At 50.4% G+C, this 57,485-nt stretch carries 52 protein-coding genes and 1 tRNA gene (1 of these 53 running past the window's edge); 22 read left to right on the forward strand and 31 right to left on the reverse strand.

The window, feature by feature from the left end; all coding sequences use genetic code 11:
- Positions 1-167: 167 nt before the first annotated feature.
- From thrH to sufB, 4 genes are all read right to left on the reverse strand, one after another.
- The gene (gene thrH, locus ACJMNB_RS05435; RefSeq protein ID WP_405339745.1) at positions 168-785 is read right to left on the reverse strand and encodes a bifunctional phosphoserine phosphatase/homoserine phosphotransferase ThrH; all 618 of its coding nucleotides are present in this window, start codon (positions 783-785) and stop codon (positions 168-170) included.
- Positions 786-787: 2 nt separating this feature from the next.
- Complete coding sequence (locus ACJMNB_RS05440; RefSeq protein WP_405339747.1) at positions 788-1,663, reverse strand: Hsp33 family molecular chaperone HslO; 876 nt, start codon at positions 1,661-1,663, stop codon at positions 788-790.
- Between the two features lie 50 nt (positions 1,664-1,713).
- Positions 1,714-2,259, reverse strand: a complete 546-nt coding sequence (locus ACJMNB_RS05445; RefSeq protein WP_405339749.1) for a DJ-1 family glyoxalase III — start codon at positions 2,257-2,259, stop codon at positions 1,714-1,716.
- Between the two features lie 81 nt (positions 2,260-2,340).
- A complete protein-coding gene (gene sufB / locus ACJMNB_RS05450) occupies positions 2,341-3,756 on the reverse strand; it encodes a Fe-S cluster assembly protein SufB (RefSeq protein WP_405339751.1) in 1,416 nt (471 codons plus the stop codon).
- 128 nt (positions 3,757-3,884) lie between these two features.
- Between sufB and ACJMNB_RS05455 the strand changes: the two genes are divergently transcribed.
- Both ACJMNB_RS05455 and ACJMNB_RS05460 read left to right on the forward strand, forming a co-directional pair.
- Positions 3,885-5,291 carry a sodium-dependent transporter gene (locus ACJMNB_RS05455; protein WP_405339753.1) on the forward strand — a complete coding sequence of 469 codons (1,407 nt, stop codon included), beginning with the start codon at positions 3,885-3,887 and terminating at the stop codon, positions 5,289-5,291.
- A 118-nt stretch (positions 5,292-5,409) separates the two neighbouring features.
- Complete coding sequence (locus tag ACJMNB_RS05460) at positions 5,410-5,589, forward strand: hypothetical protein (RefSeq protein ID WP_405339755.1); 180 nt, start codon at positions 5,410-5,412, stop codon at positions 5,587-5,589.
- 128 nt (positions 5,590-5,717) lie between these two features.
- Here the strand turns inward: ACJMNB_RS05460 and thrC are convergent, their stop codons facing one another.
- Positions 5,718-7,058, reverse strand: a complete 1,341-nt coding sequence (gene thrC, locus ACJMNB_RS05465; RefSeq protein ID WP_405339757.1) for a threonine synthase — start codon at positions 7,056-7,058, stop codon at positions 5,718-5,720.
- Positions 7,059-7,229: 171 nt separating this feature from the next.
- Between thrC and ACJMNB_RS05470 the strand changes: the two genes are divergently transcribed.
- The 4 genes from ACJMNB_RS05470 to ACJMNB_RS05485 are packed head-to-tail and all read left to right on the forward strand — an operon-like array spanning position 7,230 to position 12,721.
- Positions 7,230-8,645: a hypothetical protein gene (locus tag ACJMNB_RS05470; RefSeq protein WP_405339759.1), complete on the forward strand. Its 1,416-nt coding sequence runs from the start codon at positions 7,230-7,232 to the stop codon at positions 8,643-8,645.
- Positions 8,645-9,883 carry a hypothetical protein gene (locus ACJMNB_RS05475; protein ID WP_405339761.1) on the forward strand — a complete coding sequence of 413 codons (1,239 nt, stop codon included), beginning with the start codon at positions 8,645-8,647 and terminating at the stop codon, positions 9,881-9,883. The genes ACJMNB_RS05470 and ACJMNB_RS05475 overlap by 1 nt, the downstream gene beginning before the upstream one ends.
- Positions 9,884-9,907: 24 nt before the next feature.
- A complete protein-coding gene (locus ACJMNB_RS05480; RefSeq protein ID WP_405339763.1) occupies positions 9,908-11,113 on the forward strand; it encodes a DUF4912 domain-containing protein in 1,206 nt (401 codons plus the stop codon).
- Between the two features lie 39 nt (positions 11,114-11,152).
- Complete coding sequence (locus ACJMNB_RS05485; RefSeq protein WP_405339765.1) at positions 11,153-12,721, forward strand: glycoside hydrolase family 57 protein; 1,569 nt, start codon at positions 11,153-11,155, stop codon at positions 12,719-12,721.
- 21 nt (positions 12,722-12,742) lie between these two features.
- Here ACJMNB_RS05485 and ACJMNB_RS05490 read toward each other — a convergent pair whose 3' ends face one another.
- The 6 genes from ACJMNB_RS05490 to ACJMNB_RS05515 form a co-directional block, all read right to left on the reverse strand.
- Positions 12,743-14,353 (reverse strand): hypothetical protein, encoded by a 1,611-nt coding sequence (locus ACJMNB_RS05490; RefSeq protein WP_405339767.1) that lies wholly within the window; start codon positions 14,351-14,353, stop codon positions 12,743-12,745.
- A 32-nt stretch (positions 14,354-14,385) separates the two neighbouring features.
- Positions 14,386-16,245, reverse strand: coding sequence for a UbiD family decarboxylase (locus ACJMNB_RS05495; protein WP_405339769.1), 1,860 nt, complete (start codon positions 16,243-16,245; stop codon positions 14,386-14,388).
- 13 nt (positions 16,246-16,258) lie between these two features.
- Entirely contained in the window at positions 16,259-16,753 is a 495-nt protein-coding gene (locus tag ACJMNB_RS05500) for a hypothetical protein (RefSeq protein WP_405339771.1), read from the reverse strand.
- A gap of 74 nt (positions 16,754-16,827) precedes the next feature.
- Complete coding sequence (locus ACJMNB_RS05505; protein ID WP_072798675.1) at positions 16,828-17,145, reverse strand: Dabb family protein; 318 nt, start codon at positions 17,143-17,145, stop codon at positions 16,828-16,830.
- Positions 17,142-18,329 (reverse strand): glycosyltransferase, encoded by a 1,188-nt coding sequence (locus ACJMNB_RS05510; RefSeq protein ID WP_405339773.1) that lies wholly within the window; start codon positions 18,327-18,329, stop codon positions 17,142-17,144. Before ACJMNB_RS05510 ends, ACJMNB_RS05505 begins: the two co-directional genes overlap by 4 nt.
- Complete coding sequence (locus ACJMNB_RS05515; RefSeq protein WP_405339775.1) at positions 18,329-20,221, reverse strand: CHC2 zinc finger domain-containing protein; 1,893 nt, start codon at positions 20,219-20,221, stop codon at positions 18,329-18,331. The genes ACJMNB_RS05510 and ACJMNB_RS05515 overlap by 1 nt, the downstream gene beginning before the upstream one ends.
- A gap of 75 nt (positions 20,222-20,296) precedes the next feature.
- Here ACJMNB_RS05515 and ruvC point away from each other — a divergent pair, with 75 nt between their 5' ends.
- From ruvC to mpaA, 3 genes are read left to right on the forward strand one after another with little or no spacing between them, the layout of a single operon-like run.
- A complete protein-coding gene (gene ruvC, locus ACJMNB_RS05520) occupies positions 20,297-20,875 on the forward strand; it encodes a crossover junction endodeoxyribonuclease RuvC (RefSeq protein WP_405339777.1) in 579 nt (192 codons plus the stop codon).
- On the forward strand, positions 20,875-21,540 hold the full coding sequence (locus tag ACJMNB_RS05525; RefSeq protein WP_405339877.1) for a M15 family metallopeptidase: 666 nt from the start codon (positions 20,875-20,877) through the stop codon (positions 21,538-21,540). The genes ruvC and ACJMNB_RS05525 overlap by 1 nt, the downstream gene beginning before the upstream one ends.
- Before the next feature lies 1 nt (position 21,541).
- Positions 21,542-22,216: a murein tripeptide amidase MpaA gene (mpaA, locus tag ACJMNB_RS05530; protein WP_405339779.1), complete on the forward strand. Its 675-nt coding sequence runs from the start codon at positions 21,542-21,544 to the stop codon at positions 22,214-22,216.
- On the opposite strand, the gene ACJMNB_RS05535 is transcribed toward mpaA, so the two are convergent.
- The 11 genes from ACJMNB_RS05535 to ACJMNB_RS05585 all read right to left on the reverse strand — a co-directional run bounded on the left by ACJMNB_RS05535 (position 22,213) and on the right by ACJMNB_RS05585 (position 38,204).
- The gene (locus ACJMNB_RS05535) at positions 22,213-23,022 is read right to left on the reverse strand and encodes a CDP-alcohol phosphatidyltransferase family protein (RefSeq protein ID WP_405339781.1); all 810 of its coding nucleotides are present in this window, start codon (positions 23,020-23,022) and stop codon (positions 22,213-22,215) included. The two genes, mpaA and ACJMNB_RS05535, sit on opposite strands and share 4 nt — an antisense overlap.
- Before the next feature lie 47 nt (positions 23,023-23,069).
- Positions 23,070-24,869, reverse strand: a complete 1,800-nt coding sequence (locus ACJMNB_RS05540) for an ABC transporter substrate-binding protein (RefSeq protein ID WP_405339783.1) — start codon at positions 24,867-24,869, stop codon at positions 23,070-23,072.
- Positions 24,870-24,959: 90 nt separating this feature from the next.
- Positions 24,960-27,479 (reverse strand): hypothetical protein, encoded by a 2,520-nt coding sequence (locus ACJMNB_RS05545; protein ID WP_405339785.1) that lies wholly within the window; start codon positions 27,477-27,479, stop codon positions 24,960-24,962.
- Positions 27,479-28,183 carry a response regulator transcription factor gene (locus tag ACJMNB_RS05550; RefSeq protein WP_405339787.1) on the reverse strand — a complete coding sequence of 235 codons (705 nt, stop codon included), beginning with the start codon at positions 28,181-28,183 and terminating at the stop codon, positions 27,479-27,481. The genes ACJMNB_RS05545 and ACJMNB_RS05550 overlap by 1 nt, the downstream gene beginning before the upstream one ends.
- 2 nt (positions 28,184-28,185) lie before the next feature.
- On the reverse strand, positions 28,186-30,249 hold the full coding sequence (locus ACJMNB_RS05555) for a sensor histidine kinase (RefSeq protein WP_405339789.1): 2,064 nt from the start codon (positions 30,247-30,249) through the stop codon (positions 28,186-28,188).
- A gap of 40 nt (positions 30,250-30,289) precedes the next feature.
- Entirely contained in the window at positions 30,290-31,471 is a 1,182-nt protein-coding gene (locus ACJMNB_RS05560) for a LysM peptidoglycan-binding domain-containing protein (RefSeq protein ID WP_405339791.1), read from the reverse strand.
- A gap of 32 nt (positions 31,472-31,503) precedes the next feature.
- Positions 31,504-32,817, reverse strand: coding sequence for a hypothetical protein (locus ACJMNB_RS05565; protein WP_405339793.1), 1,314 nt, complete (start codon positions 32,815-32,817; stop codon positions 31,504-31,506).
- A 39-nt stretch (positions 32,818-32,856) separates the two neighbouring features.
- Complete coding sequence (locus ACJMNB_RS05570) at positions 32,857-34,614, reverse strand: AAA family ATPase (RefSeq protein WP_405339795.1); 1,758 nt, start codon at positions 34,612-34,614, stop codon at positions 32,857-32,859.
- Positions 34,615-34,992: 378 nt separating this feature from the next.
- Complete coding sequence (locus tag ACJMNB_RS05575) at positions 34,993-36,672, reverse strand: glutamine--tRNA ligase/YqeY domain fusion protein (RefSeq protein ID WP_405339797.1); 1,680 nt, start codon at positions 36,670-36,672, stop codon at positions 34,993-34,995.
- A gap of 46 nt (positions 36,673-36,718) precedes the next feature.
- The gene (locus tag ACJMNB_RS05580) at positions 36,719-37,072 is read right to left on the reverse strand and encodes a hypothetical protein (protein WP_405339799.1); all 354 of its coding nucleotides are present in this window, start codon (positions 37,070-37,072) and stop codon (positions 36,719-36,721) included.
- Positions 37,073-37,100: 28 nt separating this feature from the next.
- Positions 37,101-38,204, reverse strand: a complete 1,104-nt coding sequence (locus ACJMNB_RS05585; RefSeq protein WP_405339801.1) for a DUF3300 domain-containing protein — start codon at positions 38,202-38,204, stop codon at positions 37,101-37,103.
- Positions 38,205-38,561: 357 nt separating this feature from the next.
- Between ACJMNB_RS05585 and ACJMNB_RS05590 the strand changes: the two genes are divergently transcribed.
- Positions 38,562-40,376 carry a CotH kinase family protein gene (locus tag ACJMNB_RS05590; protein WP_405339803.1) on the forward strand — a complete coding sequence of 605 codons (1,815 nt, stop codon included), beginning with the start codon at positions 38,562-38,564 and terminating at the stop codon, positions 40,374-40,376.
- 64 nt (positions 40,377-40,440) lie between these two features.
- Here the strand turns inward: ACJMNB_RS05590 and ACJMNB_RS05595 are convergent, their stop codons facing one another.
- The 3 genes from ACJMNB_RS05595 to ACJMNB_RS05605 are packed head-to-tail and all read right to left on the reverse strand — an operon-like array spanning position 40,441 to position 42,253.
- Positions 40,441-40,710 (reverse strand): hypothetical protein, encoded by a 270-nt coding sequence (locus ACJMNB_RS05595; RefSeq protein ID WP_073053727.1) that lies wholly within the window; start codon positions 40,708-40,710, stop codon positions 40,441-40,443.
- Between the two features lie 14 nt (positions 40,711-40,724).
- On the reverse strand, positions 40,725-41,414 hold the full coding sequence (locus ACJMNB_RS05600; protein WP_405339805.1) for a hypothetical protein: 690 nt from the start codon (positions 41,412-41,414) through the stop codon (positions 40,725-40,727).
- Positions 41,415-41,422: 8 nt separating this feature from the next.
- A complete protein-coding gene (locus tag ACJMNB_RS05605) occupies positions 41,423-42,253 on the reverse strand; it encodes a TPM domain-containing protein (RefSeq protein WP_405339807.1) in 831 nt (276 codons plus the stop codon).
- 219 nt (positions 42,254-42,472) lie between these two features.
- Here ACJMNB_RS05605 and ACJMNB_RS05610 point away from each other — a divergent pair, with 219 nt between their 5' ends.
- Entirely contained in the window at positions 42,473-43,111 is a 639-nt protein-coding gene (locus ACJMNB_RS05610; RefSeq protein ID WP_405339809.1) for an alpha/beta fold hydrolase, read from the forward strand.
- On the opposite strand, the gene lnt is transcribed toward ACJMNB_RS05610, so the two are convergent.
- The 3 genes from lnt to ACJMNB_RS05625 are packed head-to-tail and all read right to left on the reverse strand — an operon-like array spanning position 43,108 to position 46,316.
- Positions 43,108-45,051, reverse strand: a complete 1,944-nt coding sequence (gene lnt, locus ACJMNB_RS05615) for an apolipoprotein N-acyltransferase (protein WP_405339811.1) — start codon at positions 45,049-45,051, stop codon at positions 43,108-43,110. The genes ACJMNB_RS05610 and lnt overlap by 4 nt on opposite strands.
- Positions 45,052-45,073: 22 nt before the next feature.
- Positions 45,074-45,757 carry a 16S rRNA (cytidine(1402)-2'-O)-methyltransferase gene (gene rsmI / locus ACJMNB_RS05620; protein WP_405339813.1) on the reverse strand — a complete coding sequence of 228 codons (684 nt, stop codon included), beginning with the start codon at positions 45,755-45,757 and terminating at the stop codon, positions 45,074-45,076.
- 1 nt (position 45,758) lies between these two features.
- A complete protein-coding gene (locus ACJMNB_RS05625) occupies positions 45,759-46,316 on the reverse strand; it encodes a hypothetical protein (RefSeq protein ID WP_405339815.1) in 558 nt (185 codons plus the stop codon).
- Between the two features lie 103 nt (positions 46,317-46,419).
- On the opposite strand from ACJMNB_RS05625, the gene ACJMNB_RS05630 reads away from it, so the two are divergent.
- On the forward strand, positions 46,420-47,151 hold the full coding sequence (locus tag ACJMNB_RS05630) for a UDP-2,3-diacylglucosamine diphosphatase (RefSeq protein ID WP_405339817.1): 732 nt from the start codon (positions 46,420-46,422) through the stop codon (positions 47,149-47,151).
- Here the strand turns inward: ACJMNB_RS05630 and ACJMNB_RS05635 are convergent.
- From ACJMNB_RS05635 to ACJMNB_RS05645, 3 genes are all read right to left on the reverse strand, one after another.
- A complete protein-coding gene (locus tag ACJMNB_RS05635) occupies positions 47,148-47,597 on the reverse strand; it encodes a hypothetical protein (RefSeq protein ID WP_405339819.1) in 450 nt (149 codons plus the stop codon). The genes ACJMNB_RS05630 and ACJMNB_RS05635 overlap by 4 nt on opposite strands.
- Positions 47,598-47,613: 16 nt before the next feature.
- A complete protein-coding gene (locus ACJMNB_RS05640; RefSeq protein WP_405339821.1) occupies positions 47,614-48,363 on the reverse strand; it encodes a hypothetical protein in 750 nt (249 codons plus the stop codon).
- 140 nt (positions 48,364-48,503) lie between these two features.
- Positions 48,504-49,466 (reverse strand): alpha/beta hydrolase, encoded by a 963-nt coding sequence (locus ACJMNB_RS05645; RefSeq protein WP_405339823.1) that lies wholly within the window; start codon positions 49,464-49,466, stop codon positions 48,504-48,506.
- 94 nt (positions 49,467-49,560) lie between these two features.
- Here ACJMNB_RS05645 and ACJMNB_RS05650 point away from each other — a divergent pair, with 94 nt between their 5' ends.
- From ACJMNB_RS05650 to ACJMNB_RS05695, 10 genes are all read left to right on the forward strand, one after another.
- Positions 49,561-50,412 carry a TIGR02147 family protein gene (locus tag ACJMNB_RS05650; protein WP_405339825.1) on the forward strand — a complete coding sequence of 284 codons (852 nt, stop codon included), beginning with the start codon at positions 49,561-49,563 and terminating at the stop codon, positions 50,410-50,412.
- Positions 50,409-51,812 (forward strand): carboxypeptidase regulatory-like domain-containing protein, encoded by a 1,404-nt coding sequence (locus ACJMNB_RS05655; RefSeq protein WP_405339827.1) that lies wholly within the window; start codon positions 50,409-50,411, stop codon positions 51,810-51,812. The genes ACJMNB_RS05650 and ACJMNB_RS05655 overlap by 4 nt, the downstream gene beginning before the upstream one ends.
- A gap of 44 nt (positions 51,813-51,856) precedes the next feature.
- Positions 51,857-51,927 (forward strand) — tRNA-Gln (locus ACJMNB_RS05660).
- Positions 51,928-51,995: 68 nt separating this feature from the next.
- Positions 51,996-52,757: an RNA methyltransferase gene (locus ACJMNB_RS05665; RefSeq protein ID WP_405339829.1), complete on the forward strand. Its 762-nt coding sequence runs from the start codon at positions 51,996-51,998 to the stop codon at positions 52,755-52,757.
- A 46-nt stretch (positions 52,758-52,803) separates the two neighbouring features.
- Positions 52,804-54,351 carry a hypothetical protein gene (locus ACJMNB_RS05670; protein ID WP_405339831.1) on the forward strand — a complete coding sequence of 516 codons (1,548 nt, stop codon included), beginning with the start codon at positions 52,804-52,806 and terminating at the stop codon, positions 54,349-54,351.
- 15 nt (positions 54,352-54,366) lie between these two features.
- Positions 54,367-54,954: a DUF1007 family protein gene (locus ACJMNB_RS05675; RefSeq protein ID WP_405339833.1), complete on the forward strand. Its 588-nt coding sequence runs from the start codon at positions 54,367-54,369 to the stop codon at positions 54,952-54,954.
- Between the two features lie 52 nt (positions 54,955-55,006).
- Positions 55,007-55,654, forward strand: a complete 648-nt coding sequence (locus tag ACJMNB_RS05680; RefSeq protein ID WP_405339835.1) for a hypothetical protein — start codon at positions 55,007-55,009, stop codon at positions 55,652-55,654.
- 39 nt (positions 55,655-55,693) lie between these two features.
- A complete protein-coding gene (gene trxA / locus ACJMNB_RS05685) occupies positions 55,694-56,017 on the forward strand; it encodes a thioredoxin (RefSeq protein ID WP_405339837.1) in 324 nt (107 codons plus the stop codon).
- A gap of 5 nt (positions 56,018-56,022) precedes the next feature.
- Entirely contained in the window at positions 56,023-56,814 is a 792-nt protein-coding gene (hisF, locus tag ACJMNB_RS05690; RefSeq protein ID WP_405339839.1) for an imidazole glycerol phosphate synthase subunit HisF, read from the forward strand.
- A gap of 1 nt (position 56,815) precedes the next feature.
- Positions 56,816-57,485: the start of a TldD/PmbA family protein gene (locus tag ACJMNB_RS05695; RefSeq protein WP_405339841.1), read on the forward strand. The gene runs 713 nt beyond the window's last position; the window shows 670 of its 1,383 coding nt (coding positions 1-670); the start codon lies at positions 56,816-56,818; its stop codon lies beyond the right edge, outside the window.

The following is a 57,485-nucleotide window of genomic DNA, read 5'->3' on the forward strand; positions in this document are numbered from 1 at the left end:
TCGTATTAACGAGGCGTGGTTGTGAGAGCGAGGCGATATCACATTCTTATTTATGCGATAGAGTTGAGCGGTCTTACCGTGAGCAAAAAGCGACCCGGTGTTAACGGGTCGCGTTTGCGAGAGCGAGGCGATATCACACTTTTATTTATGCGATAGAGCCGAGCGGTCTATAAAGTATCTTGGAACTGGTGGAACTTTTCCAGGAGTTCCGCGTAAGTCTTCGTGGCTTCGAGCTGCGGGAATTGTGCAACGATAGAATCCGGTGCGCAGAAGAAGCAACCCTTGTCGGCCTGCTTGAGCATACCCGTATCGTTGAAGGAATCGCCCGAGGCGAACACCTTGAAGTTCAGTTCCTGTAGGTGCTTCACGACCTTCGTCTTCTGGTCATTCAGGCGCAGGTGGTAACCCTTGATCATGTCGTTTTCGACTTCCAGGTTGTGGCAGAAGATCGTCGGGAATCCGAGATTCTTCATGATGGGGTAGGCAAATTCCTGGAAGGTATCCGAGAGAATGATCACCTGGGCTTCGTCGCGGAGCTGGTCCATAAAGGCGCGGGCGCCGTCCAAAAGACCGAGGTTTGCAATCACGTTCTGGATGTCCGAAAGCTTGATGCCTTCGCGTTCGAGAATCTTGATGCGGCCCTTCATGAGCACGTCATAGTCGGGAATGTCGCGGGTCGTAAGGCGCAGGTCCTTGATGCCGGTCTTTTCTGCAACAGCAATCCAGATTTCAGGGGCGAGGACACCTTCAAGGTCCAGGGTAACGACACATTGTTTCGTGAACATAATTACTTTCTCTCGTTAATGATTCCGCGCAAGTCGGCGAGGGTAATCTGGTACGGGGTGCGGCAGAAGTCGCAAATCACTTCAAGGTCCTTGCCTTCTTTTTCCAAGTCCTGCAAATCCTTGAGGGGGAGCGTGGCGAGCGTTGCCACGGTGCGTTCGCGGCTGCAGGGGCAGTAGGCCTTCGGGTCGATTTCTTTCACGATATCGATTTCGTAGGGGCCGCGCAGCTGGTCCAGTAGTTCGTCCAGGTTAAAGCCTTCAGGCGTGTTCATGTCGCAGAACTTCGGCAAGTTCTGGATAATGACTTCGATCAGGTTGATGTCCTTGTCTTCCAGGTCCGGGAAGGCTTCGATGTAGAAACCGGCGGCGTAGTCCAGCTTGCTGGGGTCTTCTTTGTTGAAGGCGGCTTCGATACCCACGGCAGAGCGGATCTGTTCCGACTGCAACAGGTAGGTAGCGAGGTTCTGGCCCATGGACACAGCGGGGGCTTCGATAATGCTTTCGTGGACGCGCTTGCCCTGTTCGTTCAACTTGACCACGCGTACGCTCTGGGGAATCAGAGCCGGTTCGTTGCCGCCCACGGCCTGGAGTTCCGGCTGCGGGATCATGGCGCGGACCAAGCCCTGCGGCGTGGTATCCGACTGCACCAGCGTAATTTCGCCCGAGAAACGGGTGGTAAAGCTTACGGTGCCCGGGAATTTGAGCGAGGCGCTCAAGAAAATGCTTGCGATGGAGTTTTCGGCCAAAAGCTTCAGGGCAAAACCCTGGGCGTTGTGTTTCTTGCCGATTTCGTTCATCGTCGCGGTTAAATCGACGACAATCAGGCGGAAGGGGGTCTTCTTGCCTGTGGCGCGGATAATGCGGTCCTTAAAATTCATGGCCCAAATTTAGAAAAAAACTAAAATCCGTTGTGGGCGCGAGCGGTCTATTATCTCGCCACAACCTGCTTGCGAATCTTTTCGCAGATTTCGCGACCCGCTACTTGGGCGAGGCTTTCAAAGGCGAATTCTTCGGCGGAGCCGGCACCGCAGCTAGTAATCACCTTGCCGTCGACTACTACGCGGTCGGTCAGGAACTGCTTGCAGACGAGGTCGCCTTCGCAGCCCGGGAAACAGGTGCACTTGCGATCTTTGAGAATTCCGGCCTTGGAAAGCACCAGAGGGGCGGCGCAGATGGCGAAAATCCACTTGCCTTGAGCATCAAATTGCTTGATGGTTGCTTCAACCGCAGCGCTTGCCGCGAGATTCTTGACGCCCTGACCGCCACCGGGGAGGTAAATGGCATCAAACTGTGCAAGGTCGGCGTCCTTCAGCAGAGTATCTGCTTGAATACGGAGCCCGAGCTTACCCGTTACGGACAAACTGTCGCTAATGGATGCGAGGGTCACGTTGAGGCCACCGCGTTGCCAGTAATCGAACGGGGTGACGGATTCGGTTTCTTCGAAACCATCTGCCATCAAGAATAAAATCTGCATAAAGCCTCCGGAGTAATATGCTAAAAAGGTAATAAAAAAAGATGCCGGATTGGGTCCGGCATGACAGGTTTTTTGAGGCTGCTACCCGACGCTGTGTTCGAGCTTGAGCGTGAGCAGCTGACGGGCTTCCGTGGCGAATTCGCCCGGGAGTTCCTTGAACACGTCCTTACAGAATCCGCCCACCATGGCTTGGATGGCGTCTTCACGCTTGATGCCGCGGCTTTCGAAATAGAACAACTGGTCTTCGCTGATGCGGCTGGTGGTGGCTTCGTGTTCGGTGGTGGAGCTGGAGTTTGCTACCGTGATGTAGGGGAAGGTGTGGGCCGCACTCTTGTCGCCCACGAGCATGCTGTCGCACTGGGTGTAGTTGCGTGCACCCGTGGCCGACTTGTGAATGCTGACTTCACCGCGGTAGGCGTTGCTAGAATAATCTGCGCTGATACCCTTGCTGATGATGGTACTCTTGGTATTCTTGCCAATGTGGATCATCTTGGTGCCGGTATCGGCTTGCATGTGCCCGTTGGTGAGGGCCACGCTGTAGAATTCGCCCACGGAGTTGTCGCCCAGCAGCACGCAGCTCGGATACTTCCAAGTGATGGCGGAACCCGTTTCGACCTGCGTCCAGCTAATACGGCTGTTCTTGCCGGCGCACTTTCCGCGCTTCGTGACAAAGTTGTACACGCCGCCGGCTCCCGTTTCGCGGTCGCCCGCGTACCAGTTCTGTACGGTAGAATACTTGATGCTGGCGTTGTCCTTCGCCACCAGTTCCACGATGGCGCTGTGCAGCTGCTTGCTGCTGAATTCAGGAGCGGTGCAACCTTCCAGGTAGCTCACGCTGGCGCCTTCGTCGGCGATAATCAGGGTGCGTTCGAACTGGCCTGCTTCCTTGTTGTTGATGCGGAAGTAGGTGGAAAGGTCCATGGGGCACTTGACTCCAGGCGGAATGTACACGAAACTTCCGTCGCCAAAGACTGCGCTGTTGAGGGCCGCAAAATAGTTGTCGCCCGCCGGAACCACGGAGCCCAGGTATTCCTCGATGAGTTCGGGGTATTCCTTGATGGCGTCGCTGATGGAGCAGAACAAGATGCCCATTTCCATGAGCTTACGCTTGTGGCTGGTGTAAATACTCACCGAGTCAAAGACCGCGTCCACGGCCACGTTGGCCAGGCGCTTCTGTTCGTCCAGCGGGATGCCGAGCTTTTCGAAGGTGGCCAGGAGTTCCGGGTCCACGTCCTCGATTTTCTCGTGGCTTTTCTTGGTCTTCGGGGCGGAGTAGTAGACTATGTCCTGCAAATCAACGGGTGCAAAGTCCAGTTCGCCCCATTTCGGTTGCTCCATCTGCTGGAGCTTTTCATATGCTTTTAGTCGGAAATCGAGCATAAACTGCGGTTCGCCGCGGAGCTTGGATGCCCTGCGGATGACGTCTTCGTTAAGACCTTTTTCGAAGGCCTCGTTTTCAATGTCCGTCACAAACCCGTATTTGTAGTTTTCGCTCATATTAATCCTTTTGCGCGGGCAAATATAGAAATTTGAAGCTGTTGCCACGCTATTTTTCCCGTTTTTGGGGGTCTTTTTCAGAAATCAAAAATGTGACAAAAAACTTACATCGTTCTATATTTCAGTATATGAATAGCAATAGAGAAAGCTTCGCATCCCGTCTGGGGTTCATCCTCATCTCGGCAGGCTGTGCCATCGGCCTAGGTAACGTATGGCGTTTCCCGTTTATCACCGGACAGTATGGTGGTGCCGCTTTCGTGGTCATCTATCTGTTCTTCTTGCTTGTGTTCGGGCTTCCGATTTTGATGGCTGAATTTGCGGTGGGCCGCGCCACCCAGCGTAGTGTGGGTCGTGCCTTTGAACGTCTGGAACCAAAGAAGTCATATTGGCATTTGTCTAAGTGGCCCATGATTGCGGGCAACTACTTGCTCATGATGTTCTATACCACGGTTTGCGGCTGGATGCTTTATTACTTCTACCGCATGGTGTTGGGCGATTTTCAGAATGTGACTCCCGCTCAGGTGGGTGCCATGTTTGGTGAAACTCTTGCTAGCCCTGCCATTCAGGTGGGCTGGATGGTGGCGACGACGCTTATCGGTTTTGGTATCGTTTCGCTGGGGCTTCAGAAGGGTGTAGAACGCATTACCAAGTGGATGATGTCGTTCCTGTTTATCATTATGATTTTGCTTGCAATTCGCGCAATCACGCTCCCCGGTGCCGATGAAGGCTTGCGTTTTTACTTGCTACCCAATTTTGACAACCTTGTGAAAAACGGCTTGGGCGAAACGCTCTTTGCTGCCTTGGGGCAAAGCTTCTTTACGCTCAGTCTTGGTATCGGAGCCATGACCATTTTCGGAAGCTATATCAAGAAAGACCACACGATTGCAAAAGAGGCGGCAAACATTTGTGCTTTGGATACCGCAGTTGCCTTGCTCGCAGGTCTTATCATTATCCCGAGTTGTTTTGCGTTCGGGCTTGAACCCAATGCCGGTCCGGGCTTGATTTTTGTGACGCTTCCGAACGTGTTCTCGCAGATGCCTGCAGGTAGACTTTGCGGCGCGGCGTTCTTCTTATTCCTTTCGTTTGCTGCGCTTTCGACGGTGGTGGCTGTGTTTGAAAACATTACCACCTTTTGGCGTGACGCCCGCCGCTTTGATCGCTGGGAAGTAGTTCGCGTGAATGCCGTGCTGATAGTGTTGCTTTCGCTTCCGTGTGCTCTCGGATTCAACATGATTTCTGGCTTCCAGCCCTTTGGTGAAGGCAGCTGCGCGCTGGATCTTGAAGACTTCTTGGTATCTAATACGCTTTTGCCGTTAGGTTCGCTCTTGTTCATTGTTTTCTGTAGCCACAAGCGCGGCTGGGGCGAAGAAAAATTCTATGCCGAAATCAACACCGGTAAGGGGTTTAAAATTCCGACCTACAAGATTGTCCGTTTCTATATCAAGTGGGTGATTCCGGTTGTAATCGCGATTATCCTGATTCAGGGGTATTTCCAGAAGTTCGCTCCGGATCTTTACAACAGAATATTCGGTTGATTCTTTGTCACATGAGGTGTCAGGCGGGCGAGTCCCGCCTTTTTTTTGTTATGTGTAGAATGACAAATTTTGTCACTATTTTGTAGGTATATTTGTTTGCGTAAAAGAGAGGTAAATTATGAATCATTTTAGCATCGCAAATAACAATGTCCTGTTTTCCGCACTCCTGATCTTGGCTCCGGTCATATTTGGCGCCATGTTCTATGGTTCGGGTAGCGTGTTGGCGGCGTCTTCGGCCGCAATTGCCTACTTGAGCCTGGTTATCGGGGAAAGGCTGGATTCTGCTCAAAATTCCTAAAACAAGAAAGCTCCGCATTTCTGCGGAGCTTTTTTTACAAGCTTTTCAAGACATGTATGGATCCCGGACGCATGGCGTCCAGGATGACTTTTAGCGACGGCTGGAGGCCATTTGCTAATGCAGGCACATTAGCGACGGCGTTCGGCCATCTCTTTCTTCAGGATGTCCATGACAGCGCCGAGGTCTGCCGGAGCCTTGAACACGGGGTTCGCGAACTTGGAGCAGATATTTTCGAGCTTCTTTTCGTGGTAGCCGACTTTGAATTCGGTGAACTTCAGACCGTGAGCGGTGCTGATCACGACCACGTTTTCTTCCTTGTCGATCTTGCCTGCGGCCACGAGCTTTTCAAGAGCGCCGAGAGCCACACCCGTATGCGGGCAGCAGTAGAGACCGATGCGGTCGCCGCGGTGGGCGGCGTTGGCCAGTTCTTCTTCAGAAACGCTCACGACCATGCCGTTCGTCTTCTGGATGGCGCGGACTGCCTTCGGGTAGCTGACCGGGTTACCGATCTGGATGGCGGAGGCGAGAGTCTTCTTGGCCTGCATGGGAACCAGCTTGTCGAAGCCGCGTTCGTAAGCCTGGAAGAACGGGTTTGCGTTTTCGGCCTGAGCCACGATAATGCGAGGAATGCGGTCGATGAGGCCCATGGCCTTGCAGTCTTCGAAACCCTTGGCGAGAGCGCTGACGTTACCGAGGTTACCGCCCGGGATAATCACGGTGTCTGGAACCTTCCAGCCCATTTCCTGGCAGATTTCCGGAGAAATCGTCTTCTGGCCTTCTACGCGGAGGCTGTTCATGGAGTTGGCGAGGTAAATGCGGTTGTCGGCAGTGACCTGCTGGACAATCTTCATGCAACCGTCAAAGTCGGTGTCGAGGGCGAGCACGATGCTGCCGTTGCTAATCGGCTGGATCAGCTGGGCAACGCTCGTCTTGCCGGCGGGCAGGAACACGATGCTCGGAATGCCGGCCTTGGCGCAGTAGGCGCTCAATGCGGCGGAGGTGTCGCCGGTAGAGGCGCAGGCCACGGCGTCAATCGGGTGGATGCCCTTCTTAATAATGTGGTTCACCTGGCTCACGAGGACCGTCATGCCGAGGTCCTTGAAGGAACCGGTATGGGAGTTGCCGCAAAGCTTCACCTTGAGGCTCTTGATGCCCATTTCCTTGGCGAGCGGAGCTGCGTCAAACAGCGGGCTCCAGCCTTCGCGCATGGTCACGATGTCTTCGATGGGCATGTCGGGGAGCACCATTTCGCGCTTGCTCCAGATGCCGCTCATGTCGGCTGGTTCAAAGCTCATGCGGCGTTCAGCGAAGAGCTTCTTCCATTCTTCGGGGCTCTTGCTGGCGAGGGCGGTGCGGTCGTGTTCCACTTCGAGCAAACTACCGTCGACCTTGCTGCGGTAAATGACGTCGGTCAGCGGGTAAGTATCGTCCCCGTTGATATTCCTAAAATGGGCGTTGAATTGGGCCATAATATCCTCTAGTTTTTTCGGGGGTAAATATAGTAAAACTTATAGCCAGTTATCGGTAACTTCTTACATCTAATTTGCTATATTCTTCCCCGGAATACAACAAACTCGGAGTTCTGAGTGAAAAAGAAAAATTTTTGGTTTTTATCGTTTTTTGCGGCAATAACGCTAGTTTTGTCTGCTTGCATTTTTGAGTCCGATGACGATGGTCTTGAAACATGGCTTTCTGACCGTGGAATGCCTAGCAATTACCTAGTGCAGACCTTGGAGATTAAAGATCTCAAGCCGGCGTCGGCCAAAGTCTTTATGGATACTATGGCAGATATGGCTAGAGCCAATGCCGTGTTTGGGCATGTGTCTAACTTGACGCATGACTTGGTCTTCGACTTTGTTTTTGACGAACCGAAAGATACTACGTTCTTGCCGCTATTCAAGTCTTCTGATTCGGCTAAGGTTGTCTTGGTACTTTACTGGCAAAAGGATTTCTATAAGTCCATGTGGTTCCCCAAGAACGATCTTCCTTATTCCGAAAAACTGGATATCTCTGTCAGTTGGAAATTCGAAAATAGTTCCCGTTCAAAATTTGTTGACAGTATCCTGGATGTGACGGATTCTGCTTGGCGTGAGGAACTTGCTGAATGGAATCCGGCCAAGTCTGCAGATACGGTTTTCAAAATGAAGGTGAAGGCGGGCGATACGGCCATCAGTATGCCTCTTCCCTCCGCCTTGGTAGATGATCTGAAAAAGATCAAGAAAGGTAATCACCTTCAACTTCGCATTTCGGCACCGGGTGCTACTCATGAGTACCGCTTCTGGGGTAGCGATATGGACGATGCACCCTACTTAGCTCTGTCCGCAAATGCAAAAGAAACGGTCACCATGAACCCGATGCGTATAGCCCACCTTGTGAAAAATGAAGAAGATTGTGCTGATTGCTTGGTCTTGCATGGGGGTGTACTGGATTCCCTGGTTGTGGAAGTGCCGCCGGAACCGGTCCTTGAGGCCTTGTCCGAATTCTACGGCGATGAATTCCCCTACGACGGCAAGGATGTCCGTCAGACTGTAATCCATGCGCAAATTACGATGTTCCGCGATGATTCCAAGGGTAGTAACGAGCTTGGTTGGCCCATCCAGGTTATTTCCTCTTCTTATCTGGATAGTGCCGAGATGATTTATACGGCTGACGAAGATTTGAGATACTGTCACCTGGAAGGGTATCACCTTGACTCTCTGGGCATTCTGAAATCGGGACACCCGAATCTGGTTTTCCGTAAAGGTGATTCTCTTACGCTCCAGCTGACCTATGGCCTTCGCGATTTCATTAACAATGCTAGCGATGGTCGAAATATAAAGTTCATGGTTCGTTTGGGTAAGCCGTTCCTGCAGGAATGGGATCCTGACTACGAAAACTATATCGCTTCGGATGCCGATACGCTTTTCAACTCTAGAGGTAATCCGGTCTACGTAGCCAAGGGTGATACTGTTACGAAGTACTTCAGTATCGATTATGCCCGTTATGACTTTACGTCTGCTATGGAGAATCCTTTGACCCTCAAACTTTGGCTTGCTTCCAAGAGGGGGGATGAATAATGAAAAAGTTTTTGCTTGCTTTAAGTGTTTTGTCTGGCTATGCCTTTTCTTCGATGATCGGTATTGATGCCCTTGGTGAAGAACAGGTAATGGGAGGATCCACCTCTGCTGCTGCTCGCGGTTTTGCCGGTAATGCCAAGACCGGTGATGCTGAAGGTTTGTCTGTCGTGAACCCAGCCCGATTGGCCTTTGATGCGAAGGTCGTCTTTAACCTGAACTTCGCTATGGATATGGAAGATGCTCGAAAGAATGGACATCATTATTCTGTTTCCAACTTGTCGATGCCGTCGTTCAACCTGTCCTTCCCGATGGGAATGTTCGGTGCCATGGGTCTATCTCTTTGGCAGCATTATTCATCTTCGTTTAATGAGGATTCTAAAAATAAAAGCATCGGCTCTGACGTAAAACTGGAATACCAGGGTAGTGTTTACGAACTGGTACCTACTTATGCGGTTCGTCTGCCGTTTTTACGCTCGTTCTCCCTTGGCGCCTCTGCTCACGTCGTTATGGGAAACACCTCTCGAAACCTGACCCTTGGTGGCGACAATTCGTCTGTTGCCAAGGATGATGCTTGGGCTTCGGGAAACTACCTGGTTTCTGATTATGTGGATGGTACCTGGGAAATCAAGGATCATCCTGCCTATTACACGGGAGCTCTTCAATACCGTGGAAAAATGGTGTCCTATTTCTTCTCGTATACTACGGGCTACACCTTGGAAAACGAGTTGGAATATACGTTCAGGTTTAGCGAACTGGATACGTTGGCATCGACCCGTTCGGTGCGTGAAATCGATGTCCCTGCCATGCTGGCGACCGGTATCAACTATCGCTTGGCCAAGCGCCATAACATCATGATGGATTTGACTTGGCGTGTTTGGGACGAGGATATCCAGAATATCGCAGGTAGCTGGAATATGCCCGAAGTGACTGAAACCCAGACGGACTTTATGGTTTCTCTTGGCTACCAGTTTGACGGAAGTCCCCTGTTCTACGAATCGTTCTGGAACCGCGTCAACTATCGTGCTGGCGCCTGGTACAGAAACTGGTATGTCAAGGATGTCTTTGAAGTGGGCGGCTCTCTTGGTGGAGGCTTACCGCTGGGCCGTAAGGGCACCACCATCGATATTGCTCTGCAGGGCGGCAAGCGCTTTGCCGATACAAAGTCGGAGTGGGAAGAAACGTTTATCGGCCTGCGAATCGGTTTGACCGGTATTGCGGCATGGGGACAAACCAGATAGGTTTTTTAATGAAGGAGGCCTAGTATGGCTATAAAAAAAGAAACGGAAACAAAAACCAAGACTAAGTCTACGGTAAAGGCCAAGGCCGTTACAGAAATTGCTGAAAAGGTGGCAAAGGTTGCTGCCAAGAAGGCTACAACGAAGTCTGCGACTCTCAAGGCCATGAAGGATGCCGAAGAAAAGGCTGTGAAGGCCGTTGCAAAAGTGAAAAAGGCTGCTGCAACAAAAGTGTCCAAGATTACGGACGAAGTGAAAAAGGTGGCTGCCAAGAAGACGGCTTCCAAGACTACCGCAGCCAAGACAACTGCAACCAAGACCGCTGCTACTAAAACGGCTGCAAAGACTACCGCAACGAAGGCTGTCGCCAAAACGGCTGTGAAGGCGACTGCAGCTAAGGCCTCCGCAAAGGTTGCCAAGGCTTCTGATAAGGAAGTGGCCAAGCTGGCTCAGTCCTTTGATGCCGAATACCTGGTGCTCATGCAGAAGGATCCGAACTGGATGCATGCCTTCTGGGAAGTATCTGAAAACAGAATTAACGAAGCGAAGACCGGCAAGGGGAAAATCGTTCTTCGCCTGTTCGACATTGCAGATGACCTTACGGTGCAGCGCAGCAAGAAGCGTAAGTTCCGCGATATCGAGGTGCCGGCAAATGCTCGCAGCTGGTACGTGGAAAATACCGCCGGCAAGTCCTGCGTCGCCGTTCTCGGTGCCGTATCCGGCAAGAATTTCAAGCCCATTGTGGAATCGGCTCCGGTCTTGACCTTTGACAAGTCTGCCGCCGCTCCTGCCGCAGACGATGCCTTTGCAAAGGCTTCTCTCGGTGGTAACACCCTCGGCAACTTCATGAGCTCCGGATTCTCTAGCCAGACGGCTGAATCCTGGCTCAAGAGCCTGGGCGGAAACTTCGGCAGTTCTTCTGAATCCATGTTCTCCGGTGCTTTGTCCAGTGCTGCCTTGCAGTCCAACAACATCGAAGTTTCCAAGGATTCCGTGAACTACGGTAAGGATTTCTTCCTCTGGGTCAAGACCCGCTTGATCGTTTACGGCGGAACTCGTCCGGACGCACACCTCCAGGTGCGCGGCGAACCGTTCCCGCTGAACCCGGATGGCACCTTCAGCTTTGAAGAAGACCTGCCGGATTCTACCAAGATCATTCCGGTGTTTGCTACCGACAAGGATGGCGATTTCCCGACCACGATCGTTCCGATTGTCGTAAAGCGCACGGAGTAATCCGTTTTAATGGGAGCTCCCGGAAAAATCATTTTCCTGATGCACGCACATTTACCCTTTGTGCGGCATCCGGATTATAAACGCTTTTTCGAAGAGAACTGGCTGTTTGAGGCTATTGCTGAAACCTACCTGCCCTTGGTGCAGGCCATGCGCCGTCTCTTGGAAAAGGGCGTGCCCGGGACGCTTAATTTGAGCGTTTCACCTCCGCTCATCGAAATGCTCTCTGATGAAAACCTGCTTGGCAAGTTTTCGGAGCATTTGAAACACCAGTTAGAGCTGATCGAAAAAGAAGTGGCCCGCAATGCGGGAACGGATTTGGAGCAGCTTTCCCGCTTTTATCATTCTCGCCAGCACACCCTAATTGATTTGTGGGAAAATCGCATTCATCGCAATCTGCTGGCGGAATTTCTGGAACTTGAAAAAGCCGGAAAGCTGAACTTGCTCACTTGCGTGGGCACGCATCCGTTCTTGCCTGCATACCAGAGCGACCCTGCGTCTATCCGCATGCAGCTGGATGTAACGGTGCGAACTTTCGAGCGTGCTTTCGGCCGTAAGCCCATGGGCGTGTGGCTCCCGGAATGTGGCTATTTCCCTGGGCTCGACAAGTATCTGGCCGAATTCGGCCTTCATTACTTCTTCCTGGAAACTCACGGCGTGCTTCTTGCATCGCCCACGCCCAAGTACGGCGTGTTCACGCCGCTGCGTACTACGCAGGGGCTTTACTGCATGGGCCGCGAACAGAAGAGTTCCATGGAAGTCTGGAGCCGTCGTACCGGTTACCCGGGACATCCCGAATACCGCGAATTCTTTACGGATATCGCCAAGGAACGTCCCCGCGATTATTTGGGCGAATATTTCTTTGCCGGCGATACGCCCATCGATTCGGGCTTCAAGTACAATCGCATTACGGGCGGCGAGCATAAGGAAATTTACCGCCCCTGGAACGCCATGAAACTTGCCGAAGATCATGCGCGTCTTTTCGTGGTGAACCGGGAAGCCACCATTTCTGAATTGCTGGTGAATATGGAAGGCCACAAGGCCGCCATGCTTTGCCCTTACGATGCGGAACTTTTTGGACACTGGTGGTTTGAAGGTCCCATATTCCTCGAAGAAATGCTGATGCGTGCAGCGTCTTCGTCGGTCATTGAATTTGCTGGTGCCGACCAGGTGATGACCAGTTCTGCAGATCCGGATGCCCATGAGCCGGCTTTCTCTAGCTGGGGCGAGGGCGGCTTCGGTTCTGTTTGGATAAACGGCGAAACGGACAAGTATTACCCCCAATCTTACCGTATGCGGGCCATGATTGACCACTTGATGTCAATCCGTGAAAAAATGGGTGCTTCGTCACCCCGCGGTAAATTGCTGACCCGCTATATCAAGCAAATGGAGCGTGAATTGATGCTGTTCCAGTCTTCGGACTGGGCCTTCATGATTCACAACCATTCGGCAGAGGGCTATGCCCGCCGTCGCCTAGATGACCACTATAACAACGGCCACGAGCTGTTTGCTGAAGCTTGCAAGGCGTTTTTGCGCAATACGGATAAATTGGCGGCCAATTCTGTATTGCCCGCCATCGAAAAACAGAATAATATCTTTAGTTGGCTGTAACCAATAATTGCGGTAAATTCGCTAGTAGACGATTATAAAGTCTTTCAGCTTGCCGCTATTTTCGACTCTAAAACGATACACTCCCGGAACCATGAGTGACTTGACTTCGGCTTCGTCCATACAGTGGGTGTGGTATTCGTATTTGATTTTCTTGACCAGGTTTCCGCGACGGTTTCGGATTTCGATGTAGTCCTTGTCGCGGGGAAGAGGGGTAAAGCAGAGGGCACCGTTCCGCCAGGGAGTGGGGTAGGCTCGCAGTGTAGAGTCCTTGAAGAAGGTGGGGATGACTTCTTCTTCGTTAAAACGGCTGAAAACCCAAAGGATGGAATCTACGCCGGATTCCCTAAGAAATTCAGTGCGGGCTGAATCGATGCTGTTGGATGACGGCAAAAAACGGATGGAATAGGCATCGGGTTTAATTGCGATGGCCGTAGCTTTTCCAACGAAATTGGATATGTCAGGAGTCCCGTTTGCATAATAGTAGTAGGCAGTATTATCGAGGGCGGTCGGTTCAAAAGTCTCTTTTTGGAGCTTTATCTGGAATTCAGGCCAACGGGGTTGATCACTGGTAATCCAGAAGGTTGAATCTGCTAGGGCACTTCTGTCACCCGTAAAAGAAAGCCTGATGGCAAAATCGTGGAACAGGGAATCTGCGGAAAGCCCCTGGCTTTTGGCGACCTGCTCCAGTTGGTATTGGAAAGTCTTGGTCGGAGCTTTTGCGAAATTTTCCCAAATAAGTTTGTTGGTGTTGTGGCTGACATGGTTATGCAGGTATAAAAAGAATATGCCCGCTCCATAGGGCTTGTCCAGATTCTTGTAGGGAAAGCCCACATTTTGAGCCATTTTAGGCAGATAGGTGAAGTAGTCGTCTATATCGGGTACGGCGATTTCTTCAACACCGGATGCCGATGCCTCGAACCAGAAGTTGTATTGCGGCATCTGGCTGGAATAGCGGAATTGAACGGCATGGTACAATTCGTGCGCCGTAGTGACGCGAATTGCCTGGGCGAATTTCTTTGCGTATGAATAATTGTAGGTGTCGTTGGTGAATTCCTCAGTTGCACGGGGGTAAGTGCAGACCTTGTCATTGAAAGTCACGGTATCGACAATGAAACTGACTTCGGGTACGTGCTTGAAGTCGTTCTCCATCAGCATTTCGCTTTCTTCGTTATCAAAGGGGATTGTAAGCCCGAAACATGTGCGACATTGAGAGTCCATTACGGCATTGTAATTCTGTAGAAGGTATATGTCTATGACTTCTACGGGGTAGAGGCCTTTTTTTACCATTTTTTCATAATGGAAGGTTTGTTGGCTTCCCTTGGGTTGGCGCATTCCCGACTTGTTTACGTGAAAATCCCAGGCGTATTCAAGGGCTTTTTCCAAGGAATCGATGTGTTCTAAGGTTGTCTTGTGGGGGCCTTTTAAGGTATAGAAGATTTCGAAATGCTTTGTGGTACGGGAATAGACGCTATCGTAGTAATCTTTAGGGGTGCAGCCATCACTGGTTGTACGTGCGTAAGCTTTGGCAGAAGTAAGCATCTGCTTGACGCTTTTGTGATTGCTGTTTAAGTAATTTAATACCTGTGCCGTGCCGCAGGTGTGTTCCGCAAAGGCCGGCATTGCAATGCTCAAAAAAAGCGCTAATGATAAAAAAGTAACGATTCTCATTGAACTCCCCCAAAAATATGTTCTTCCTCTAGAATCTTCTGTACACGGTTGCGGATGTCCTCGGGTATGGTAAGGGCCTTTTGATGATGGGGCTTGATGCGGGCGTCTACAATTAGAGGCGCTTCGCAACCCCAGTGCTTTTCGTGAATTTGGGCGTGATAGCCAAAAACATCCTTGGCCGGGTCAGATCGGGTAAAGGTTAGCCACAAGAAATCCCGAAGGTTGCCGCAGTCCAAAGAAGAATCCAGTGCGGGGGCCGAATCCACAATCGAAATCCAGGGGTAATTCTCGCGGAATTCCCAGTGGGCGAGAGTGTCTTCGATTTGGGCCATATAGGCGTCGCGCTCGCTATCGTCAAAGGCGGGGCCTTGTAAGACGAGAACGCCCGGCATCGGGATTTTGGCTGCAGTGATTCCCGGAATCTGAAGTGTTTGCAAGTCTTTTGGATTATTGCGGAGTTCCCGCTTCTTGGTGCCCGCGGCGGCAAGGGTCAGCTTGGAACCGTGATTTAGCTTGGAGCCTGTATAGTCCAGCGTATCGATGCTGGTGCTCGTTTCAAAATGCAAGTCGCGGCTAAAGTCGATGCGTTCCAGCACATGGCCGAAGAATCCGGCCACATCGTTCACGTCGAGTTTCTTTGCGGGCTGTTCGTCTTCTGCGGCGGCAATCAAAAGGTACTTGGTGAGGCTCGCCTGATTGAATCCGAGGATGGCGTTTGCGGTCTTGAGCAATTCCAACGGCTCCCGGTCTTCGGGCTTGGCGTAGGGCCTAAAGCGTTCGTGGGCGAGCGCCAGGCAAAGGGGGTGTACTCCGGCGTCATCGACGGCATGGAGCGCCACCAGTCCCGGAATCGATGCCGGAACCATGGGCTTTGTAATCTGGTGAATGAAGCCCCCGAACAGGGTGTCTTCTTGCGGCGGGCGCCCTACCACCGTAAAGGGATAGATGGCGTTTTTCTTGCACAAGACTTTTTTGACTTTCAGGAACGGGAAGGGGTGCCTATCGGAATAGTAGCCGATGTGGTCACCGAAGGGACCTTCCGGCTTCAAATCCGGCTGGAGTTCGCCCAGAATGCAAAAATCCGCATCGTTTGAAACCAGGTAGCCTTCGTGGATGAAATAGCGGAAACGTCTTCCGCCCAGCATGCCTGCAAACAGGAGCTCGCTCAAGTTTTCGGGCATGGGCATGACGGCCGCAACCGTTTGCGCGGGCGTGCCACCGATAAAGATGCTTACCTTGAGCGGGCGGCCTTCTTCAATGGCCTTCTGGTGGTGCCTGGCGATGTCGCGCTTGATTTGATAATGGAGCCCGCATTCGTCGCTGGCGTATTCATTGCCCGAAATCTGGATGCGGTACATGCCCACGTTGGTGGTCATGACCGAGGCGTTCTCGGCGGGGCGGGTGGCCACTTGCGGGAGCGTAACGAAGGCACCGCCATCTTGTGGCCAGCAGACCAACTGCGGCAAGTCCGAAAGCTTGCATTCTTTAAAATCCTTGATGCTACCGCACTTTTTCGGGAGCGAATGCAGGCCTGTGCGGGCGGCCCTCAAAAGCTTGGCGGGGGAGGCGTGCTTGAAGAATTCTACCGGATTCGACTTGAAAAGGACTGCGGTCTGCGTTCCTTTCAGGGTGTCGCGGAACAGGTAATCGAGCCTTTCTTGAGAGCCGAAAATATTGCAGGCTGCCCTAAAGGGGCTTCCTTTGACATGTTCGAATAGAATGGCAGGGCCATTTTTTTCAAAAACTTGGCGCGCGATTTCAGGCATTTCCAGGTATGGATCCACTTCACGCTGTATGCGTTTGAGCATGCCTGCTCGTTCAAGATCCAGCAGTGCCTGTTCCAAGTTTTTGTACATGGATATCTCGCTGCTATCCGGCGGTAGCGGATTGGTCGATAGCGTTGAACCCTTGGGTCTGTTTCTTGCTTTCGATAGCGGCCAGGGCTTCGCGGGTGTCCTTGCGGCTGGCGATAGCGTAAACAACGGATGCGTTGTCCATTACCTTTGCGAAGGCTTCTTCCGGAAATTCGTTGAATCCCTGGAACGAGAATTCGTCGTAGCAGGCGGTCAAATTGCCTTCATCCGTAAACATGTGGCTCGCATTAAAACCGCGGAACGGTCCCTTGTCGAGACGGACCATGATTTTCCCGTTGTTGATGGCACTGATGCGGCCTGTCCAAGTAATCTTGCGGAAACCCACCATTACGGTGTAACGGACGGTTTCTCCAGCTTCAATAGACTGGGGCAACGTGTAATGAACAACGGGTGCTTTTCCGATAGTCACGTTCATGGGCGCATAGCGCATGGTCTCCAGCATATTCGCCAGAGTATATTCCTGCCATGAAGTTTGACTGTATTGAACCATATTCAATAATTTAGCAAAAGAATATTCAATTGGAGTGCGTTTTAAAAATAAATTACGCTTTTTATCGCACTTCGTTAAAATTCAAAATCGACTGCGCGACGTTCGGTCACGACCTTCTTGACAAAGGAAACGATTGCTAAATGTTCAGGATGGTTCTGGTAAATGTCGAGAGCTGCCTTGGTGTGGAAGGTGGTGTCCAGTGCGATATCGTATTCCACGTCTCCGTTACCCAGTTCGGCCTTGTTGAAGTTCAAACCAGATTCAATGCTCAGGAGTCCAGGAATCTTTCCTGCCAAGGCGTGGAAAGCGTCGACCATCTTCTGGCCGTTTTCTTTTGCTGTAGCACCTTCGGCTTCGCTCTTCAATTTCCAAAAAACAATGTGACGGATCATGAGTTCCTCTTTTGGTTATAAATTTGTTTGTACAGGTCCAATTGCCGCTTGAAGCAATCGTTCCAACTGAATTTTTCGGCATAGGTTCGGGCGTTGGCTTTCTTTTGGCTCAAGTCCGAACGGTAAAGTTCTACAATGGCTTCTGCCAGTGCTTCGGGGGTGCGCTTTCTCAAGAGGACCCCTGCGCCAGAGTTCTGCACATGTTCGGCGGCTGCACCTGTGCTGGCTCCAATCTGGGCATTTCCGCAGGCCATGCTTTCCAGAATCGAAAGGCCGAAGGTTTCCCAACCCGAAAGGGCGAGGCCCAGGTCAACGCTGGCGTAATGCCTGGCCATTTCGTCAATAGACGAAATGAAGCCGGCGTACTGAATGTGGGAATGCTTCTGTACGGCTTCTTCTACTTGGGGCAAGTACGGGCCAGTGCCTGCAAAAACAAGGGCCGGTTCGCATCCAAGCTTTTCTGCAATCAGCGGGTAGGCGCCCAGCAAAAGCTCGATTCCCTTCTCTTCGCAAAAGCGGTGCGGGAAAAAGATGGTAAGGCGTTCCGGCCTTCCGGCCTTCAGCTGCAGAACCAGTTTCTCGTCTCGCTTTTCGGGCGAAAACATCTGGATGTCGCAACCCAGCGGAATCCAGTGGGATTTCGGCAGGTGATTCTTTTCGAGTCGTTTCAGGACTTCGTCGCAAGAAACCTGGATGCCGTCAAAAAGCTTGAATTCCTGGCGGGCGTACCAGAAGGCGACTTTCTTGGCCAGAATGCCCAGCGTGCGGCCAAACTTATTCGTGACAGGGCGCTGCACGTAGGTGATGGGGAAGTCTGCATGCCAAAAGCTCAGAAGTATTGCGTCCGGTACAACCTTCTTGGCTATGTGGCGTACCACAGTGGGCAAAATGTAGGGCGAACCGACTTCGATCACTTGGGGCTTGTACTTTTCTAGCACGGGCCTAATCTGCGAAGGCCTCCACATAAAGCGGTATTCCCACTTGCCCGGGAACCGATACGCTTCCACATGCTCGATAATGAGACCTTTGCTCTTTTGCTCGGTGTAAGTCTTGGAGTCCGGCATCACGAAAACAGACAGAACATCTTCCTGATTTTCGTAAAATGCCATCTTTTGCAAATGGTATCGGCGAACGCCTCCGCCAGAAGGGCTCCAGAAATTATTGAAATCAACGACAGTGAACATTAAATTCGCTCGATTTCTTCTTGCATGCGGTTTGAAAGCGGGTCGATAGAAAGAGTGCCCTGGTACAGCTGGTTGTTACCCAAACGCTTGGAATCAACGGTCAGGGACATGTTGCCGCCCTTGGAATCCAGCCAGTAAATGGCGTCAGAATCACGTAGGTAGGCACGCGGTCCCACCAGACCCTCTTCGGAATCGATAAGCTCACCGCCCAAGAACAGCGGTATGTCCAGAGCCTTGTATAGGTCAAGAATCACCGAGGAGCGCCTTTCGTGAATGTCCGAAAGATCCGCATGGTCCGAAACCTTCAAATGGTCGATACCGTCAATGATAACGACAAGATTGCGGTGTTCCTTCACTTCTTCTTTCAGGTTCTGGAGCAGTACGATGTTGTCGAAATTGTTTTGGTCGTCCCAAATTTCCAGGCGGTTGTTGCGTACGTAAGCCATCAAGTCGCGTGTGGCTTCCAGAATTTTCTGGTTCACGGATTCGTCTACGCTTTGCTTGCGGACGGTCAGCACCGATTCGCCAATGAGCATGGCCACAAGTCTGTCAAAGATTTGGCGACGAGGCGTTTCAAGGGCGATGTAAATCAACTTGAGGTTGGGATTGCTCTGGACCAAATCCAGGGCGAGACTCGAAAGGAGTGTCGTCTTCAGACCGAAGGGCTTGGAAGATACATAGAAACAACCGGACTGGATACCGTCGATTTCTTGCGTCAGTTTCGGGAAGGTGTTGAGGGCGTAACCCACGCTGACATCGGGCGGGCAACCCATGGCCGTATCGAAGTTTTCCTTGATGTCTTGCAACAGCATGGAACGACGGTGGGTATGTACCGTATCTTCTCCGGTATTTTGTACCAGGGAAATCAACTGGTCAGCTCCGTTCTTGCGAACCACCAGGTCCACGGTTTCTTCTTTCGGAAGGACGATAGACTTGAATTTCAAGTTCAGGCGTTCCGCCATTTTCAGGTATTTCTGAATGCGGAATTCCTGTTCGCGACGGTCTTGTTCCCGTCTGAGAATGACGGTGACAGATTCTGCGCCGCAAGCCTTTAACTTGTACAGATGGCTCAGGGAGAGCTCCTGGTACATGGTGGAGACCACGCCCGGTATGCCGGCAAGGTCTGCGGTCAGGGCGTCAAAGAAGCCTTCCACAATAATGGGCTTTGTCACGTCGGACTGGATATTGAACGGAATATCGCTGGGGCCCGAGGCGTAAGAAACGTAGGTGTGCGGTCCGTCGGATTCGTCAATCAGACGGCCATAAACGGAATGAATCAATCCCTTGGAATTTCGGGCAGGGATTGTAATGCGGGGCTCGTGGTAGGCGTCCAGGTTGTCCAGATAGAAACTAATCTGGTGGCGCTCGATGCCCGACATCATGCAGAAGCTGACAAAGGGTTCCGGGTCGCCGCTATAATAACCGATGCCGTACAGTTGGGCCTGTCCTATGCTCCAACCTCGGGATGCCAGAAAGTCTGCCGAAGAGGGACTCTTGCAGGCGGCCCAATGGCAGTAACGCACAAAGTTCTCCAGGACCTTGTTCTTTTCTCCGCCGATTTCTTTTATCCAGGGGTGTTCTTCTTGCAGTTCGTGTTCCTGTTCAAGGGTCCCTAAGAAGTTGACGGCTTCGGCCCTGGCGGCCGGTTCTTCCATGCCGTTAAAACGGCTGCGCATTACAAATTCGACTAAATCGCCTTCGCTTCCGCACTGCAGACAGCGGTAGCGCCAATAACCCAAGGCGTCGTAAAAGAATAACGAGGTTTCTTCGGGAGAATGAAACGGACAGCATGCAATCAGGTTACGACCCCAGCGACTTAATGGGATTCCCAGCTGTCGCGGATGGGTCTTGGCTCGCATGACAATTCCAGCATGTTCTTGATCGATAATCATTGGAAGCCTCTCTTTTATACACTAAAAATCTAGTTATTTCTGTTGCGCGGGAGTACAGAAATTTATTTTTACTGCATGATTGTCCTTGGTATAGATCCTGGGTCCATTACGACCGGCTACGCATTTATCGAAGTGGGCTCTACGAAGCCTAAAGTATTGGAATACGGTACTTTACATGCGCCAGCAAGTCACGCTCTTGAAGATCGTTTGCTCCATATTGTGTCGGAACTGGAAAAATTGCTGGACAAGTACAAGCCGGAATCTTTTGGAATGGAAGGGATCTTTTTTGCCAAGAATGCCAAGAGTGCCTTGGTGCTTGGGCACATTCGCGGTGCGGTCCTGGTGGCGTGCCGTAAGCGGGGAATGACCTATTCGGAATATAGCCCCCGTGTGGTAAAACAGGCTGTTACCGGAGACGGTAATGCATCCAAGGAACAGGTGGCGAATATGATTTTTGCCCGTCTCGGGATCCAGGGCGGAGACTTGCCGCTGGATGCTTCGGACGCCTTGGCTATTGCCTGGACGCATGCCAATCCGTCTCCTTTAAGCGAAGCCGTGACAAAGGCTATCGGTAAAAAGAAAGTGGTCCGCAAAAAGAAGGCCACAACCAAGCAATGGCTAGATTTGATTGAAAAGATGGGAGGGCATGTTTGATGGATTGTTATGGGCTTCGTGGTGTAGACAGCCTTGATTTTGTTAAGGTTGACGGCTACATTGTTGATAAATTAATTCTTGAAGATTACGACAAATTAAAAGAATCGTTGGCAATGTCAGGCTTTGCGCTCCGCATCGAGTCGGCATATCGCCCCTTTGAGCGGCAACTTTCCATTTGGAATCGCAAGGCCAGCGGTGAACTGAAACTTCTTTCTGCCGAAGGACTCCCCATGGAGCGCCCGAGCGACGAAGAAGAACTGATGTATGCGATTTTAACTTGGTCGGCGCTCCCTGGTGCAAGCCGTCACCATTTGGGGACCGATTTGGATGTGGTTGACGGGAACGCTTGCCCTGCCGGCTACGAGGTGGAACTCACACCTGCCGAATGTGACGGCATGTTCCGCCCCTTCCACGAGAAATTGACCGAACTGATGGGGGCGGGGGAGTCCTTCGGCTTCCAGCGGGTATTCGTGCCTGGCCGTGGCCGGATTCAACCAGAGATGTGGCATGTTGCGCACTTGCCCACATCTCGAAGATATCTGGAAAGTTTCTCGCTTAAGGGACTTCGTGCTCTTTATGAGAAAACGGACATTGCCTGCAAATCCGCCTTGCTGGACAATCTTGAAAGTCTTGCCCACGATTACATCTATCCCTATTTTGTGTAAGATGCGTTCCACCCTTTCACAGATTTTTACAGAATATGGTTGCTCCGTCTTGGGGGCGCCGCTTCGTTATATTCCCTGCACGGGGCGATGCCGTCTTTTGGTGATAGCCGGTATTCATGGCGAAGAACCGGAAACCACCTTTCTGCTGAGTCGCGTGTTGCGGGCGTTTGAAAAGCCTTTTGAATCGGTGGCCTTCGTCTTGTGCGCCAATCCAGACGGCATGACTCTTGGAACCCGCGGTAACGCCAACGGGGTAGACCTGAACCGTAATTTCCCGACAGATAACTGGAGCAAGGATCCTGTCAAGGTCCGGTCTGTTTTAGAGGCTCCACGGGACACTTCCCTTTCTGCAGGTGCTGCTCCTGGGAGTGAACCGGAAACGGCAGCCCTTGTCTCGCTGGTTCAAAAGCTTGCTCCTGAAACAGTTCTTTCGATGCATGCCCCTATTGCCTGTGTCGACGCCCCGGTGCGTACGGCCTTGGTCGATTCCTTGTGCGAAGCTTTTGGCGTCCCCTGGCAACCCGATATCGGATACCCTACGCCGGGGAGTCTTGGAACTTGGTGCAAGCAACAAAAAAGTCCAGAGTGCATTACCCTGGAACTTCCTAGAATGTCTTTAGAGGCCTTGTTTGACCGCTACGCCCTTTCCTTTGCGGAATGGCTTAAGAACGTCTAGCGGCGTTCTTCGATCTTGTTCTTTTCGGCGTCTTCAATAATGCTTTTGCGCTGTACGAGTCCGACCGCGAACCCGATGACCAGGTAAGAGCTGCAAAGAATCAGAAGGTATTCCAGAATGAAGGGAACCTTTTCCGAAATAAACAGGAAACCGCAGATATAGGTAATGACTATCAGGATGGCCTGGCCAATATTGAACAGCTGGTTCTTGCGGGGCTGAAGCTTGGGCAAGAACAGCGGGCTTACCATCAGGAGGCCGGTCACGAGCATCACCAGTACGGGGATGATCATCATGGGGCTTTCGGGATTTTCGAACAGGCCGTTGGACTTGAGGTAAACGATCAGGATGGCGTTGATGGCGCCTGCAAAGGTAGACGGAAGACCCGAGAAGTGGTGGTGGTAGACGTCACTATCGCAGGCGTTGTACTTGGCAAGGCGCATGGCTGCACAAAGCACGTAAATCGAGAATGTGACAATCAGGAGAGCGCCGTTGGCCTGGAACCATTCCGGGGACAGGGTCTTGTAGGCAAAGAAAACGGTGAATGCCGGAGCGAGGCCGAAAGCAATCAGGTCGGCAAGGCTATCGAACTGGGCTCCGAACTCGGAACTTGCGTTCACCAGGCGAGCGGCAAATCCGTCCAGCTTATCCAGGAGAACGCTCAAGATAATGAAATAGGCACCAGTGCGGATAGGGTCGGAAGAAGTAAAGGAACTGAATGCGCCGGTCACCCAGCAAATGGCAAAAACGCCCAGAAGAAAGTTCATGCTGGTAAATGCATTCGGCAGAATAAAACGAGACTTACCCATAAGGGCCTCCAATAAGAAGTACGAGTCAAAGATAGATAATTTGGGCCTTAATCGGCGGGCTTAATGCTCCAGAGAGCCTTTACGCCTGCGGCTACTACAAGGCTCTGGGGCGGTGCATAAGGATTTTCTTCGGTGGGGAAGTTTGTCCAATGCTTGGTCGAGAACTGGTAGTACTGCGTGGGGCGGTACATTACCGGAATCACCGGAATAGTTTCCATGAAGATACGGTTCAATTCACGATAAGCTGCCACCAGGTCCTTTTCATTGGTGAGAGCCGGAATCTTCTGTATCAGCTTGTCGGCTTCTTCGTTCTTGTAACGGCCCTGGTTTGCAAAGGCTTCTTCACCGGTTTCCTTGAAGGAAACCAATCCCATCACCTGGTCAAAGCGGTTCCAGGGAGAGGCTGCCGAAAGTTCTGCGGTCTGAGTCTTCATGGCCAAGTCGAAGGTGCCCAGTCTCAGGTTCTTGTCCCATACGCTGTAGTCCACGAATTTCTCTTCGGCGGCAAGTCCGATTTCGTGGAGGGATTCTACGATAACCTTGATGGCGTCTTCCCAGTCGGTCCAGCCTTGCGGGCATTCAATGGTGAAGTTGCGGACGGGCTGTTTTTTCTTGTCGAGGAGTCTTCCGCTTTCGTCCCAGCTGTAACCTGCATCGGTCAAGATGGCTTTTGCCTTTTCGATATCAAAGCTGTAGCCGTACTTGTCGGCATCGTCTTTGTTGAAGAACTTGGATTCAGTACCGAAGGGCAGAATGAAACCCGGCTGAATGACGGGGGTGTAGTTCGAAACGGCGCGGGACTTGATCTTCTCGAAGTTGATGGCGTGCATCATGGCACGGCGGAGGGCCACGTCGTTGAAGGGGGCGTTCTGGTGTGCGATAAGAAGGGTGGTGATAGAGCCGGGAAGGTGATAGGGCTCGTTTCTGCTCCAGGCGCGGATGCTGTCCTTTGCCTTGTCCCAAATGCGGGGGAGGAACACCGACGAAATATCCAGATTGCCCTTGGTCATGGCACTGTTAAAGTGGTTGTTGCCGTTGTATAGGGAATGAATGATGTACTTGGGCGAGGGCTTTTTTCCGCCAAACTTGTAGTTGCCCCAATAGTTGTCGTTACGGACCAATACGATCTGGTCGGGGGAATAGGTCTTGATGTTGTAAGGGCCAGAAACCACCGGCATGGAGTCGTTCTTGAAGGCGGTAATGCGGTTCATATCGTAGTTCTTGCCGGACTTCGCCCCCTGGACAAGGGGCTCAAATACTGCCTTGGGCAAAATGGAAGTTTCCGCAATGGCGTTCAGGATGATTAAGGGATTCTTGTTCTTGCCAAAGTGGAAAGAAATATTGTTGTTGCCGTCATCGGTAATTTCGCTCAAGAATTTCCAGTTGCCGTGACGCGGCGTAGGCAAGATGGAATCGATCTTGAAGGTGTACAGGACATCGGCCACGGTTACGGGGGTGCCGTCGCTCCACTTGGCCTTGGGGTCCAAGTGAACCGTAATCTTGTCTTCGCTGCTGGAATAGCTGTCGGCAAGCATGGGTTCCAGTTCCCCGCTCAGCTGGTTATAGGCAAGCAGGGCTTCATAGGTGATTCGGCAGTTGCCGTCAATGGGGAAGTTGGGATCGTGATCCAGGGGATTGAATGTGGATGGAGGAGCCCAGTCAAAGCCTCCGATGTACAGAGTCTCGCTGCGCTTGTACTCCGATTCGACAGTCTCGGGCGTGGCCTTGTTTTCTTCTTTGCATCCGACAAAGAACAAGGCACCGAGGGCGGTTGCCAGGGTGAACAATTGCTTCGCACGGACTTTAGCAGTGCATCCCAAAGAATTCTTTATATTCCCATAATCCATATCTTAAATTTAGTGTGTTTTTAACAAAAAAACCACCAAATTTTATTTACAAGACTTAAAAAGTACCCGTTTCAAGGGTGTTTTTTTACGTTATAATGAAAATCCGTACAAAAGACGTTTCGGAGACGCGCTGAATAACGTGCGGTTTAATATAAACGGCGTGCCGGCTCCGCCCGGAGTGCTGAACTTTTGTTCCGTTTTTCCGGTTTTTAAGGATATCCCTACAACTTCGTTTCCTTGGTCAAGCCATGCATAACCGTCTTTCACGAAGGGTTTCGGGAAAATGGCGTTCTTGCCGGCGTATTTCCATAGGGGAGCGCCCGCTTCGGAGTAAAGCAGAATAGTCTGATCCGAAAGACCGACGAGGAATTTTCTTTCTCCATGGTCAATAATGATTTGCAATGAAGAAATGGCGTTCTCCATCAAGATCTGAAGAGGTGGGTCTTTCTTTTTCTGGTTGAAAAGGTATAATTTGTTTCCGCTTGCCACGGCCGTAATGGAATCGGTGCTGAGCAGGTGGGAAATCTGTCCGGGAATTTTGCGGGTGGAATTTTCCAGGGTTTGGCCGGCTTCGTCTTCAAGGACCACAAGGTCGCCTTCCAGGTTGCAGACGAAAATCTCCCGGTCTGATTTAGAATGCAGGAAGGGTACCGAGAATACCTTTCTGGACCAGGCCAGTTTATTGTCGGGCCGGAGTATCTTGAGCAGGAATCCGTTCCAAGTGGAAATATAGATGGCGTTTTCGGTAACGTCCATTTTGAAAGCCTTGCCAGGGAGTTGCAAGGTAACGGGGGTGGCATCCTTGTTTAAATCGTAAATGGAAATGTTGTAACCCGATGCGATGGCCAAAGTGTTTTCGTCATTTTCGATAACGGGGCTGTTATCCAGGGCGCCAATGTATTTGGCCCAGCGAATTTCTCCCGATTCGGCATTGATGCAGAACAGTCTGTCTGCAGCGGGGTCAATGGTGTATAGATACTTCTTGCTGCTAAAGAACTGGGGGTAGCGCGTTTTCGGAGAAATGGGAAGCATGGTCACGAATTTGGCTCCGATTGCTTTCCCGTAGCGGCTTAAAATGAGTTGCGTCGCTTGAGGATTGCTGCCGGAAAGTCGTACGGCTTCTGACCAGGCTTTTTGTTTTTCGCGTTCGTTGCCTTTGTTCTGTTCCAGATAAAGGGCCTTAAAGAACCAGCCTTCGGCATTGCCGGGTTCCAGCTTGAACAAGGAATCAAGAATCGGGGGCAGGTCTTCCCATTCTTCATGTTCGGTGACATCTGCTGCCTGTCGTGCAAGAATTTCGGATAGCAGAATCTTTTTGCCGTAGTAATGGGGCGAAAGCGAAACGAGCTTGCGGTCGCCAAAATACAGGTACAGGTTCCCATTGGTGTAGATAGGGGCCTGTTCGATGGGCTTGGCAAAATTGAAATGCCATAGCGGATTCAAGAGGGTGTCTACGGCCGTGATTGCACCTTCGTCAGAAAATAGCCCCAGGGTTCCTTTTGCAAGGGGGTAAATGGACGAGGCGTCACTCCGGATAGCTTTGCGGGTTAAGCCGCTTCTCTTGTCGATAAGCGAAATTCTTCCAGAAGCTTCAAGGAGGGCGATTTCCTTTTCAAAGGAGAAAATGCTTTCGACGTTATTTGCAGAAATTTTCCAAATGGGCGAGGTCCTTTGCTTGGGATAGTAGGCGTAAAGGTAGTTGCCCGATATGAGGTAAAGTGCGCTTTTATCTATCAGGACATTCTTGATGACATCAAACTGGGCGATGGATTTCTTTGTGGATCCGTCTTCGGCCGAAATAAAGTGAAGGGCGTTGTCGGTGCAGTTCAAAACGAATTCGTTAGTCGGTGCAAAGAATCCTTCGGGAACGCAACCGTTGTATTTGTCTTCGATTTGGGTAACGATGCGCTTGTTGTTTAGGATCGAGAGCTGCCGTTCTGTCTGGACGAGGGCTCTGTTGCCTTCGGCCCAGAAGTGGGTAATGCCGGTAATGGGGTAGCTCTTGTTCGGAGTGGTCGCGTACAAGGCCTTGAATACGAGACTGTCCTGGTCGGCGGGCTGGTACCAAATGCCTTGACGGTCTATGTTGAAGATTTGCTGATAGGCGGGGGCCACGGTAATGATGTCGAGGCGGTCGTCCTTGATTTTGCAAATGGAACCGTCGTTCAGCAGCAGGAATGTGGGATTCTTCCCGAAGGTCTTTTGAATCGGAGTCTTTAATTGAATCGGTGCGCGCAGCAGGGCTTCGGGCTTGGTGCTGGTAGCGCTTTCTCGTTCTGAAAGCCAGTAGGCTTTGGCGACTTCGTTGGTTCTGGCAAGGCTTTGCTCGTAGTAAAAGTTTGCGGAAGTCTTGTTGTCAGAAAGTTCCTGGATTTTGCCTAAGTAAAAATATGCTTTTTCCTTGTCGTCTTCGTCGCCTTGCAAGGCGGCGTTTTCGAGCATCTTTATCGCTTCAGAGGTTTCGCCCTTCATTTCGAAGAGGTACAGGGCTTCCTGGATGCTTGTTTCCATTTTTTCGGCAAACGCGAATACGCCGCAAAACCACACAAGCGCTAATGCCGTGCGAATCGTTGTGCAGTAGGAACCTATGTTTAGCCGTTTATCAGTCATTATGCGTCAAATTTGTATCCGGCACCTCTCACCGAAATAATGAATTTGGGATTGTCCAAGTCGTCTTCAATTTTACGACGAAGGTTTGCAATATGGTTGTCGACGGTACGGGTCGAGGGCATATTCTCGTCGGTGTAGCCCCAGATTTCCTTAAGCAAGGTTTCTCGCAAGATGACTTCGCCACGGTGTGCCCAGAAGAATTTCATGATCAGGTATTCGCGGGTGGTCAAGTCCAGGGGGACTCCGCCTTTAGTCGCTTCGAATTTCTTCACGTTGATGCTGATATTTGCAAATTCGAGAACATCGGGAACCGCAATGGTATTGTTGCTGGCCTGGGGCTCGATACGGCGGCGGAATGCCTTGACGCGGGCGAGCAATTCAAGGATCGAGAAGGGCTTGGTCACGTAGTCATCAGCACCCATTTCCAGGCCTGCCACCTTGCTGGTTTCTTCCGTCTTGGCGGTCAGCATGATGATGTAGGTTTCGGGGTGCTTGTTGCGAATGTAACGGCAAACTTCAAAACCGCTTTTCTTGGGAATCATCAAGTCCAAAAGCACCAGGTGGGGCTGGTAGGAATCCGCCTTCGCAATAGCTTCTTCACCATCGCAGGCGGTTTCTACGGTGTAGCCTTCCATTTCGAAATTGTCCTGGAGGCCCAAGCGAATAATTTCTTCGTCTTCTACGATGAGTATTTTGAAGTTCATGGTTATTCTGCCTTTTTAAACTTGACGATGAACGTGGAACCCTTGCCGGGCTTACTGACCAACGAAATTGTAGCCTTGTGTGTCTCGGCAACGCGCTTGACCGTTGCAAGGCCGAGTCCGGAGCCCTTGGTACTGCGGGTCATTTCGTCACCCACTCTATAAAAATCATTAAATATATTTTTTTGTTCGGAAACCGCGATGCCAATACCGGTATCTGCCACCGAGAATATGACCCAATCGCTATCGCTCTTGACTTCCACCTTGATGTCCCCGGGAGCATTGGTGTATTTGATGGCGTTGTCGATAAGGTTTTGGACCAAACTGTAAAGTGCCGTGTAGTCGCCCATCACGAACACATTGGGCTCGAAGTGGGTGTAGAAGGTTAGGCCCTTCTCTACGCCGATATCTTCGACGGCGTCAAAGACTTTCTTGGCGCAAATGGAAAAGTCGAGACGTTCCCACTTGAATGCTCCCGTACCGTGTTCCATGCGGGTGTAGTTCAGAATGGCTCCGATCAGATTCTCAAGTCTAGAAGCTTCTTTGCCAATGAGGGTGGAGTATTCTTGCACTTTTTCGGCACGCTGCAAGCGACCGCGGGCCATCATTTCTGCAAACATCTTGATAGAGGTCAGAGGGGTTTTCAGCTCGTGGGACACGCTGGACAAGAAGTTGGCTTTCATGGCCAGAAGCTTACGTTCCTGGGTAATGAATCGGAACATGAAGAAGGAACCGAAAATCACGGTAATGAGGGCAAACAACATCAATCCATACATCAAGAACATGCGGTGTCTAGTTTCTTTATGAATGTCCTGCATGTCTTTTTCATACAAGGTGAATTCCCATTCCAAAGCTTCTGAAATATAATGCTGGGCTATGACGGGGGCTTTTTCAGGGATTTCGCCCATGATGACCTTGTCGTTGTTTTCGGTAATGGAAAAAGGAATGTTCTTGAACGTTTGTATGACGGTCTTCAATTTATTTTGCAGTCTTGCCTTGTAGGAATCCCTGTTTATAACGGCAATCACCACCTGGTCCCCAGAAAGGTAGGGGTATGACATTTTGAACAAAGTCATTTCTTCGGTATTCTTGTACAGAATGCCTTCTTTCGAGGAAACGTCGTCATCCAGGATTTCTTGGAACAGGTCGCGGTTATAATACAATATGTCCATGTAGCCAAGCTGGCGGTTGAAGTTCTCGCGCAGGTTCCAGAAGGCTTCACGCTTTTCTTGGGACAGGTTTTCAAAAGAAAGAATTTGGGTGAAGGTGGATTCGAAGAAGTACCTGGACGAAGAAATGTCGTCAATGTTCTGTTTTTCAAGGAATTGGGCTAATACCGACAGGCAGTAATCCTGGGCTTCCTGGTGTTTTCTCTGATTTACCAGGATTTCGAAATGGAGCAGGTATACAGCGTATGTCAGGTCGGCATGCAAATAGCCTTGCTGATGGGGATTATTTTCAAGAATGGCGAGCAGGTGCAGTGCTTCGTCATATTGCTTTCTCTTGTAGTAGAAGCGGATAAGTCCCAGAATGTTCTGGACTTGTTCGTCCTTGGTTTCAAAGAAAAAGCTTGCGGGTCTAAGGCTTCTGGCTCGCTGCTCCAGATAGATCTTTTGGGAAATGCTGTCCTTCAGTCCCTTTACTTCTTCTTGGTAGAGTCTTTTGTCCAGAGACGAGGGAACGCTATTTGAAAAATTCGAGGAATTGAAGAATTTTTTTGACGACAGGTCCGGGTAAATCAAGTTCCTGTTGTTGAACAGGAATATGGCGTCGATTCCTTCTACGGACTTAAATTCGGTGGCATGTCCAAAGTCGAGCAAGCCTTGGGGTTGCTCGTACAGAAACAGGGAGGCCGCCTTGGTTTCTTGGTAAATTTTCGCCTGTTCTTTTTCAATGGCGTCTTCGACTTCGTTCTGAAACGCATTCAGGTTCTCGTCGAAGTTTTTCTGCGAAAGGTATATCTCGTTCTGGATATTCCTGAAACTCAGGACCGACAGAATTGCCGTCGGGAGGACAATTCCTCCCGCGAACAAAAGGACGAACAGCAGATTATTACGTGAAACCTGCATTGCCAGTCCTTACGGAAATTTGGGACTTAGAGTGGTAATCTTATTGGACAATCTTTGCACGGTGGGTCACCGATACCCTGTGTCCAACTTCGATTCTTCTGCTGTTGGAGTAAATTTCGCGAATCAGAATGCTGGATTCGTTTTCGGCAGCTCTTGCGATAATGCCACGACCAATCAGGCGGGGCGGAAGGGACTCGTCGGTCTTGTCTTCTTCCCACACGGCAACAGCGTCACCGGTGTTGTAGCCTTGTTGAATACCCTTGTCGATAAGCACGTAAGAGAAGGCTCCAATAATCAGCATGGGGTCCATGGAGTAGCGGATCATGGCCAGGGAATCCATCTTGGCTTCCTTCACCTTGGAGTATCCGGCCACGTTCAAAGTCTTGAGAGGCTGCTTCATGCGAGCCTTGGACTGGCTAATCTTGATTTCGCGGAAGGTGGTGACAATCTTTGCTCGAGAAAGAGTGTCGCCGATGGCGGTTATCTTGGCGATGCCGGAAAGGCGGAGCAGGGCGTAGCGGTCGAAGCTGCTGCCCTTGGCTGCCGGAACGTCAATGGCCTTGGCGTCAATAATTTCGACGAGGTCGCCGCGCTTCAGGTTGGCGTCTGTCTTTTTACCGATTCCCACAACCACTTCGGTTTCGGGCATGTGGATCAGGGGTTCCTTCTTTTCACCCGATTTAATCGAAATAAAGCGTTTGTCCTTTCTCAGAGAATCCAGCGTGTAGATTTCAGGGGCGTGCAGCTGGTAGTAGCCATTAAAGATCTTGGGGGCCGGACGCTGCTTGTAGTAGTATTCGTCATTGGCCTTGGCTTTCTTGATTCCCTTCTTGTCCTTGTCGCGGAGGTTGCCCAGCATGCCTTCGAAATCGCTATTGCGTTCGTCGCCATCATCACAACCGGCATTTGCGACCGTCAGACCCTTGCCCTTGGGAAGTGCAGAATCCGAAATGCTTGCATTACAGGGATACTTGCTCTTCTTTTCGACCTGCAGCACATTGCCTTCGCGAATGGTATCTCCCAGATAAATGGAATCGCCCGGATAAATCCAGTGCGGGTCCTCGATATGGCGGTTGTTTTCCCAAAGGTCCGGCCAAGCAAAGGGGTCCTTGAGGAATTCGTCACTCAAGTCCCAAAGGGTATCGCCTTCTTTAACAATGTAGGCAGATGCCAACAAGGCAGAAAGTCCCAGACAGATGGATGCACATTTCAAAAATCGCATAATAATCCCTTACAGGCTGTTATACCAATAATTTAACCTTTTCTTTGCTTAAAGGTAGGGGCTTTTTGGCTAAAACGTGGAATTTCTTGCGTTTTTTGGCTAAAAACGCGTTCTTGGGGGCGTTGAATGGTTCTGGAACGCTGCTTTTGGGCTGGATTCTGCCCTAAAAGTCCGACGCGATCCGGTACAAACAAGAAGAGCAACTCGAATTTTCCGGAACCCGGTTCCAGATACAGCGGGATATTCTTGCGGAGCATGTAGCCCTCGTTGCGGAATTGCTTGATAGAACGGGCTGCAATTTCGAGACTGGATGTCTGCAGGAGAATGCGTTCCGGTCTGGAGAAGGCTGCTGCCTGCACAACGCCCGGGGCCAAGGGTTCGTCACCGGGCAAGTTGAAGTAGAATGTCCAGCGGCCTTCGTTTTCTTCTTTCCCGAAGAACTTGCCGAAGAAATCCTGTTCCACATGGGAGCGGATAAACTTCATGTTTTCGCTCATGGCATTGCGGGCGTTCAGTCGGGAAGACATCATGGCGTATTCACGGCAGTCCATGGATACGACGCGCTTGAACTGGTTGGCGAGGGATGCCGAAACGAAAGAAGATCCCGAATAGAATTCAAAGAAGGAATCTTCGGCATTGGGGTGAATGGCATTCTGGATGCGGAGGGGGAGTCCAATCCAGGGGTCGCGAATGCGGGGGGCCCAGTCCAATACGTGCATGCTGATTCCTGTGTCGCCGATAGGCATGAAGTCCCTACCGAAGGCGCTTTTGGCTTCAACCTTGACGGGGGTCGTTCCCGCTGGGTCAAATACAATATCCGGCATACATTGAATATGGTGGCAACTGATGATTTCGGGACAGTTTCTTTGTACGAAATCAATGAAGGTCTTGTAACCGTGGGCAGAAAAACGACCCTTCAGGTTTACTTGAACCAGCATGGCGTAGCGTCCGTCACCTGTTGCGCGGAACCAAATTTGACGCAGGGCCTTTTTAAAAATATGCAGGTGCTCTTTCTTGAGCTGCTCAAAGACGTTGGTGACAACCTCGGGTGTATCCATGTCTCGGGCGGGAGCTTCAATGGAAAGCTTCTCTTGCTCGCCACGGTAAGTTTTGAGAATGCGCCAGTCAGAATGTTCTGGCACGGCATCGGCGGTGTACCAAGCCTGGAACTTGCCGGGGATATGTTCGTTTTGGGCCCAGGCGGCAAGTTGTTGCTTAATGTCTTCAAAAGTCAGCGCTGCCTTACGTACCGGTTTTTCAACCTTCGGTGCTTCGGCCTGAGGCTTACCGCGGCGTAAAGAATTTCCACGTGCGCGACTGTTTGTACTTCTCGAATTATTCTTCATTGTATGTTCACTTTTATAATCAAAAAACAGAAATCCGAACTAGACCAGGAATCTCGGGTAGATCCAGGAGCATTCGCGGGCAAGCATCTTCGGGAATTCGCGGAAGGTGCCGTTAATCTGGTACAGGTTCAGACTGCCTTCCACAGGCGAAAGCTTAATCAGCGAGTCGGCTCGAGCTTCAAGGTAGGGATATTCGTCAATGTTGCAAGACGATACCACGGCGCAGCCCGTGAGGGCGATAATGGTATCCACCATCTGCATTAGAATCTGGTGAGGAGCGCCGTTCAGTCGAGTGGACTTCGGGTTATGCAACACTGCAGAAATGGGGTCGATTACCACTACGCGGTAGTCGTGGTTTTCCAGTCGCTTGGCACCCTGGATACGCTTGGCGATGAGCTGTGCCGTTTCGATAGGAGACAGTGCCGTACCGCGCAGGTTCAAGAAACCGAACTTCGGGGTGCTGGCGTTCAAGTTGCGCTTTCCGCCCAGCAAGTAAAGACGGTTCAGGAATACGGACTTGGTCAGTTCGAAGTTGATGAACAGCACGTCGCTTGAAGAGGTGGCGTTGCCGAACCAGTCTTCACCGTAGCAAATGGAAAGGCCCAAGTCCATAAGTGCAAGGGACTTGCCGCTCTTCGGGGGTGCCGTGAACAAGAAGAATTCACCGGCACGGAGCATGTTTTCTACAATGGTCTGGTCTTTCTTGGGGGCTTCTTCGGTGTCGCTGGCAAGTTCGATAAGCGGCTTACCGTCGAGGGAGTATTCCACCCATTCCTGCCATTCCTTAAAGTTCTTGGCCCCCTGTTCTAGTCCGATCAAGTACTGCTGCTTACCGCCACGGAGTACGCCCGGCATGCGGACCATCATGTGGGGGTTGCGGTTGCTGGGATCGACCTTGAAACCCTGGGAGTCCAGAGTCTCGAAAAGGAAATCGACTCTTTCGTAGTATTCTTCTTCGTCGTTGGCGAAAATCTTGATCCAGGCCTGCACGGAGTTCGCGCCGGTGTTTACCAGGGCTGCGCAGGGGAGGTTCAATGCCTTGAAGTATGCCAGCTGCTTGGCCAAGGACATCTTGGGATTGTCGACAACTACATAGCGGTAGCGCCAGGATTCATCGGAGGCGTCTTCGCCGCCCTTTACGGCGTTGATGCAAAGAAGGGCGCCTTCGGGACTATCGAGACTCTTCATGATCTTCTTGATAGAGTCGTCCTGCCCGATGATGTTAGAAACGAGTTCTTCAGTGGAATCCGGTGTGTTCGAAACCTTGAACGAAATGGTTTCGTCCGGGTCGAAGGTTGCTTCGAGGAGCTTGGCGAGGTCCTTACGCCAGTCGGCTGCGGGCCATGGAATGGAAAGGGCTTCGGGATCGATCTTGAAGTTCTGCAACAGTTCCAGGGACTGGGTATCCAGCCCCATGGCAAGCATCTGCTCCATGGAAATCATGTTTGCCGAAAGCGGAGTGATAATCGGCATGGCCATGGTCTGCGGAGCCGATGTCGCTTGGGCGGGAGCTCCCTCCGCAGCCGGGGCGGCGTTCTGTGCCGCCGGTGCGGGCTGTTCTTGGGGGCGTTCTGCGGAGCGCTTTTCGGCAGAGAACGCTCGGCGAAGGGTCTGTTCGACTTCTTCGCCGTCCATGCCGTCATCGCGGGCCTTGCCGCCCAACTGGAAACTCGCGTCCATGAACGTCCAACCTTCTTCCATGGCGGCAACACCCGCCTTGTACAATTCGGTCTTGAGTTCGTTCGGACTAAAAGTGCCTTTTAAGAACAGGTTGATGGTCTTTTTTGCGTTTTCCATAAGCGCCTCAGATTCTTTATCATACTGAATGTAGCTTTTTTATTTACAAAAGGGTACTTAAAAGTGCGAAATGCTCAAAAAAACGCCCTGTAGGACTTCCAAGATTTGGTAATTTAATTTGTTTGTAACGTTTTGCCGCGGAATAAATCAAATAATGGCTCGTAAATCGCCTAGAAACGAGCAAGACGAGGTCCTTACCTATGTTTTGTTCCAAAAATAAATTTCTGACAAAACATGGTGACGACATCCTTTGGCGAACGATTGGCGAAGCCAATCTCCTGCACTAAAGTGCAGAGCCAAAGTAAAATGCGAGCCGAAGCTGTATAAATCATACAGCGAGAGCTCGCATGACGTGGTATTGCGAAGTTTATCGGTGATTTACTTCGAGGGGTTGAAGGAGTCCTTCAGACCAACAGTGCGGTTGAACACCAGGTGACCCGGCTTGGAATCTTCGCTGTCGAGGCAGAAGTAGCCCTGGCGCATGAACTGGAAGCGGTCTTCCAGCTTGGCGTTGGCGAGGGCCGGTTCCACCTTGGCCTGCTTGATGACCATGGAATCCGGGTTCAGGTAATCGTGCCAGTCTTCGCCCTCGGGGACCGCAGACGGGTCTTCGAGCGTAAAGAGGTTGTCGATCAGGCGCACTTCGGCGTCCACGGCGTGTGCAGCGGAAACCCAGTGAATGGTGCCCTTGACCTTGCGGCCATCAGGCGTTTCGCCACCCTTGCTCAGCGGGTCATAGACGCAGTGAATCACCGTCACCTTGCCGTTTTCGTCCTTTTCAACGCTCTTGCAAGTCACGAAGTAAGCGCCCTTCAGGCGGACTTCGCCTTCCGGCTTCAGGCGGAAGTACTTCTTCGGCGGTTCTTCCATAAAGTCATCGGCTTCGATGTAGAGTTCGCCGCTGAACGGAACCTGGCGCGTACCGGCGTTCGGGTCGTTCGGGTTATTTTCCACTTCGATCATTTCGACCTTGCCGGCTTCCCAGTTGTCAATCACGAGCTTGACCGGATCAATCACGGCCATCACGCGGTTTGCAGTCTGGTTCAATTCTTCACGGATGCAGAAGTAGAGCAGGTTCACGTCGACCATGGAGTCGGCCTTGGAGACGCCGATACGGTCGCAGAATTCACGGATGGAGCTCGGTGTAAAGCCACGGCGGCGGTAGCCGCAAACTGTCGGCATACGGGGGTCGTTCCAGCCCATCACGGCCTTGGTCTGCACCAGTTCCAAGAGCTTGCGCTTGCTCATCATGGTGTAGGTGAGGTTCAGGCGGGCAAATTCAATCTGCTGCGGGCGGTTATCGAGGCCCAGTTCAATCAGGAACCAGTCGTACAGCGGACGGTGAGCTTCAAATTCAAGCGTACAGATGGAGTGGGTAATGCCTTCGATCCAGTCGCTGAGCGGGTGGGCGAAGTCGTACATCGGGTAGATGCACCACTTGTCACCGGTGCGGTGGTGGGTGCAGTGCTTGATGCGGTAAATCACCGGGTCGCGCATGTTCATGTTCGGGCTAGAGAGGTCCACCTTGGCACGGAGGCACTTCTCGCCGTCGGCATACTTGCCATCGCGCATTTCGCGGAAGAGTTTCATGTTCTCTTCGACGCTGCGGTCGCGGTAGGGGCTCGGACGGCTGGGCTTACCGGCATCGTTGCCTCGGTATTCCTGCATCTCGTCGCGGGTCAGGTCTTCCACATAAGCCTTGCCCATTTCAATCAGCTTTTCTGCAAAGGCGTAAATCTGGTCGTAGTAGTCGCTGGCGAAGTATTCGCCGCCCTTCCATTCAAAGCCCAGCCACTTCACGTCTTCGCGGATGGAGTCCACGTATTCCACATCTTCCTTGGTGGGGTTCGTGTCGTCGAAGCGGAGGTTCGTAATGCCGCCGAAGTCCTTGTACTTGTTTGCGGTACCGAAGTTCAGGCAGATGGATTTGGCGTGTCCGATGTGGATGTAGCCGTTCGGTTCAGGAGGGAAACGGGTGTGCACGCTCTTGCGCTTACCTGTAGCGAGGTCGTTAACGATGATGTCCTGTACAAAATTCGAAGATTCAGGGATTTCCATGGTTAATCCTTTAAGTTTTTACGCGCTAAATTTAGCAATAAAATGGTTATTCGTCTCCAAAGAACCAATCGCGGTCGTGACAAACAATGGTGGTATGGTTGGTTCTTTCGATGGCTGCGGCGACCTTGTCGGAGTCGTTACATGCGGGCATGTTTTCAAATTTTGAAAGCATCTCGGCGTCGTTGTATGGGACCCAAAGTTCGTCGTTGCAAATGTAGGCGGCTTTTTCTTGAACCAAATAGGCTATGACTCCCTCTAAGGCTGCCTTACAGGGGTATCGCGAAGTCATGGAAGGTTCCTTGGAATCCTGGCTGGAATCAACGGATGCGTCGGTAGAGCCTTTTCCGCCGCAGGCGACGAGAAAAAAGGCTACAGAAAGAATGCTGAATAAAGATTTCATGAATGTTCTTGCATCTAGGCGATGCGATTTACCTTCTTATGCTTTTGCCGAAACCGCCGCGGCTATTTCCGCTTTGCCCGTTGCTTCGGTTGCTGTTTCCGTTATGACGGTCCCTGCTATGGATTGCCGTGACGTTTCCGGAATTTTGCCTACGGTTTTGGTTGGAATTGTCTTCTTGCCAGTAGTAGTCGCTTGCGGTGCGGGCGCTCATGGGCCGTGCCGTCGTAGCGGCTGGCTGGGCGGGGGCAGAACTCCGTGTTGCAGGAGCCGTATGGTGGTTCATGGGAACCTTGGCCGGCCTGCTAGGGGGAACTGCGTAGCGATCGTTCCTTGCCGGAGGCGGATTATGGTGTCTCGGGGGCGGAGGATTGTGGTAATGCGCCGGGTGGTGCGGACGCGGCCTGTTGTGGTACCAGCGGTAATCGTGAACGTATATCAGGTGGGTGTCCCATTCAAAACGGCTAGAACCCCAGCCCCAGTAATCGTAATAGCCGCCGACCCCAACGCCGGTGCGGTAACGTAGTCCCGGGTATCCGTTAGAATAGACGTAGTAGACTACGTGGGGGTTGTACACGGGAACATACACGTATTCCTTTCGCACGGGTTCAATGATGATCGTCTTTTCCTTAATGACCTTTACCTGTTCGTTACTTTGTAAGTGTCCGTGGTTGTAGGCGGCGTTTCTCATGCGCTGGACGGCGTCCATCACTTCTTCTTTTTGCGTCGCGACGGCATCGCCCAATTGATCTGTCCATACCTGGTATTTGGCCATGGTGGCAAGAACAGTGGGGAAGGGAATCAGCGCCTGGACACTTTCATCGTAGGGGAGGTCTTCTAACTTGATTCGCTCCGCGAGCTCTTGCCCTTTAAGGTTCTTGTTCTGGTTGGCCCAGTCGGCGGCTCCCGGGATTTCATCCCCATGAACGGATGCGGCGAGCACTTGCACCAGGAGCGGGTCCGGGTACAGGGCAATAGTAGAAACGAGAGTATCCAGTTCTGCAGGGGTGAATTTGTCGTTTGCCCGGGAAGTGGCGGGCAAGCATAAAATGACGGCAAGCAAAAACCACAGCCAGGTGTATTTGGCCGCATGTGAAATTGCGTAAGAATGTTGAGCCTTCGAATCGGTAAACATGGTTACCTCCTGTAGCCTAAGGTTACCAATATTATACAAAAAATCCATGCTGTTTGGATGCGAAAAAATCGTTTTTGGTTGCAGACAGGCTTTTTTTGGGGAATAAAATTCCCATGTTGAGATTTATCCATTATGGATAGCTTTATTTTTACACACTTATTAAACGAAATCCTGATTTCGGTTTTTGTGCGAAAATGGCGAAAAATGCCTATAATTCAACTACAAAAAGGCTCATTCTTTTAAAAAACGCCTTTTTGGGGGCTTTTAGTGTTGTTGTACTACACAACACATTAACTAAAATTAACATAAATATTTACACGTTTGAATCTATTTTTACAACAGATAGTTGGAGGCACTATGGGCTATTGGGCTAAAATTATATCTGGTACGGCGCTTTGCGCGTCTTTCTCATTTGCACAGACTTATGACCTGCCGATCGTTTTTGTCGACACCAAGGGAAAATGCCTTGATAAAAACGTCACTGAAAAGATTCCGGCAACCATGCGCGTGTTGGATGGAAAGACGAATAATGTGGCCGACAGCGCTAAGGGTACCCTTTATGATATCGGTATCAAGGTGAGAGGTCAGTCTTCTGCCATGTTCCCGAAGCCGGGTTATGGCGTAGAAGTTCGCGACGACAAGGGCGAAGGCATGGATGTAAGCATGTTCGGGCTCCCTCCTGCAGATGACTGGGTTTTCCATGGCCCTTATGTCGACAAGAGCATGCTGAGAAACTCCCTTGCTCATTGGCTCTTTAGGCAGGCTGGTCGCTATAGTCCCCGTACCAAACATTTTGACTTGTATATCAACGGTGTTTACCGCGGCGTGTACGTGCTTATCGAAAAGATCAAACGCGGCAAGTATCGCGTGAACGTGAGCAAGCTTAAAGAAACGGACATTGCCGGCGATAGCCTTACCGGTGGCTACATTTGGGCTTTCGACAAGACTGGTACCAATACCGGTGGCGCAGGTAGCGGCCCTATTGAAAAGGAAGGCTTCAGCACCTCTGATGGGCTGAATGTCATTTTGCACTACCCCAAGAAAGAAAATATCCAGCCTGAGCAGGAAGCCTACCTGAAAAAATACCTGAACGATCTTGAAGGCCTGTTCAAGAACGGCGGTAATGGCAGAGGTTATGACAAGTATGTGGATGTGGGTTCTGCTGTAGACTATGTTCTGCATCAGGAAGTAACCAACAATGCTGACTCCTACTGGTGCAGTTTCTTCTTGCATAAACCCAAGGATAAGGGTGGCAAGAATGGTAAGGAATTCAAGGAAGGCAAGGTGACTCTTGGCCCGCCTTGGGACTTTAACCTCGCCATGAGCAACGGTACCCAGCCTGAAAATGGCGGTGGTGGCGGTGGCGGCGGCATGTGGGGCGGCGGCTTCGGTGGCGGCATGGGCGGCGGTTTTGGCAGCTCGGGCACTACAGGCTGGCAGATTGAGAATAGCAGCAAGACGGGCCAGGGTGGCTTTATGATGGGTAGCTCCTTGAAGGCTCCGAACTGGCTTGTCCAAATGTGGAAAGATAGCGAATACCAGAGCGAATTGAAAAAGCGCTGGGCGGAACTCCGCAGTGGCGTTTGGCACACCAAGACCCTAGATGTCTATCTGGATTCCATGAAGACATACCTGAAGAACGCTGCCGACAGAAACTTCAAGCGTTGGCCGAACTTGGGCAAGGCTAGCGGTCAGAACGATGCTGATCCGGAGCCGATGAAGTATTGCAACAGCCAGGGTGGTGGCTATGGAATGGCCATGGGTGGTTACAATGCAAATACTTGGGACGGCGAAGTGGAACATCTCCGCACGAAAATGAAAGAAAGAATGAAGTGGATGGACCAACAGCTTGGATTCACGGAACCGGCTAATCCCGTTGTGACGGAACCGATCATTCACGATCCTGATTGGCAGAATGATAAGGATTCTGTTACGATGGACATCCGTATGGATGATTATAGTAGGCTGTCTCCTTCGAACTTCTTTGTCGTCAACGGAAACACTCTTGAAATCCAGACCAGTATCGGTGGCATGTTTGCCCTAGTGGACTTGAACGGTACTGTTCTGTACAAGACTAGAATCAAGAAGGGGCTTACGACCATGAAGATTCCGGCCAAGGCAATGAACAAGATGTGGATTGCCACCTTGAATGGCAAGATGCTTGGACGGTAATTCCTACAATCGTTGAAATCAAAAAATCCGGGGTTTACCCGGATTTTTTTGATTCTGAAAAAGATTACAGATAATGCTTGACCTTGTTTACGGGGTCAAGATTTTCTTTTGGTGGCTTGGGTACGTAAATCTTGACGGCGTACACGTAATGTTCCGTTTCGACCAGGATATCGCCTTCCTGCATGTCTTCGTTGATGTCTATTTCGATTTCGACACCATCGCGGGCGATGCGGCGAATGGAATGTTCCTTGAGTTCGTGACGTTCGAACAGAACGTCGATTACTTTTTTATAGGTGCCGTGATGGATGGTCCCAAGAATACTGTTGCAAATCATTTAAAAATCCCGTTTTAAACCGCATCCATGGAGTCAACCTGGTTTACGATTTCAGTGACGGTGGCAATATAGCTATTTATGCTTTCGATGAATGCCCTTTCGTTCCTGCTGCTGAGCGGAGCCTTGAGTGCGGGGTAGGCGTTGAAGATTTGCTGGTGGTTTTCAGGATAAATCTGGTGAATCAGGTAGTAGACCCCGTACATGATGGGGAGAAGAGTCGCGTTGGCGCGGGCGAAAAATCCCAGCGGGTTGCGCTCTTGTTGCAGGTAGATATAAGCTTCTCGCAGGTGAATGAGCAGGCCACGGAGTTCACGTTCGCATTCCAGACGTAGGCATTCCACATTCGGCTGGTAGTTGGGTAGGGGCTTGGCACCGGCGATTGCGACATTCCTGTTGGCGATGTGCAAAAATTCCAGAGGGAAAACGTCTTCGGATGTCTGGATTTCTTTAAGGGTAAAGAAATAGCGAAATTCGATGTTTTCTTTCTTGGCTTCGTTCAAAAGCTCTTGCAGGGGCTTGATGCTTGCGGTGGAATTGTCGCGCAAGATAAAGCTTATGGTCCAAGGGTTTTCCAGGGCGTTGAATCCTTCGACAAGGCAGTCGCCGTGAATGAAGGCCGATATCAGATTGTCGCCCAGGGCTTGCTGGAGCATGCCCGGCCACTTGGATCTTTGAAGTTCTACGATGCTCAGGTTCTTTTTCATAATCTACCTTACCAAGAATTCTTTTTCCCGAAACTGCCGCCGCCGAAACTGCCTCCCAGGCCTCCGCCAAAACCTCCGCCGAAACCTCTCGGGCTGCTCCCGAAGCCACCGATGAATCCTGTTTCGGGTTCATCCTTTTTCTTGTTCTTGATGGCGCCGCCGAACAGGAACCAGAAAATCCCGTTTCCGCGACCGCCGCTGAACTTGGCCATGAGGAGTAAAAAAGATACGAAGAGTATAAACAGGATCATAAGGGAGGACGTACTGTTCTCGCTTATCTTGTAGGGCGTTTCGTCGATGTCGAGTTTAATGCCTTTTGCTTTAGCACCCATCTGGGCGATTGCGTAAGAGAGGGAAAGAATTCCTTCGCCGTAGTTGTATTCGCGGAAGGCCGGAAGCAATGTTTTCTTCTGTATCTTTGCAAGAGCCTTTTCGCTATAATACTTTTCTGCTTCGGGTGTTACTACGATATTTTTCCAATGTTGTTTCTGGGAGACAAAAATCATGATGCCTTCGCCGCTCTCTTTACCGAGCTGCCATACATCTGCAGTACTTTGTGCGTATTTGTCGCCTTTTTCAAACTGGTTGGCGTGTCCAATGTCATCGACAATGACACAAGTGAGTTCAATACCTGTTTTCTGGTAGAGCTTATCTGCTAAATCGTCGAAAAGTCGGGTTTCTGAAGGGTTTAGCAGGTGGTTGTCGTCATAAATTTTACTTTCGGAAGGTCTTTGCGGGAATCTAGGCGTGTCGAGAGGTGCTTCTGCCATTGCCCCGAGAGCAAAGCTCAGGCACAGGACGGCAATTGCACGAATGGAAAAACGCTTTTTTTCAAACATTACCTAGAAAATATAATGTTTCTCAAAAAAAAGGAGACTTTGAACTTTATTTTTCATTGTTTTTTTGCATCTGGATTAGAACAGTCCTCCAAAGTGGAATATTCTCCCTTGGAATACGAAAAATGAACGAAATTGATTTTTTTTTGTGATGATTGGTCTATTTTAAAAAAACTCTATATATTTAAGAGTGAATTACAAACAAAATTCTAGGTACACGTTATGAAAGAGAAATGGATTTGGCTCCCGGATTTCGCCTCGGATATGGGGTTGTGGGAAGACGATCTGGTCGGCATTTCGCCAGATGCAGACCATCTTTTTGTGTCCTACGAAAAGATGGTATCTTTCCTTGAAAATTTTTATGATATGCCCGGTCTTGCCGAGGCGTCTACCGTTGTGGGGTGGGGTTTTGGAGCTTTTGTTCTTTTGAAAAATGCTGACAAGCGCCCTAAGAACCAGAAATGGATTTTGCTTGCCCCCTATGCGGATTATTGTTCTGAGCATAGTGAATGGAATACGGAAAATTTGGCCTTTATCGCCCACCAGACATTGACTGCCGTAGATGCTACATTGAATGCTTTCTACGAGCTGATTGAAAACGAATTTGGTGAATGGCAGGATGATTGGATGAAAACGGCAAAAACCATGAGTCCGGAATCAATGCTCAAGGGACTCTTGTATATTGCGAAAACATGCATCGATGCCCCCGTTCCCATTACAGGGGAAACTCAGGTGCTGTATGGTCGAATGGACGGTGCCGTTCCTCCGGCCATGACGTTGGAACTCAAGGAATTCTTGCCTGGAGTGGAATTCAAGGAACGTCCCAAGGCGGGGCATTGGCCGCCCATGCTTCTATTCTAGCAGGCTTTTCGCCTTCTGATGGCGCTGATCAGTGCGGTTAGAAGGTAAACAGCGAAGAACAGAAGCAAGGAAATTTCAACAGTATCACCAATGTGGCTGTAAAGGGTGTCGCGAGTCTTCAGCGGCACCTTTCTCTGTACAACGCGGTCGGTAAAAATCTCGGTGTTCTTGTCGAAATGGCCGTATTGGTCGATAAATGCGGAAACTCCGCTGTTGGCAAGGCGTGCCACGGGCATGCCGTTTTCGATAGCGCGGTAGCGGATCAAGTTCAAGTGCTGGTAGGGGGCGGTGCTTCGGCCGAACCAGCCGTCGTTGGTAATGTTGACCATGAGGCGGGAGCCTTCGCGGATGGCTTCGCGTACCAGGTCGCCAAAGATGGCATCGTAACAAATGTAGGGGGTCCAATGGAATGGCTGGTAAACCGGAGTTTCTTTGCCGGCCACAAAGTCGCCCTCGCCCAAGTCAACATAATTCAGGATGGGGAAGACTTCGTCGAAGGGAATGCGTTCGCTGAAGGGGACCAGATGTTTTTTGATGTAGCGTTGCGGAAACTTGGATATTCCCGGCGTAAATAGGAAGGAGGCGTTGTAGATGTCAAACTTGCGGATGCTGCCACGGGGATTGCGGCGGTAGTCCAGGGCTCCCGCCAAAAGCTGTGCGTCTTTATGGTCGGCGACTTGGTGAAGCCGTTCAATGACGCCGGGCTGTCGGCGGATATGGTCGGGAATGGCGGTTTCTGCAAGCACGATCAAGTCGGCGTGCTCCTGAATGCTATCGTTCACCATGCCCAGAGTCTTGTTCACGATAGAATCGAAGCGGTCCTTGCTCCATTTGGCGCCTTGTGCAATGCTGGGCTGCACCAGGGCTATGGACGGATTGCTGTCGCTTTCGTCCCCATAAAAAGGTTGAGCTTCGGCTTTAGAAAGAACAATGGTTCCTTGAACCAACAGCAAAACAAAAATGGCGACAGGAACCGCCAGGACGGGGATGGCCTTCTTGATATCTTGGACCTTGCAAAGTGTATGGGCTACGGCCTGGTTGGAGGCGACCACCAGAATGGTGTAGCCGAAAATTCCGATATAGGGGAGCATCTGCAAAAGTTCTAGGCTGTTGCCGAAAACGTAACCCAGGTGGCTCCACGGAAAGGCGAAGTCGCCGTAGGTGCGGGTCATTTCCAGACCAGCATAGAACACGGGGTAGAGAACCAGGAGTATGGGGCGGAGTTTTGCAGGAGCGTCTTTTGCCAAGGTGTAGATGTATCCGGCCAAGGTATTGTAGGCGCTGAAGAAGGCAATGAGCAGGAACAAGCCGAAGAGAATCAACCCGGACGGAGCGGTCTCTACGTGCATCACATTGTAAATCCAATAGTAATTGATGGTGTTGTAGAGCATGCCCGACCAGAAGGTGGCAAACAGGGCTTGCCCGCGACTGAATCGGTTCAAGACGATGAACCATGGCACCAGAATCAAGAGAGCTGCAGGACCCAAGGGCATGGGCGGGTAGGCTAATGCGAACAGGCCCCAGGCAAAGCAAGAAAGAATAAGGGCCGTGCGGGATTCGCGAGTCTTGATGTGCCTAAAGTTCCAACGGGCAAAAAGGATGAGCCAAAAGAGTCCGATGGGGCAGGAGGTCAGGATGATTTGAATCAGTCCGGCGTGCCCGACCTTGTTTGTGTCGCCAATGTTGTAATCAAGGGCTAAAAACAGGAACGATAGCAGGGCGAATGCGTATAGGGTAGGTTTGTAATTTTTGCGGATGTTCCTGAAAAACAAGAAGGGGATAGAAATCAGCAGTGGCAAATATTGTGCATTGTGGGTGTAGAGCCCGGGACTATTGGGGCGGAGTGCGAAGGCAACAACTTCGGCAATCAAAACGAGTGCTACAAAAATCCAATATATTTTAGGACGATTGACAAGGCTGGATTTAATTCTGTTCAGCATATTATTCTTTTTTCTGAATTATTTACAGGCCGCTTTTGTCTTGGGGATTGAACAGGAGTACAAATTCCCCTTTGGGCGGGTGGGCCTTGAAATGGGCCGAAATTTCGGAGGGTGTTCCAATGAGGTGTTCCTCGAATTTCTTGGTGAGTTCACGCATCAGGGCAATCTTGATTTCACCAAAGACCTGGCCGATTTCTTCCACAAACTTGTCGATGTTGTGGGGGCTGGCGTAAAAAATCTGGGTAGCTTCTTCGTCTTTCAGCTTTTCCAACAGGTGTATGCGCTGTGCGCTTTTTTTAGGTGAAAAATACTGGAAGGTAAAGTGGTCGGTAGGCATGCCGCTTGAAACAAGGGCGGTAATCATGGCGCACGGGCCAGGAATGGCTCGCACGTCAATGCCTTCCCGGACACATTCACGAACCAAGTTGAATGCGGGATCCGCTACGCCCGGGGTTCCGGCATCGCTTACCAGCGCGATATCGCCTTCGTTCTTTAGGAATTCCACATACTTGGGCGTCACCTTTTCCTTGTTGAAGTCGTGGTAGGCTTCCATGGGGGTGTTGATGCCATAGTTGTCGAACAGCACGCGAGTGTGGCGTGTATCTTCGGCCAATACCAGCGGCACTTCTTTTAAAATCCGCACGGCACGGTAGGTGATATCTTCCATGTTCCCAATGGGGGTTGCGACGATATAGAGTGTGTGCATATTAGTAGTCTTGCGCTAGGTTTAAGTCGGTGTTGCGGCCGAGATGTGTTTCGAATTTCAGTCGTTCCAAAAGTTTGCGGTGCATTTCCTGGGAGGCGTCGTTTACGAGGTCCGCTCGCATACGGCCGTACCAGAATGCCTTTACATGTTCGCTTTCTTCGAATTCGACTCTGAATGTCAAGGATCCGTGGCAGTATATCTCTGCTTCCATGCGGTAGAACCAGGTCTCGCTTACAGGGAGTATGGGCCAAAAGGGAATGATGGTGGCTCCTATGTTCCAGGAACTGGGCTTGTCGTCGGGAGTAACGCTTGCCTTTATGTGGGCGACTCCACGGCAACTTTCCAGAGGGTAGCTAATGGTGTCGACTGCAAGGGAATAGGCTCTTTGCAAATTTGAGTCCAAATACAACGTCTTTTCGCCGAAAGTCAACGAAATCGGTTCAAAAAAAGGAACGGTCTTGGGAAATTCCTGCAAGTCGTATTTGGTGAGACTTGTAGAGCAACCTGCCAGAACTGCGAATGTTGTTAAAGGTATCAGAATGCTTATGCGGAATTTCATCAATGGAAAAGTAGTAAATTAAAGCGGGGCAATCCGTCTAAGCTCCGCCAACTACGTTCTGTCTGCTGACAACTGCTTACTCGTTTTTACTATCTTGTAAACGATGAGTCTGCCTGCTTATTTTATTTCGGATGCGCACCTCGGGGTAAACCCGCCGGGGGCTGTTCCTGACCGTGAAAAGGCTCTAGTCCGGTTCTTGGAATCGATTACGGGCAAAGCCTCCCATTTGGTCATTGTGGGCGATTTGTTTGAATTTTGGTACGAATACAACGATTACGTGTGCCGCAATCATTTTGATTTGTTCTTTGCCATGCGCGAATTGGTAAAATCGGGCTGCGAAGTTCACTTGTTGCAGGGCAACCATGACTTTGCCTATGGCGATTTCTTCCCGAAAACGGTCGGTGCGCAGGTCCACAAGGAACTTGTTTTAGAAATTCAGGGGAAAAGGGTCTATTTCCGCCACGGTGATGGTGTGGCCAAGTCTGACTTCGGTTACCGGTTGTTTCGCCGGATCCTTGATTTTCCGCTGAACCGGTTCCTTTTCCGCCAAATTCATCCGGATTGGGGCATGGCCTTGGCCCGGTTCGTGGGTCGTAGCAGCCGCAAGGTGGGGGAATCCCGCGTCATTAAAATGGACGAATACCTGCACTGGGCTAACCGAATGCTCAAAAAGACCGGTTCGAGCCGCTGTATTTTGGGCCATCACCATGTCCCGGGCGTTTGGAACGTTGAAAATGGTGTCGTCGCCTCGGCTGGTGACTGGATGAAAAAACTCACCTACATCCAGATGGATGCAGGTGAGCTGAATCTTAATGAATTCAGAACCTTGGGCTAGTTTCCTTGGATGTCGCTAGCGCGGGATTCTGTAGACTTCATCATTTTTTTGCTGGAGTTTTCTCCCCAAATTTTGGCAACAAGGTCGGTGTTCGCGAACTTGTCCCACATCGCATCTACCCAGCACCAGTGATGGGTTACTCCCTTGTTGTCGGTAATGGTCCATTTTTCCGGGGTAGCGGTGAAGGTCATCTTGATCGGCTGGGCTTCGCTGTAACTGCCGTATTCGTTCGGCGTTGCGGCAGGCGGATCGATTTCGATGGTCCAGGACTTACCTTCGGTTCTTTTGTAGATACCGACATTGTACACTATCAGGAGCGCACCGACAATAATGGCCCCCTTGAAGTTCTTCTTTGACAAGAAGAAAATCAAGAGCATGAGCATTAAAACCGCTACAGCACCTAAATTATAGTGCGTCGTATAGAACAACTTGAGAATGTCGATCATGGGAGACTCCGACTAATTATTTCTTAGAACCCTTTTCGGCTGCCTTCTGTTCGGCGACCAGCGCGGCGACACTGAAAGTAATCGTCTTGCCTTCGACCTTACATTCGGTACGGAAGCTCTGCTTGGGGAGAGCGAGTCCGTGAGAAGAGAAGGTGCCCATGAAAGAGGCGTTTGCATGGCTTGCAATGGTACGGACGTTGATGAAACCCTTGTCCTTGCTGAAGGAAAGCTTGAAGACCTTCTTGACGCGATCGTAATCGGCTATCATGGTCTTGTTCACCTGGGTGTTCACAGCGTCTCTCGTATGACGGTCGAAGATAATGGTTCCGCGAGAGTCAATGGAGAGCATGGTCTTATTGGCGATGGAGTTGCGGCAGGCAATCAGTTTCCACGGACCTTTTTTCTTGGTAGAATTCTTGCTCGTGAAAATGTACTTGTTGCCTTCTTTTTCCAACTCGTACGGACCGGTGACGATTTTTTCGCCGATGGCGTTCAGTGCGCCCTTGAAGTAAAGGAATTTGGACTTTGTGGAGTTGACACCAACAATGAAACGGAAGGACGTGGTTTTTGCTTCTTTAGTGGGGGTGATTGCAACGCGCTTTCCGATGGGATCCACTTCGATGTCGGCGTAGGGGCCGATTTCGACGACTTCGCCTTTCTTGGAGGATTCCTGCTTAGCCATCTTGTCGAGCTTCATCGTCTTGATGGCTTGATCCGGAAATCGCAGAAAACCGCGAATATCCATTTTCACAATGATAGTATCCATAAACACCTCTTTTTGTTTATTTGTGGTTTTCTAGGTAAACTAATAATTTTTTCAAATACGGGCAATACTGATAAGAAAAAAACATCAAAATCTGTTCCCAAATAGTTTTTTTGTGTGCGAAATTTCACATAGAATTTATCCTATTTTATTGGAATAAATTGCCTTTTTAAGGCTAAAATAAGCAGTTTTTGCAAACTTTCTCCGTTGCGAAGAACCAGTTTTGCGTTTCCCAACTTGGAATATTCCAAGTAAGTACGATTTTCAAATTGCTTTTTGTCACTGACTACAGTTGTGTTATTTTGTGCGCTATTTAACTTGTCTGTGGCTACCTTAAAATCTGTGCGGACAAGGAATTTGGGGTACAGAAAACCGTACTTCTGATGGATCGCTTCTGCGATATCGAATATGGGATCGATGAGTATAATTTGTTCGTTATGGCGGTGCTGGTTTATTGCCGAGATGGCGCCCATCCCGCGTCCTACAAGGGTTTGCGGGGCATGGCCATTTACTTGTGTAGCGCATTCTGCAATTTGTGCGGCGTCTTGCGCGAAGGTTTCTTCACTGGGTGTTCCCTTGTTTTGGGCGGATCCTCTATAATTAAATGTGACGACGCTTACACCCGGAAGCGAATCAACTTGTGCTAAAAATTGTGCGGCGTCTTCGTCGGCTTCGGGATAGTAAAGCATGGTCGGGTCCGTTTCGTTCCCGAGGCTGAATCCGTTCAATATGGTTCCGTCTTCCAATGTGCAGGTGAGAGTTTTCGCCTTGCCTTGAATTGCTTCGTTTGCTTCTTTGTGATAAATCGCACGCGGAAAAGCATTCCTTCGTTCGGTGAGAGCGAGATAGAATACCATGCTCACATATATGACGGCAAGAATTCCCGCAAGGCGAAGAATGCGGAAAAGTGCACTTTTTAAGATAGTGCTGATTTTTGAATTGCTGATCATTGGGCGCAAATTTAGAAAAATAAAGAAATTGTGTTTATAAAGAAAAAGGACTTTCGCCTGTTTCCAAACGAAAGTCCAAAGGATGGGATTGGGTGTTCCTTGAATATATCTAAAAAAATTGGGGAGCGTATCACTTCTTTTTTCAAAAGTGTTCACGAATTGTTCTTTTTTGCAAGATTTACGGGAATTTACAAAACTATTTCGAAAATGGGTGTTCCCAAAAATTGACAAAAAAAGTATATTTAGATTGATGAACGTATACGCTTACTACAACTACCGAAAGTTCCTGCAGGACTATTACGACTACCGTAAGTCCGTGCAACGATACTTTTCATACAGGTCCTTTGCCAAGAAGGCGGGGTATTCCTCGTCGGGTTTCTATTTGGATCTGGTCCGCGGGCGCAAGTCCCTTACGCCCCAAATGTTGCCCAAGTTTATTGCGGCTTTAGGCCTTAACGAAAAGGAAGGCCGCTACTTTACGTTGATGGTGGACTTTACCCATGCCACCACGCCGGCTTCCAAGCAAGCCATCTTTGAACAGATGTCTGCCCTTTTGCCGAATGCCATCAAGTCTTTGACCAAGAGCCAGCAGGAATACTATAGTAAGTGGTATTACGTTGCCGTCCGCGAAGCTCTGTCTGTCTTGAATATCGGTCCCAAGAACATCCAGGAACTGGCTTTGTTCTTGAACCCCCGCATTACGCTTCCGCAGGCAAAGCAGGCTATCCAGCTGCTGTTGTCGATGCAGTTGATTGAACTTGACGAAAAGGGTTTTTACCGTTCGGTCAACAAGGCCATCTTTAGTGGTTCCGAAATCGCCCCCTTGTTTGTCCACCAGTTCCAAAAACAGATGATGGATCTGGGTAAAGACGCCCTGGACCATTACAGCACCGAACGTAGAAATGTATCTTGTATGACGATGAGCGTTTCTGCCGAAGGCCTGGAACGCATTATCAGCAAAATAGACTTGTTCCGCAAGGAAGTGGTTGATATTGTCCGTTCGGACGAAGGTGAAACGATGGTGTGCCAGATGAATATCCAATTTTTCCCGCTTAGCAAGGAAAAGGTGGACCTGCCGCCAGAAACCGAGGAGGAAAAATGAACAAGAAATTTTCTTTGTTAGTTTGCCTAGCCTCTTTAGTGGTCGCCTTTTTAGGTTGTAGCAATGAAAAGGTTGCCGGTACGGTGACGGATACGGGAAACACGGTTACTGCCGATGCCCAGGTGACGGGCGTGGTTCTTCGTGTGGATGGTTCGCCCGCATCGGATGCCATGGTCCGCATGGCCCGTATGGCTGTCTACGACAGCGTGTTGCATGTTCCCGAACAGATCGAAGTTCTGACGGACTCCGATGGTGTTTATGCTTTTGATTCAGCCTTGTCTGATACCTTCCAGCTGGCGGTAATCGATACGTCTGCTGTGGAAGTATTCTACCTGCCTCGCACTACTTTGCAGGCAAAGGCCTTCGACAGCATTCAGCTTGCAAAGGCCGCTGTCGTGTCTACCGTGCTCTTCTTTAACGAAGTCGAAGATTCCGCCGTGTCTGTGGGCGGTCACTTTATGACCTGCCTTTCGGGTACGCCTTTCTGCGATGACGTCTTTGCTGCAGATAGCTTCTATATGCTGGTGCCGGCTGGTAACTGGAACTTGGAAATCTTCCCCGGAGATTCCATGATGGTGGCCCGTATGCAGACTCTTGGTTTTGCCGACAGCTTGATTTACCGTAGCTTGAGCCTGGATCGTGTTTATGAAGGCGATACGGTTAGCCTCGGTCCCATTGTTTGGAGTACGACGGCTAAGGCTGATACGCTGATCAAGGAATCTGAAAAGGAAACGAAGAATGTGGCCCGCATTTCTGGAAAGGTTTTCTGCAATGGCGATAAGCCCTGTGCCGATGTGGAAGTGATGACTATCCGCGACATCTATGGCTTTGAGTTTGTGGAAGGCGATTCCCTTGAATTTGTGGCGCAGACCAAGACCGACAGTTCGGGACGTTGGTGGCTGCCGGTTCCTGATTCCTTGCCGGGCGATTCTTTCAGGTTTGAATTCCGTAGATTGCAGGACGGGGAGAAAACCCTGGTCGGCGTGTCGGACTATTTGAGCAAGAAGGATATTGAAGGCCTGAAGGATACCTTGGATATCGGTACGTCGACTATTGTGGCTGCGGCCTCTTTGGTAAGCACTGTGAATTTGGTGGTAGACCGCGAAGATACGACCCAGTCCAGTAACTGCATGGTGAACAGTGTCGTAGTGGGCGTCAAGGGTACTTCCCATTTTGTGCGCGAAATGACCTGCTACCAGATGGTGATGGATGGTTTGCCTGCTGGTAAACAACAGTTGGTTCTCTATTCCGGTGACCCCAAGGTTATGGCTAAATTACGCCAGTCGTCCGCTCCTATTCAGTTCTATGTGACATTTACGCCGGTGGAATTTGATAAGGGACGGCCTTTGAACCAGCAGGGAATGACTTATACGCCGCCAAATCAAAATATTTTCAAATAACCCCTTGCCGAAGTGAATTTCTTTTACTAACTTTGGGGGCGCATTGAGCTATGGTGTAATGGTAGCACAACAGATTCTGACTCTGTTTGTCTAGGTTCGAATCCTGGTAGCTCAACGAAGACTCTTTGTTCACACCCCTGAGCAAAGAGTTTTTTTTATTAAGACTTTTTTTTTTTTAGGGCTATGGAATTCTTCGATTACTTTTCAAACTTGTTTGGCGACCGTTGGCCGGCCTTGCTGGAATCCTTGAAGGGAGAAGGCTGCGCAACGGAGTTGCGTTTTGGCGATGGCCTTGAACCTTATTATTTGGACGAAGCTTCTGTTTTTGCGGCCAAGGCCCTGGGGGTTGAACCTGGTGACGATGTACTGGATATGTGTGCGGCACCGGGCGGAAAGACTCTCGTGATTGCTTCGATGCTTAAGGGAGAAGGTTCCTTGCAGAGTAACGATCGTTCGCCGGATCGCCGTTTGAGACTTCAGCATGTGATTGAAAATTCCCTGCCCGAAAGCTGGCGCTCCGTTATCAAGGTGACTGGCTACGACGGTATGAAGTTTGGACTCCATAAAAAGGAATGTTTCGACAAGATTTTATTGGATGCACCCTGTTCGTCGGACCGTCATGTGCTGAATTCGCCAGCTCATTTGGAAGTCTGGTCTGCCAAGCGTGTCAAAAGGCTTTCTGTAGAACAGGGAGCCCTGCTGGCATCTGCTGTAGATGCCCTTAAACCCGGGGGAACCGTTATTTATGGCACTTGCGCACTTGCTCCTCTGGAAAATGACGATGTGGTCAGAAAAATCCTGAAAAAAAGGCCTTCTATGCGATTTGAGCAAATCGAGGACCTTTTGGAGGGGGCTGACCGTACTGAATTCGGTGTACATATCTTGCCGGATCGTTCCCAAGGGCGCGGGCCGATTTACTGTGCTAAGCTAGTGAAGGAAAAATAGCGGTTTTTTAGAGACTTTTCCGCATTTTTTTATTTATCTTTACAATATGTTTAAGCGAATTGTTTTTTCGTCGTTTTTGACGCTGGCAACTGCACTTTCTTTTGCCGACGTCGCTGGTGGTGAACAACCTGCTCCGCAGGTCGAGTCGTCGTCCTCGGTGGCTTTATCCTCTTCTGCTGTGGTCGTTTCGTCTTCGTCGGAAGAACCCGAAGGCCCCAAGCATCGCGAAGTTCCCGTTCGTTACTGGGTGAACGGGGATTCCGTAGAACTTGACGCGATTTTTGTGAAAATCGAAAACGATACGGTCTACCTGAAAAAGCCTACAGAAGCTGAACTGCGCCATATTGAACACCTTACCGACAAGAAGGCGGTTGCCCTCCAGGAAAGTAATGGCCAGGAAGTCGAACAGGTTGAAGACGAAAACGAAGAAGTGGATTTGACGAAGCCCGCTGCCGAAATCATCATGACGGATGCCATCAAGGATTCTATGGCAGCCCAATCCGATACGACGAAGGCTGAAGCGGCTCCGGTAGACGATGGTTCCGATGACGACTTGGAAACCGCTCTCCAGAAAGAAGACAAGCGTGTGAAAATGGAAGAAATCGCGAAAATGGAACAGGAAATCCGTGAACGCGAAATCCAGGATAGTATCGCTGCCGCGAAAAAGAACCCCTACATCAAGATTTACAGGTTTGCACTCAAGCGTCTTTATAACTTGGAAGACGACGTGATGATCGACCTGTCCCTTTCGAACTATTTTGTTCCTGAAAAGAAGGTCGTCGAAGAAACGATTGAACTTTATCCGCCGGGAAATGCCAACTTGCTGGTGGTTTCGGAACCGGAAGCCTGCTCCCTCTATGTCAATGGCATTCCGCTGAAACAGGTGGCCCCCGATACCATTAGGAATATCAAGCCGGGCAAGTACACCATCTCGGTAATGAAGGTCTTGAAGGACGTGGAATGGTGGGGCTCTGCCGTGGTGCGTATCAATGCCGACAGCCTGAACAAGGTGACTATTCCGGTATTGCGCCCGTCGACGCGCTTGACGCTGAATTCGAACCCCGAAGCGGCTGAAGTCTATGTGGGCGAGGCTCCGTCTTTGAACAAGATGCCTCACTACATGACCGACATGATTGTAGATAATGTAAAGCCCCAGGTCAAGACGACTGTCTATTTTAGAAAGGTGGGGTACCGTGATACTTCGGTGACGATGGAAATTAAGCCCTATATGCCCAACCTTGTGTACGTGGACATGACGCCTGTGCTTGATGACCTTGAGTTTATCGAAGACCAGAATGCCTTTAATAAGGAACGTGGCCAGAGACGTATTGGCCGTGGTCTTCTGTGGAGTTCCATTGTTCCGATTATTGCCGGTGGTGTTATGTGGTACCTGGCTGAACGGGATTGGAGCAAGGCTGCCGACAAGAAGCATGCCTACGAGCGTTTGTCTGCATTCGATAGCGACGATACCCGACAGATGGTCAAGGATAACCACGACCTGAATGATAGTGGCGATACCAAGTGCGGCGTTGCCATTGGTCTTGGTGCCTTGGGCTTTGGTCTCTTGACCGCAGGCATTATTCTTGCGTTCTAGCATTGTAGGCTAGCTATGATTTGGAAGTCCTTGCTGGTGTTTGTACTTTGCGGGGCTTCTTTTGTATGTGCCCATCCCCATGTGTTTATTGAAGCCACGGTCAAGGCCGTGTTTGACGATGCGGGCTTTTCGGCAATCAGAAACCATTGGGTATATGACGAACTTTACAGCTCTGCCATGATGTCGTCGGGGGATGCCGATGGTGACGGCAAAATATCGGATTCCGAAAACAAGTGGTTCAGCGAAAATATTTTAAGTCCGCTTAAGGAATACAACTACTTCAACTATGTTCAGTCGGGTACAGTTTTTTTGAAGGTCCTGGGAATTTCGAATTTCAAGGCGACTTTCAAGAACAATCGCCTGATGCTGGATTTTGAAACGAAGTTTTCTATTCCCGCAGGCGCCGATTATACGATGCTGGTCATTGCAATCGCCGATATTTCAAATTACTTCCAGGTGACGGCCGATATGGAGAATGCCGATGTGGTGGGCCCGGATTCTTTTGACATTGAGTTCTTTAACGATGGCTTGCGGGGACTCACTTTGTTCAGGGCGTTCCGTTCGGATATTGAAGGTCTCTACTTAAGATTTAAAAAGAAATAATTGGGGCTGCTCTCCGGTTTTTTCTATTATTTGAAAGACAAGGAGAGATAACATGATTAAAAAGTTTATTGCGGCTTGTTTGCTGGGCGTGTCGTTCGCATCGGCACAGTTGGTGGATGATCCCTATGCTTACACATCCGGAGCACAAGAGAAAGCGACTCCTGTAATGAATGTGAATCATACGGAAAATGATGAGCCGCTGTTTGCGGTGTCCATTCACCCTGTATCCATGTTTGTTTTGTCATTGATCGACATTCCGTCGATTTATTTGACAATTGAAGGAAACCTGGCGAGCCATTTGTCCTTGGTTACTAGGCCTTACGTTATATGGAAGGATTTTTCGTCCAGTGACGAAGAACTTGATATTTATTTGTTCGGTATTTCAGAAGGCTTGCGCTTTTACTTTGATGGCGGTCATCGCGGCCTGTATTTGGCAGGGCATTTCATGTACGACCGAGTGGGCTTGGAATACACTTATGAAGGAAATTCCAAGGACAATGTTGACCTCCATATGAATGGTTATGGCTTTGGTCTGTATGTCGGCCATAAGTACCGTTCAGGGCGCTTTACGACATCATTTGAAGTGGGCTACGTCTATTCTCGCTACTCGGGCTCGGATAAGGCAGAAGATGACGTAGAAAAGATTGCAACCGTGGGCTCGGGCATTGACTTGTGCTATACGTTCGGCTTCGTGTTCTAGCACATTTTTCTATTTTTAGAAAAAAAATTGGAGATTTTTATGCCAGCAATTCATTTGACTGCAGAAAATTTTGACTCGGTGATTTCTTCGGGCCAGCTGGTCTTTGTGGACTTCTGGGCTACTTGGTGCCGTCCGTGCATGATGATGGGCCCTGTCATCGATGAACTTGCCGACGAATACGATGGTCGCGCCGTCATTGCAAAAATCAATGTGGACGATGCTGGTGTGGGCGATATCTGTGCCCGCTTTGGCATTACGAACATTCCCAACATGAAGCTCTTCAAGAATGGGGTGGAAGTGGGCAATGTGGTAGGTGCCGTACCTAAGGCCACCGTTAAAGGCGTTATCGACCGAAATCTGTAGTACTCATGCTGACCAAACGTTTAATTGTCTGTCTTGATGTCCGCAACCGCAAGGTGACGAAGGGCGTCAAGTTTAAGGGTAATATCGATATCGGCGACCCTGTAGAAATGGGCGCTCAGTATAGTGCTGACGGTGTCGATGAATTAGTGTTTTATGATATTACCGCAAGCGCAGAAAATCGCCCTTGCGATATGGAAATGATTCGCCAGATTGCTCACCGCGTGTTTATTCCGTTTGCGGTGGGTGGCGGTATTCGTAACTTGGATGATATGCACGAGGCCCTTTTGGCTGGCGCCGAAAAGGTGAGCGTGAATAGTCTTGCCGTGCTTCACCCTGAAATTATTGCCGATGGCGCGAAAGCTTTTGGTCGTCAGTGCGTAGTCTTGGGCATGGATGCGAAGTTCGTGGGCGTCTCGGATAAGTTCCCGAGCGGCTACGAAGTGTATATCCGAGGCGGCCGCCAGGCCATGGGCCTTGATGCCGTTGAATGGGCCAAGAAGGCCGAAGATTTAGGCGTTGGAGAAATTTGTCTGAACGCCATTGATACAGACGGTGTTCGCAATGGCTACGAATTGAACATTACCGATCAGGTGGCTCGTGCAGTACAGGTGCCGGTGATTGCAAGTGGCGGTGCCGGAACTCCGGCCCACATTGTGGACTTGTTCCGCAAGACTTCTGCCGATGCGGCCCTGGTTGCCTCCATGGTTCATTTTGGCGATTACACGGTGCCTGGAATCAAGAAAGAAATGCTTGCTGCAGGAATCCCTGTACGCAAGAAAATGAACGGCGAGGTGTAGTTTGAATCCTTCTGTTGCAGTCAAGATTTTTGAAGCGGGCAAAAGTGCCGGTGCGGATTTTGTCGAAATTTTCGAAGAAGAAACCCGCAGCTCCATGCTGGGCCTTAAGTCTAGTCAGATTGAGTCTGCAACTGCAGGAACTGAATACGGCATCGGAATCCGTTTGATTTATGGGACCGAAGTTCTTTACGGTTTTACAAGTGATGATTCCGAAGAAGCTCTGGTAAAGCTGGTGCAGACTCTTGCGTTTGGCCGCATTGCTGGCCAGGCTGCAAAGCCCGTGGAATTTGCACCCCAGAAGCGTGTTGCCGATTATAATTTGGATGCATTTAAGGATCCTCGTGTGCTGGGTCAGGCTGTCAAGCAGGACTTCTTGTTCCGCGCGGATCAGGCTGCCCGCAAAATTTCGGATAAAGTAGTGCAAGTGGGCGCGTCGGTGACCGATTCTTGTTCGGTGATTACGTTCATGAACAGTGATGGATTGAACCTTTCGATGAACCGCGCTCGCTTGCGAGTGAATGTCACTGTTACTGTATCCGATGGAACTGAAAGATTGACGACTCATGAAGCTCCCGGAGCCTTGGGCGGTTACGAATTGTTGGCCAACTATTCTCCGGAAGGCTTGGCGACTGATGCCACGGAACGCTTGCTGCGTATGCTTTCGGCTGGTT

The sequence above is a fragment of the Fibrobacter sp. genome (assembly GCF_045131395.1).
Classification (GTDB): Bacteria; Fibrobacterota; Fibrobacteria; order Fibrobacterales; family Fibrobacteraceae; genus Fibrobacter.

Coding starts and splice junctions, on each gene's coding strand:
- thrH (WP_405339745.1), bottom strand. CDS start 785: ATGTTCACGAAACAATGTGTCGTTACCCTGGACCTTGAAGGTGTCCTC.
- ACJMNB_RS05440 (WP_405339747.1), bottom strand. CDS start 1,663: ATGAATTTTAAGGACCGCATTATCCGCGCCACAGGCAAGAAGACCCCC.
- ACJMNB_RS05445 (WP_405339749.1), bottom strand. CDS start 2,259: ATGCAGATTTTATTCTTGATGGCAGATGGTTTCGAAGAAACCGAATCC.
- sufB (WP_405339751.1), bottom strand. CDS start 3,756: ATGAGCGAAAACTACAAATACGGGTTTGTGACGGACATTGAAAACGAG.
- ACJMNB_RS05455 (WP_405339753.1), top strand. CDS start 3,885: ATGAATAGCAATAGAGAAAGCTTCGCATCCCGTCTGGGGTTCATCCTC.
- ACJMNB_RS05460 (WP_405339755.1), top strand. CDS start 5,410: ATGAATCATTTTAGCATCGCAAATAACAATGTCCTGTTTTCCGCACTC.
- thrC (WP_405339757.1), bottom strand. CDS start 7,058: ATGGCCCAATTCAACGCCCATTTTAGGAATATCAACGGGGACGATACT.
- ACJMNB_RS05475 (WP_405339761.1), top strand. CDS start 8,645: ATGAAAAAGTTTTTGCTTGCTTTAAGTGTTTTGTCTGGCTATGCCTTT.
- ACJMNB_RS05480 (WP_405339763.1), top strand. CDS start 9,908: ATGGCTATAAAAAAAGAAACGGAAACAAAAACCAAGACTAAGTCTACG.
- ACJMNB_RS05485 (WP_405339765.1), top strand. CDS start 11,153: ATGCACGCACATTTACCCTTTGTGCGGCATCCGGATTATAAACGCTTT.
- ACJMNB_RS05495 (WP_405339769.1), bottom strand. CDS start 16,245: ATGTACAAAAACTTGGAACAGGCACTGCTGGATCTTGAACGAGCAGGC.
- ACJMNB_RS05500 (WP_405339771.1), bottom strand. CDS start 16,753: ATGGTTCAATACAGTCAAACTTCATGGCAGGAATATACTCTGGCGAAT.
- ACJMNB_RS05505 (WP_072798675.1), bottom strand. CDS start 17,145: ATGATCCGTCACATTGTTTTTTGGAAATTGAAGAGCGAAGCCGAAGGT.
- ACJMNB_RS05510 (WP_405339773.1), bottom strand. CDS start 18,329: ATGTTCACTGTCGTTGATTTCAATAATTTCTGGAGCCCTTCTGGCGGA.
- ACJMNB_RS05515 (WP_405339775.1), bottom strand. CDS start 20,221: ATGATTATCGATCAAGAACATGCTGGAATTGTCATGCGAGCCAAGACC.
- ruvC (WP_405339777.1), top strand. CDS start 20,297: ATGATTGTCCTTGGTATAGATCCTGGGTCCATTACGACCGGCTACGCA.
- ACJMNB_RS05525 (WP_405339877.1), top strand. CDS start 20,875: ATGGATTGTTATGGGCTTCGTGGTGTAGACAGCCTTGATTTTGTTAAG.
- mpaA (WP_405339779.1), top strand. CDS start 21,542: ATGCGTTCCACCCTTTCACAGATTTTTACAGAATATGGTTGCTCCGTC.
- ACJMNB_RS05535 (WP_405339781.1), bottom strand. CDS start 23,022: ATGGGTAAGTCTCGTTTTATTCTGCCGAATGCATTTACCAGCATGAAC.
- ACJMNB_RS05540 (WP_405339783.1), bottom strand. CDS start 24,869: ATGGATTATGGGAATATAAAGAATTCTTTGGGATGCACTGCTAAAGTC.
- ACJMNB_RS05545 (WP_405339785.1), bottom strand. CDS start 27,479: ATGACTGATAAACGGCTAAACATAGGTTCCTACTGCACAACGATTCGC.
- ACJMNB_RS05550 (WP_405339787.1), bottom strand. CDS start 28,183: ATGAACTTCAAAATACTCATCGTAGAAGACGAAGAAATTATTCGCTTG.
- ACJMNB_RS05555 (WP_405339789.1), bottom strand. CDS start 30,249: ATGCAGGTTTCACGTAATAATCTGCTGTTCGTCCTTTTGTTCGCGGGA.
- ACJMNB_RS05560 (WP_405339791.1), bottom strand. CDS start 31,471: ATGCGATTTTTGAAATGTGCATCCATCTGTCTGGGACTTTCTGCCTTG.
- ACJMNB_RS05565 (WP_405339793.1), bottom strand. CDS start 32,817: ATGAAGAATAATTCGAGAAGTACAAACAGTCGCGCACGTGGAAATTCT.
- ACJMNB_RS05570 (WP_405339795.1), bottom strand. CDS start 34,614: ATGGAAAACGCAAAAAAGACCATCAACCTGTTCTTAAAAGGCACTTTT.
- ACJMNB_RS05575 (WP_405339797.1), bottom strand. CDS start 36,672: ATGGAAATCCCTGAATCTTCGAATTTTGTACAGGACATCATCGTTAAC.
- ACJMNB_RS05580 (WP_405339799.1), bottom strand. CDS start 37,072: ATGAAATCTTTATTCAGCATTCTTTCTGTAGCCTTTTTTCTCGTCGCC.
- ACJMNB_RS05585 (WP_405339801.1), bottom strand. CDS start 38,204: ATGTTTACCGATTCGAAGGCTCAACATTCTTACGCAATTTCACATGCG.
- ACJMNB_RS05590 (WP_405339803.1), top strand. CDS start 38,562: ATGGGCTATTGGGCTAAAATTATATCTGGTACGGCGCTTTGCGCGTCT.
- ACJMNB_RS05595 (WP_073053727.1), bottom strand. CDS start 40,710: ATGATTTGCAACAGTATTCTTGGGACCATCCATCACGGCACCTATAAA.
- ACJMNB_RS05600 (WP_405339805.1), bottom strand. CDS start 41,414: ATGAAAAAGAACCTGAGCATCGTAGAACTTCAAAGATCCAAGTGGCCG.
- ACJMNB_RS05605 (WP_405339807.1), bottom strand. CDS start 42,253: ATGTTTGAAAAAAAGCGTTTTTCCATTCGTGCAATTGCCGTCCTGTGC.
- ACJMNB_RS05610 (WP_405339809.1), top strand. CDS start 42,473: ATGAAAGAGAAATGGATTTGGCTCCCGGATTTCGCCTCGGATATGGGG.
- lnt (WP_405339811.1), bottom strand. CDS start 45,051: ATGCTGAACAGAATTAAATCCAGCCTTGTCAATCGTCCTAAAATATAT.
- rsmI (WP_405339813.1), bottom strand. CDS start 45,757: ATGCACACACTCTATATCGTCGCAACCCCCATTGGGAACATGGAAGAT.
- ACJMNB_RS05625 (WP_405339815.1), bottom strand. CDS start 46,316: ATGAAATTCCGCATAAGCATTCTGATACCTTTAACAACATTCGCAGTT.
- ACJMNB_RS05630 (WP_405339817.1), top strand. CDS start 46,420: ATGAGTCTGCCTGCTTATTTTATTTCGGATGCGCACCTCGGGGTAAAC.
- ACJMNB_RS05635 (WP_405339819.1), bottom strand. CDS start 47,597: ATGATCGACATTCTCAAGTTGTTCTATACGACGCACTATAATTTAGGT.
- ACJMNB_RS05640 (WP_405339821.1), bottom strand. CDS start 48,363: ATGGATACTATCATTGTGAAAATGGATATTCGCGGTTTTCTGCGATTT.
- ACJMNB_RS05650 (WP_405339825.1), top strand. CDS start 49,561: ATGAACGTATACGCTTACTACAACTACCGAAAGTTCCTGCAGGACTAT.
- ACJMNB_RS05655 (WP_405339827.1), top strand. CDS start 50,409: ATGAACAAGAAATTTTCTTTGTTAGTTTGCCTAGCCTCTTTAGTGGTC.
- ACJMNB_RS05665 (WP_405339829.1), top strand. CDS start 51,996: ATGGAATTCTTCGATTACTTTTCAAACTTGTTTGGCGACCGTTGGCCG.
- ACJMNB_RS05670 (WP_405339831.1), top strand. CDS start 52,804: ATGTTTAAGCGAATTGTTTTTTCGTCGTTTTTGACGCTGGCAACTGCA.
- ACJMNB_RS05675 (WP_405339833.1), top strand. CDS start 54,367: ATGATTTGGAAGTCCTTGCTGGTGTTTGTACTTTGCGGGGCTTCTTTT.
- ACJMNB_RS05680 (WP_405339835.1), top strand. CDS start 55,007: ATGATTAAAAAGTTTATTGCGGCTTGTTTGCTGGGCGTGTCGTTCGCA.
- trxA (WP_405339837.1), top strand. CDS start 55,694: ATGCCAGCAATTCATTTGACTGCAGAAAATTTTGACTCGGTGATTTCT.
- hisF (WP_405339839.1), top strand. CDS start 56,023: ATGCTGACCAAACGTTTAATTGTCTGTCTTGATGTCCGCAACCGCAAG.